A 57,671-nucleotide genomic window follows, 5' to 3' on the forward strand; every position below is an offset into this window, starting at 1 on the left:
CCCCGACATCCCCCCACTCCCCACCCCCGGCCCCCGGAGCGGACAAGATGGGGAGATGGGATTCCATGTCGACTCCGAGGCCGGGCCGCTGCGCCGGGTGATCCTGCACCGCCCCGACCTCGAACTGAAGCGGCTCACCCCCACCAACAAGGACACCCTGCTCTTCGACGACGTGCTGTGGGTGCGCCGGGCGCGGGCCGAGCACGACGGGTTCGCCGACGTGCTGCGCGACCGGGGCGTCGAGGTGCACCTCTTCGGGGACCTGCTGGCCGAGAGCCTGCACCTGCCCGAGGCCCGGACGCTGGTCCTGGACCGGGTCTTCGACGAGAAGGAGTACGGGCCGCTGGCGACCGACCACCTGCGGGCGGCGTTCGACGAGCTGCCGGTGTCCGAGCTCGTCGAGGCGCTGGTCGGCGGCATGACCAAGCGGGAGTTCCTGGAGCACCACCCCGAGCCCACCTCGGTCCGCTTCCACGTGATGGACCTCGACGACTTCCTGCTGCGGCCGCTGCCCAACCACCTCTTCACCCGCGACACCTCCGCCTGGATCTACGACGGGGTGTCGATCAACTCGATGCGCTGGCCCGCCCGGCAGCGCGAGACCGTCCACTACGAGGCGATCTACCGCTTCCACCCGCTCTTCCGCGACGAGTCCTTCCACGTCTGGTCGGAGGGCCAAGCGGACTACCCCTCCACGATCGAGGGCGGCGACGTGCTGGTGCTGGGCAACGGCGCGGTGCTGATCGGGATGAGCGAGCGGACCACTCCGCAGGCGGTGGAACTCCTGGCCCGCGGGCTGTTCGCGGCCGGCTCCGCGCACACCATCGTGGCGCTGGACATGCCCAAGCGGCGCGCGTTCATGCACCTGGACACCGTGATGACCATGATCGACGGGGACACCTTCACCCAGTACGCGGGCCTGGGCATGCTCCGCTCGTACACCATCGAACCGGGCGCGGGCCCCAGCGACCTGAAGGTCACCGACCACCCGCCGGAGCACATGCACCGCGCCATAGCGGCCTCCCTCGGCCTCACCGACATCCGCGTGCTCACCGCGACCCAGGACGTGCACTCGGCCGAGCGGGAGCAGTGGGACGACGGCTGCAACGTGCTGGCGGTGGAGCCGGGCGTGGTGGTGGCCTACGAGCGGAACGTGACCACCAACACGTTCCTGCGCAAGCGCGGCATCGAGGTGATCACCATCCCGGGCAGCGAACTGGGCCGGGGCCGGGGCGGTCCGCGCTGCATGAGCTGCCCGGTGACCCGGGACGCGGTGCCGGGGACCGGCTGACGGATGCCCGGCCGGCCACCTTCTCTGTATAGAGATGCGAGGTGTCGTATAGACTTTCATTGCGGAGGGCTTCCCTTGCGGTGTGCAGGGGTGCCCGTCCGCCTGTCCCCTGTCCGCCCTCCGCCACCGGGCCGGCGGTCCGCCGAGCCGCCCTCCGCCGACCCGTGAACCCTCCCCCGCCCCCGCACTCCAGGAGCCCACCCATGGCGATAGACCTCACCGGCCGCCACTTCCTCAAGGAGCTGGACTTCACCGCCGAGGAGTTCCGCCGACTGATCGACCTGGCCGCCGAGCTGAAGGCGGCCAAGCGTGCCGGTACCGAGGTCCGCCGCCTCACGGGCCGCACCATCGCCCTGATCTTCGAGAAGACCTCCACCCGGACCCGCTGCTCCTTCGAGGTCGCGGCCGCCGACCAGGGCGCCTCGACGACCTACCTCGACCCGTCCGGTTCGCAGATCGGGCACAAGGAGTCGGTCAAGGACACCGCCCGCGTCCTCGGCCGGATGTTCGACGCCATCGAGTACCGCGGCAGCCGCCAGTCCGACGTCGAGGAGCTGGCCGCGCACGCCGGGGTGCCCGTCTACAACGGGCTCACCGACGACTGGCACCCGACCCAGATGCTCGCCGACGCGCTGACCATGATCGAGCACGGCGGCGGCCGCCCGCTGGCCGAGACCGCCTTCGCCTACCTCGGCGACGCCCGCAACAACATGGGCAACTCCTACCTCGTCACCGGCGCGCTGCTCGGCATGGACGTCCGGATCGCGGCGCCCCGGCAGCTGTGGCCCGAGGAGGGCGTCATCGCGCAGGCGCGCACGCTCGCCGAGCGCAGCGGCGCCCGGATCACCCTCACCGAGGAGGTCGCCGAGGGCGTCCGCGGCGCCGACTTCGTCGCCACCGACGTCTGGGTCTCCATGGGTGAGCCCAAGGAGGTCTGGGACGAGCGGATCGCGCTGCTCGCCCCGTACGCGGTCACCATGGACGTCCTGCGCGCCACCGGCAAGCCCGGCGTGAAGTTCCTGCACTGCCTGCCCGCCTACCACGACCTCGGCACCGCCGTCGGCCGGGAGATCCACGCCCGGCACGGCCTGACCTCCCTGGAGGTCACCGACGAGGTCTTCGAGTCCGCGCACTCGGTCGTCTTCGACGAGGCGGAGAACCGCATGCACACCATCAAGGCGGTGATGGTGGCGACGCTGGCCCGGTAGTCGGCTCCGCCCTCCCCGCGGTCCCGCCGCCCCCGGCGGCACTGCATAGCCATACGGCCCAATGAGCGATCATGCGGCCGCAGCGGTTACCATCGAGCCGCTCACGGGGTCCGGACCCACCGGTCCGGGCCCCGCTCCGCGCCCGGCCCACCCCCGCCGCGCGCCCCGCACCACCGAGAGAGAACCACCCATGCCCCGCTCAGGCCCGTCCGGACTGCGGATCAAGTCCCCCGACCTGCTCCTCGCCGAATCCGGCGCGGACCTCGACGGCAACGGCCTCCGCCGCAGCATGGGCCTCTTCCAGCTCATCTGCTTCGGCATCGGCGCCATCGTCGGCACCGGCATCTTCGTCGGCCTCTCCGACACCGTCGCCCGCTCCGGCCCCGCCGTCGTCGTCTCCTTCGTCCTGGCGGCCGCCACCTGCGTCTTCACCGCCTTCTCCTTCGCCGAACTGGGCGGCGCCATCCCGGTCTCCGGCAGCTCCTACTCCTACGCCTACGCCACCCTCGGCGAACGCACCGCCTTCCTCGTCGGCTGGTGCCTGCTCCTGGAGTACGGCGTCTCGGTCTCGGCGGTGGCGGTCGGCTGGGGCCAGTACCTCAACCAGCTGCTCGGCGCCCTCACCGGCTGGCAGCTGCCCGCCGCGCTCGCCAACCCGCCCGGTGCCGGCGGCCTCGTCAACGTCCCCGCCGTCGTCGTCCTGCTGCTCGCCGCCGTCCTGCTGGTCCGCGGCATCCGGGAGAGCGCCCGGGCGACCGCCGCGATGGCGGTCCTCAAGCTCGCGGTCCTGGTGCTGTTCTGCGTGATCGGCTTCGGCGCGTTCCGCGGCGGCAACCTCGCCCCGTTCGCGCCCCAGGGCCTGGCCGGGATCACCTCCGGCGCCTCCCTCGCCTTCTTCTCGTACATCGGCTTCGACGCGATCACCACCACCGGGGAGGAGGCCCGCAACCCGCGCCGCACCATCCCCGTCGCGATCATGGTCTGCATCGGGGTGGTCACCGTCCTGTACTGCCTGGTCGCGCTCTCCGCCATCGGGGCGCTCTCGGCCGGCCGGGTCGCGGGCCGACCCGCCGCGCTGTCGCTGATCGTCGACCGGGTCACCCACTCCTCCGCCGGCGGCGCGGTGATCGCCTTCGGCGCGGTCGTCGCCATCGCCTCCGTGGTCCTGGCCGTGATGTACGGGCAGACCCGCATCCTGATGGCGATGTCCCGGGACGGGCTGGTCCCGCGGGTCTTCGAACGGATCTCCCCGCGCACCGCCACCCCCGTCGCCAATACCTGGATCGTCGCGGTGGTCTTCGCCGTCCCGGCCGCAGTCGTCCCGCTGGACGTGGTGATGAACCTGACCACCATCGGCACGCTCGCCGTCATGGCCGTGGTCAACGTCAGCGTGCTGGTCCTGCGCCGCACCCGGCCCGCGCTGCCGCGCCGCTTCCGGGTCCCCCTCTTCCCGCTCAGCCCCCTCCTCGGCCTCGCCTTCTGCGGCTACCTCATCTACGGCACCGGCCCGGCTACCTGGCTCCGCTTCGCCGTCTTCCTCGCCGCCGGTGCCCTGGTCTACGCCGCCTACGGGCGCCGCCGTTCGCGCCTGGCGGCCGCCGGCCGGGAAGCGGAGGACGCGGTCCCGCAGATCCCGGACGCGGTCCCGCAGGCCCCGGACGCGGTCCCGCAGGCCCCGGACGGCGTCCCCGCCCCGGCGGCCCCGGCCGCGCGGAAGGGCTGAACCGCCCGGCCGGGCCACCCCCCCGGACGCCCGGGACGCGCGCCGGCGTATCGCGCCCTCGTGACGACGGTCACGAAGCAGTGATAGCTTCGAGGGGCATTCGCGCGTCCCGCACCGCCACCGCATCCGCGGCCACCGCACGCACCAGCCGTCCGGCTGAAGGGGGCAGCAGACCGATGAGCCCGTTCACAGGATCCGCCCGCGCCACCGGCACCTGGCAGCACCTCCGCGTCACCACGGAGGACGGCGTCGCCACCGTCACCCTGGCCCGTCCCGACAAGCTCAACGCCCTCACCTTCGGCGCCTACGCCGACCTCCGCGACCTGCTCGCCGAACTCTCCCGGGAACGCGCGGTCCGCGCCCTGGTCCTGGGCGGCGAGGGCCGCGGCTTCTGCTCCGGCGGCGACGTCGAGGAGATCATCGGCGCCACCCTCGCCATGGACACCGGCCAACTGCTGGACTTCAACCGGATGACCGGTCAGGTCGTCCGCGCCATCCGGGAGTGCCCCTTCCCCGTCGTCGCGGCGGTGCACGGCGTGGCCGCCGGCGCCGGCGCGGTGCTCGCCCTCGCCGCCGACTTCCGGGTCGCCGACCCCTCCGCCCGCTTCGCGTTCCTCTTCACCCGGGTCGGCCTCTCCGGCGGCGACATGGGCGCGGCCTATCTGCTGCCCCGCGTCATCGGCCTGGGACACGCCACCCGGCTGCTGATGCTCGGCGAACCGGTCCGCGCCACCGAAGCCGAACGCCTCGGACTGATCAGCGAGTTGGCCGAGGAGGGCCGGGCCGGGGAACGGGCCGCCGCCCTCGCCCGCCGGCTCGCCGACGGCCCCGCCCTGGCCCACGCCCAGACCAAGGCCCTGCTCACCGCCGAACTCGACATGCCGCTGGCGGCCGCCGTCGAACTCGACGCCGCCACCCAGGCCCTGCTGATGAACGGCGCCGACTACGCCGAATTCCACGCCGCCTTCACCGAGAAGCGGGCGCCGAAGTGGCAGGGCCGGTGAGCGGCGCCGCGGGCCGCGCCCACCGGCCGCTGAAGGTCGCCGTGCTCGGCGGCGGCCCCGGCGGACTCTACGCCGCGGCGCTGCTCAAACGCCTCGACCCGGACCGCGAGATCACCGTCTGGGAGCGCAACGCCCCCGACGACACCTTCGGCTTCGGCGTCGTCCTCTCCGACGAGACGCTCGGCGGCATCGAACACGCCGACCCCGCCGTCTACCGCGCCCTGCGGGCGGAGTTCGTGCGCTGGGACGACATCGACATCGTGCACCGCGGCCGCACCCTCACCTCCGGCGGCCACGGCTTCGCCGCCCTCGGCCGCCGCCGGCTCCTGGCGGTCCTGCACGAGCGCTGCCGCGCCCTCGGCGTCCGGCTGCGCTTCCGTACCGAGGCCCCGCCGGCGGCGCTGCTGGCCCGCGACCACGACCTGGTGATCGCCGCCGACGGGGTGCACAGCACCACCCGCACCGCGCACGCCGACATCTTCCGCCCGCGGCTGACCACCCACCGCTGCCGCTACATCTGGCTCTCCGCCGACTTCGCCCTGGACGCCTTCCGCTTCGAGATCGCCGACACCGGCCACGGCATCGCCCAGCTGCACGCCTATCCGTATGCCCGCGCCGACGCGGCCGGCCCCGGCCCCGGCGGGCCCGGCGGCGCCAGCACCGTCATCGTCGAGATGCGCGAGGAGGTCTGGCGCGCGAACGGCCTCGACACCCTCGACGAACACGCCTCGGCCGCCTGGTGCGCGGCCCTCTTCGCCAAGACCCTCGACGGCCGCCCGCTGCGCACCAACCGCTCCAGCTGGACCGCCTTCCGCACCGTCGTCAACGCACGCTGGTCGCACGGCCGGATCGTGCTGCTCGGCGACGCCGCGCACACCGCCCACTTCTCCATCGGCTCCGGCACCAAACTCGCCGTCGAGGACGCCCTCGCGCTCGCCGCCTGCCTCCGCGAGCAGCCCACCCTGCCCGAGGCCCTCACCGCCTACGAGGCCGAGCGCCGCCCCGTCGTCGCCTCCACCCAGCGCGCCGCCCGCGCCAGCCTCGAATGGTTCGAGGACCTGGCCACCTACACCCGGCAGCCGCCGTACCAGTTCGCCTTCAACCTCCTCACCCGCAGCCGCCGGGTCACCCACGGCAATCTGCGGCTGCGCGACCCGCACTTCACCGCCACCGTCGCGCAGGAGGCCGGCGTCCCCGCCGGGACCCCGCCGATGTTCACCCCCTTCCGGCTGCGCGGACTGACCCTGCGCAACCGCGTCGTGGTCTCCCCGATGGACATGTACGCCGCCGACGGCGACGGCACCCCCGGCGACTTCCACCTCGTCCACCTCGGCGCCCGCGCGCTGGGCGGCGCCGGCCTGGTCATGACGGAGATGGTCTGCGTCAGCCGCACCGGCCGCATCACCCCCGCCTGCACCGGCCTGTACGCCCCGGAGCACGAACGGGCCTGGCGGCGGATCACCGACTTCGTGCACACCCAGGCGCCCGGCACCGCCCTCGGCGTCCAGCTCGGCCACTCCGGCCGCAAGGGCTCCACCCGCCGCATGTGGGAGGGCATCGACCAGCCGCTCCCGGAGGGCAACTGGCCCGTCGTCGCCCCCTCCGCACTGCCCTACCGGCCCGGCGTCAGCCAGCTCCCGCACGCCCTGACCCCGGACGAACTGACCGCGATACGCGAGCAGTTCGCCCGATCCGCCGCGTCCGCCGCGCGCGCCGGCTTCGACCTCCTCGAACTCCACTGCGCCCACGGCTACCTCCTCTCCGGCTTCCTCTCCCCGCTGACCAACCAACGCACCGACGCCTACGGCGGTTCCCGCGCCGCCCGCCTCCGCTTCCCCCTGGAGGTCTTCGACGCGGTCCGCGCGCAGTGGCCCGCCGACCGGCCCATGACGGTCCGGATCTCCGCCACCGACTGGGCGGACGGCGGCACCACCCCCGACGACGCGGTGGCGATCGCCGCCGCCTTCGCCGAGCACGGCGCGGACGCCATCGACGTCTCCACCGGGCAGGTCGTCGCCGACGAGAGCCCCGACTTCGGCCGCTCCTACCAGACCCCGTTCGCCGACCGCATCCGCAACACCCTCGGCGTCCCCGTCATCGCGGTCGGCGCCATCTCCTCCTGGGACGACGTCAACTCCCTGATCCTGGCCGGCCGCACCGACCTGTGCGCCCTGGGCCGCCCGCACCTCTACGACCCGCACTGGACCCTGCACGCCGCCGCCGAACAGGGCTACACCGGCCCCGGCGCCCCCTGGCCGGCGCCCTACCGGGCCGGCAGCCGCACCCCGCCCACCGGCCGCACCGACGCGCCGAAGCCCCGCCTCACGCTGCCCTGACGGGGAGGCCGGACGCAGCGGGACGGGGCCGTGGGCGGGGACGGGGCGCCGCCTGGCGCACCGCCACTACGGGGCGGGCGCACCGCCGGGCAGCGGCAGACTGGCGACCCGCGCCTCCAGCACCCGCCGGCCGTGCTGCTCGGCGCCCACCACGACCTCGCACCGGCCGTCGCCGGCCGCCGCACCGGCCCGGGCCTGCACCCAGCACGGCGCGTCCAGTTCGGCGTACCGTTCGAAGGAGCACGCCAGCGCGACCGGCAGCGACGGGCCGGGCGCCGCGGCCCGCGCGGCCTGCCGCACCGCCTCGATCATCAGCATCCCCGGCGTGTGGTCCACCGGGTGGTCGAAGAGCACCGGGTGCCCGGTGTCCACCCGCAGCTGCCAGCGGCCGGGCCGGTCCGCCGGCGCCAGCACCACGTCCCCGGCCCGCTCCCGGCCCACCAGCTGCGGCGCCACCGGCCGCGGCGGCGGCAGCCGGCGGGCGTTGGCCAGCGCCAGGTCACCGTAGGCGCCGCGCAGCCGGCGGTAGACCTCCGGACTGTGGCAGGAGTACTCCAGCGCGGCCACCGCCAGATCGGCTCCGTCGCACCGGATCCGGAACTCCTGGTGCGCGCTGACCAGCCGCTTCCGGCGCCGCACCACCTCCCGGTCGGTGACCTGGAGCTGGATGTCGGCGGGGGTGTCCGCGGCGCGCAGCGCGGCCGGCCGGAGGTCGTAGCGGACCTTCTGCCAGACGATCGGGTGGTCCAGCGGGACCCCGTGCGCGACATGGCTCAGTAATATCCCCGCCTGCCGCACCGTCTCGATCAGCAGCAGCGGGTCGTGCAGCCCGTGCGCCGGCCCGTAGAAGCTGTGGGCGCGCGGCCACTGGGCGGACACCCGCCAGCCGCCCGGCCCGCCGCGCCGCCAGTTCGTCAGGAACACCTCGGACACCGCGGTCCGGTGGACGTACTCCCGGGGCACCGTCGTGGTCAGCGCCCGTGGTCGGTTTCCGTCCGCGAGGCGGCCGTCGCCGCCGCCGAACTGGTCGCGGGTGTACGGGGTGAGGGTGGCGCTGGCCATGGAGGTCCTTTCTGGGGGGCGGCTCACAGCGCCCTGACGGACGGGAGGTCCGGTCTCCGGCCCGGGCACTTCACGCTACGAACCATGTGGTTTGTTTCAACGGTGTTGTGCGGGCCGTTCCCCCGTCAGGGCGACGGGTGGGGGGACGGTCAGACAGCGAGCTTCACCGAGCGGCCGTGCGGGTCGAGATGGCTCAGCGCGCCCGGTGAGGCCAGCCCCGGGAGGAGGTGTCTCCACAACGTCGTGACGCGCTCGGGGAGATCGGCGCGGTCGGTCGCGGCACGCGAGAACAACTGCACGCCCATGTAGGAGGAGACGAAGAGCTCCGCGGCCCGCTCCGGTGCCACGCCGGGCAGTAACTCGCCGTTCTCCCGGGCCTCGCGGAACATCGTGGTCATGATGTCCGTCCACGCCTGGTAGGGGACCAGCGGCTCCTCGCTGAAGGTGGTCTCCACCGCGATCCGGGTGCCGGCCTGGAGCAGCGGGTCGCTGCGCAGCGCCAGCGACACCTGGTGCGTGAAGTCGATCGCGTCCTGGAGGCGGGACTCGGTGACCGGCGGGAGGAACGGCTCGGTCTGCTCGCGGATGACCGCGCGCGCCAGGGCGTCCTTGGACCGGAAGTGGAAGTAGACGGCACCCTTGGTCACCCCCGCGCGCTGGATGATCTCGGCCATGGTGGCGGCCTGGTAGCCGCGCACGCCGATGACGTGGGCCGCGGCTTCGAGGACGGCGCGCCGGGTGCGCACTGCGCGTTCCTGCTTGACCACCGATCATCCTCCGTATGCTCTCGTGGAGTTGTAGTGCCTGGGTGCGACCCGCTGCCGTGGCCGCGCAGTCTATTTCCGCATCATAAAGAAGCCAACCGTGCGGTATTCATCGGCTGAGCGCCGTTCACGGCCGGATTCGGCGCCCGGGCGGAGCGGCGCCCGCGGTGCCGCCCGAGTGCGCAAGGAGCAGACCGATGCCCGACCCCGCCGACCCCGCCGTCCCCGTCCCGCCGGGCCTCCCCGCCCTCCACCGGGAGGTGCGGCTGGCCCGCCGCGTCGGCGGTGCGGCGCTGACGGAACGTCACTTCACGGTGGCGGAGGTCCCGGTGCCCAGGCCGGGGCCGGGCCAGGTCCTGGTCCGCACCCGGCTGATGGCGGTCACCGCGGCGACGCGGACCCGGATGACCGCCGCGCCGCTGCCGATGCCGTCGTTCGAGCCGGGGCGGCCGCTGTCGGGCGCCGCGATCGGCGAGGTGGTGGCCGCGCCCGGCGGGGACCCGGCCCCCGGTGACCTCGTCCACCACCCCTGCGGCTGGCGGGAGTACGCGGCCGTGGACCGGGACCGGGTGCGCCGGCTGGCGCCGGACGCGCTGCCGTTCCCCGCCGCGCACCTCTCCCAGGGCGCGACCGCCTGGGGCGCGCTGCGCCGGGCCGCCGGGGTGCGGGAGGGCGACACCGTCTTCGTCAGCGGCGCGGCCGGCGGGGTGGGCAGCCTGGCCGGGCAGCTGGCCCGCCGGCTCGGCGCCGGCCGGGTGGTCGGCAGCACCGGCTCGGCGGCCAAGGCCGCACGGCTGCGCGCGGAGCTGGGCTACGACGCCACCGTCGTCCGCGGCGCCGGTCCCATCGAGGAGCAGCTGCGGGCCGCGGCGCCGGAGGGGATCGACGTCCTGCTGGACACCGTCGGCGGGGAGCAGCTCCGCGCGGCGCTCGCGGTGGCCCGCCCGGACGCCCGCTTCGCCCTGGTCGGCGCGCTCTCCAGCCAGCTGGGCGGCGGCGGGATGTCCTGCCCGGTCGAACTGGACTCCGCGGTGATCATCACTCGCCGGATCGCGCTGCGCGGTTTCGGGCTGCACGCCCACCCCGACCTGCCGGCGGAGTGGACCGCGGAGTTCGGCCGCGGGCTGCGGGACGGCTCGCTGGTCTTCCCGCACACCGTGCTCCGCGGCATCGAGCAGGCGCCGCGCGCGCTGTGCGAGCTCACCTCGGGCCGTCATGTGGGGTCCGTCCTCGTGGAGGTCTGAGCCCGGCGCGGACCGGGCGGTCAGCCCGCCGGCACCTGCGCCGGCGCCGGGATCCCGCCCGCCATCGCCCGGTCCGAGGGCGCCGGCAGCAGGTCCCACAGGCCGGTGACCGCCTCCGCGTCCCACCACGTCCGGTCGGCGCCGCCCAGGTGCAGCAGACCCACCACCACCGACGTCAACAACTGGGCGGTACGGCGCGGTTCGGCGTCCGAGGGGCGCGGGCCGGTGAGCCCGCCCCCGCCGGCCATCCCGCCGGTGCCGCAGGTCACCGCCTTGTCGAGGAAGAGCGCGTACCAGCGCTGCTCCAGGGCGTGGATGTCCAGACCGGGCGCGGTCTCCGGGCGCAGCCGCAGTCCGGCGCGCAGCACCGCGTCCGACTGCACCCGGTCGAACAGCTCGACGGCGAAGTCCCGGACGGCGACGGTCAGCGGCTCGGGGGAGCGCAGGAAGCCCTCCTCGATGGCGTTGAGGGTGGCCAGCGCGGTGTCCCGGACGGCGAGGGTCAGGTCGTCCTTGGACGTGAAGTGGAAGTAGAGGGCTCCCTTGCTGAGGCGGGCCCGCCGGCTGATCTCGACCATGCCCGCGGCGGGCACTCCCTTTTCCAGGAACGTCTCTGCGGCCGAGCGGATGAGCGCCTGGCGGCTCTGGATGGCGCGATGCTGCGTGGGCACGTGTCCGTCCCGTCTCTCGTACGACTGCAACGTGTGTGCAGTCTACAGAGAAAACCAACCATGCGGTTCGCTATGCTCGGGACAAATGGCCGGATCCGCCCGGCCCTGTCGTGAAGCCGCCGTCCCGGCGGTGGCCGGGCTTCCACTTCTCCGCCCCGGCCGCGGGTAACCAGTCTGGGCCCGTGCCGGAGCGCTTGTCGACCCGTCAGGGAGAGGCTAAGGCGCATTGACAAACAGCGCAGGCGGTTTTTAAATCTCCGAAGGCGGTAAACGGGACGATCCCTTCCGTTGCCGCCGCTTCGACGGTCGCGTACCGCCCTTGGACAGCGGTGCGCCACGGCGAGACCGCCTCTGCCGCCCCAGTCGTCGACCGCAGGCCCGCCCGACCAGCTGAGCCCGCACAGGCACCCGAGCCCCCGCACCCCATCGGAACCCGGAAAGGTCCCCATCCATGCGCGTATCAATGGAAGTCGGCGAACGTCCTGTGAGAGGCGCGCGGAGCGCCGGCGGCGAGACGCTCAGGGCCGCCGTCTTCGATCTGGACGGCACCCTCGCCAACACCCTGCCCGCGATCAGCAAGCTGCTGGTCAAGGTGGCCGCGGAGCAGGGCTGTTCGGTGACCGCGCGGCAGGCGGCCGCGGCCATCGGCAAGCCCCCGGCCGCCGCGTTCGGCCGGCTGCTGGGCCGCCCCGAGGAGGACGGCCGGGTCCAGGCCGCCATCTCCCGCTACCGCGAACTGTTCGCCTACGAGGTCCTGTGCCAGGGCCCGCAGCTGCTCTACCCCGGAGTGACGGCCGGGCTGTCCGCGCTGCGCGCCCACGGCGTCGAACTCGCCGTCGCCACCTCCAAGACGACCCGCAGCGCCGAGGCCCTGCTGGATGTGATGGGCATCCGCGACCTGGTCGGCCCGGTCGTCGGGCAGGACATGGTCCGGCGCGGCAAGCCGCACCCGGAGATGGTGCTGCGCGCGGCCGGCCGGCTGGGCGTCCCGGCCTGGCAGAGCGCGTACGTGGGGGACACCGTCGGGGACATGCGGATGGCGGTGACCGCGCGCATGGAGCCGGTCGCGGTCACCTACGGCAAGGGCACGTTCGGGGAGCTGGCCGCGGTCGCCGGGACGCGGATGTGCGGCTCGTTCAAGGACGTGGTGTCGGTGATCGCCGCCGCCCGGCCGCGTCCGTCGGCCGCCGCCGTGCCGGCCCGGCCGCGCGCCGCCGCCGTCCCGGTCGGCGCGTACCAGCGGCGCCGCTGACCCTGTTGAGGGGCGCACGGGGCGCCCGCGGCCCAGGGGGAAGGACGGGGCCGCGGGCGGGGGCGGCGACGGGAGGACGCGGGGGCCGCTGCGCGCGGGGGAACCGCCCGGTCCGGGGGAAGCCGGGCGGCGCGGGGGAGTTCAGCCGCCGTCCTGGGTGCGGGGCGGCCCGCCGATCACCTCGTGGACGTAGCGGGCGCCGGCCGCCCGGAGCGTGGTGTGCAGCCGGCCGAACACCTCGGCGGCGCGGCCGCCCGGCCAGTCCTCCGGCAGGAGGGGAGAGGGCAGACCGGGGTCCGCGTAGGGCAGGCGGCGCCAGGCGTCCAGGGCCGGCAGGTAGTCGCGGTAGGCCGCCTCGGGGGGTATCGTCCGCCGCCGCGACCAGCGCGCCAGGACCGGTTCGTGCGCGGCCAGGAAGGCGCGGTAGCGGGCGGCCAGGGCGTCCAGGTCCCACCAGCGGGCCACCGCCCGCGCGGTGGGCGTGAAACCGGCGTGGGTGCCGGTGAACAGCTCGACGTAGGTGCTCAGTTGGAGCCGTTCGAGGGTGTGCCGGGTCTCCTCGGCCAGGTGCGCGGGGGCGATCCACACACCGGGCGCGGCGGTGCCGAAGCCCAGCCGGGCCAGCCGGGAGCGCAGCAGGTGGCGCTTGTGCCGCTCCTCCTCGGGGACCGAGAAGACGGCCAGCACCCAGCCCTCCGGCCGGCCGGCGGCGGGCCGCCCGAAGATCCGGCGGTCGCCGTCCGCCAGCAGCTCCCGGCCCGCCTCCGACAGCCCGTACGCGGCGGCCCCGCCGGCCGTGCGCTCCGCGGCCAGCAGCCCGCGGCGCTTGAGCCGGGAGACCGCGGAGCGCACCGACGGCGGGTCCACGCCGAGCGTGCCGAGCAGCCGGATCAGCGCGGCCACCGGCACCGGGCCGTCCGCGCCGCCGGGGCCCGCCGGGCCGTCCGCGCCGCGCCCGTAGGCCCCGTAGAACGAGACGATCAGGGAGCGCGGGGTGTGCCGGTCGGTTTCGTCGCTCACCGGATCACTCTAAATCCCGGCCGCGCAGCCGGAAGCGCTGGACCTTGCCGGTGGGGGTGCGCGGCAGCGCGGTGCGGAAGACCACCTCCCGCGGGCACTTGTAGGGAGCTATCCGGGTTTTGACGAACGTCCGCAGCGCGGCCGCGGTCTCCTCCCCGGGCGGTACGCCGTCCCGCAGCACCACGTGCGCGACGACCACCTCGCCGCGCTCCTCGTCGGCCCGGCCGACCACCGCCGCCTCGGCGACGTCCGGGTGCCGGAGCAGCGCGTCCTCCACCTCCGGGCCGGCGATGTTGTACCCGGCCGAGACGATCATGTCGTCGGCGCGGGCGACATAGCGGAAGTAGCCGTCGCGGTCCCGGATGTAGGTGTCCCCGGTGAGGTTCCAGCCGTCCCGGACGTACCCGGTCTGCCGGGGGTCGGCGAGGTAGCGGCAGCCGGTCGGGCCGCGGACCGCCAGCAGGCCCGGCTCGCCGTCCGGCACCGGCAGCCCGTCGGGACCGACCACCCGGGCCTCGAACCCGGGCACCGGCAGCCCGGTCGTCCCGGGCCGTATCGCGTCGTCGGCGGCGGAGAGGAAGATGTGCAGCAGCTCCGTGGCGCCGATCCCGTTGATGATCCGCAGCCCGGTCGCCTCGTACCAGGCACGCCAGGTCGCCGCCGGGAGGTTCTCGCCCGCGGACACGCAGCGGCGCAGCGAGGACAGGTCGTGCCCGGGCAGTTCGGACAGCATCGCCCGGTAGGCGGTCGGCGCGGTGAACAGCACCGAGACCCGGTGCGCCGCGATGTCGCCGAGCAGGTGCGCGGTCCCGCCCCACTCCGCGAGGTACGCCGACGCCCCGGCCCGCAGCGGGAAGACCACCAGCCCGCCGAGCCCGAAGGTGAAGCCGAGCGGCGGGCTGCCGGCGAACACGTCGTCCGGGCGGGGCCGGAGCACCTGCGCGGAGAAGGTGTCGGCGATCGCCAGCACATCGCGGTGGAAGTGCAGGCACCCCTTGGGGCGCCCGGTGGTGCCCGAGGTGAAGGCGATCAGCGCCACGTCGTCGGAGGCGGTCGGCACCGCCTCGTACGGCGCGCCGCCGGGCCGCGCGCACCGGGCCAGGTCGTCCGGGGCGTCACCGCCGAACGTGGTGATCCGCAGGCCCGGCACCCCGGCGCGGGCCAGGTCGCCGACCGAGCGGATGTCGCACAGCGCGTGCCCGACCCGGCCGATCCGGCAGATCGTGGCGAGTTCGCCGGGCCGGTGCGCGGCCAGCACCGTCACCGCCACCGCGCCCGCCTTCATCACGGCGAGCCAGCAGGCGGCCAGCCACGGGGAGGTGGGGCCGCGCAGCAGGACGCGGTTGCCCGGGACGACGCCGAGCGGGCCGGACAGGGTGTGGGCGATCGCGTCGACCCGGGCCCGCAGCTCCCCGTAGGTCCACACCTCGCCGCCGGCGCCGAGGAACGCCGGCCGGTCCGCGCCCATCCGGGCGCAGGTGGCGTCCAGCAGCTCCGCGCCGCAGTTCAGCCGGTCGGGATAGCCCAGGTCGGTGAGGTGCGGCCACTGCTCGGGCGGTGGCAGTCCGTCGCGGGTGAAGGTGTCGGTGTGGGCCGAGGACCGTAGCTCCATGCGGGGTGCGCCCCCTTGGGCCGGTGGCCGCCGGGCGGCCGGGAGGGGTGGAGGTGGGGTGCCGTACGGATCCTCGTCAGCGTAACGTCTTCGTGACGGCAGTCAACAGACCGCGATAACGTCCGCCGGGTCGTCACCGCGCCGGGCACCGCTACCAGGGGAGCCGCCTCGTGACCGCATTCGCACTGGGACCGGACGAAGAGGAGTGGTGCGCGCGGCTGCGCGCCCTGGCGGCCGGGCGGCTGCGGCCGCTGGCGGAGCGCGGCGAACCGGGCCGCGTCAACCGCCCGCTGGTCGCCGCCCTCGGCGAACTGGGCCTGCTGGCGCGCCTGTTCCCCGGCGGCGGCAGTCCGCGGGCGCTGGAGGTGTGCCTGCTGCGGGAGTCGCTGGCGCGGGAGTGCACGGAGGCGGAGACCGCGCTGGCGCTCCAGGGGCTGGGGGCCTGCCCGGTCGTCCAGTCCGGTACGGACGCCCAACGGGAGCGCTGGCTGCCGGAGGTGACGGCCGGACGGGCGGTGGCGGCCTTCGCGCTGAGCGAGCCGGACGCCGGCTCGGACGCCGCCGCGCTGACCCTGGCCGCCGAGCCCGACGGTCCGGACCGCTGGCGGCTCACCGGTGAGAAGTGCTGGATCTCCAACGCGCCCGAGGCCGACGTCATCACCGTCTTCGCCCGCACCGGCGGCGCGCCCGGCGCCCGCGGCATCACCGCCTTCCTGGTCCCCGCCGACCGCCCCGGACTGGGCGGCGAACGGCTGGACATGCTCAGCCCGCACCCGATCGGCACCCTCGTCTTCGACGGCACCCCGGTGACCGGCGCGGACGTCCTGGGGGAGGTGGGCGGCGGCTTCGGGGTGGCGATGCGCACCCTGAACCTCTTCCGGCCCAGCGTCGGCGCGTTCGCGGTCGGCATGGCGCAGGCCGCGCTGGACGCCGCGCTGGCGCACGCCGGCACCCGCACCGCGTTCGGCGGCCCGCTGAAGGACCTCCAGTCGGTCGGTCACCGCCTCGCCGAGATGGCCACCCGCGTCGAGGCCGCCCGCCTGCTGGTCTACGCGGCGGCCGCCGCCTACGACCGCGGCGACCCCGGCATCGCCCGCCGCTCGGCGATGGCCAAACTCCTGGCCACCGAGACCGCCCAGGAGGTGGTGGACGCCGCCGTCCAGATCCACGGCGCCCGCGCCCTGCGCCGCGGCCACCTCCTGGAACACCTCTACCGCGAGGTCCGCGCCCCCCGCATCTACGAGGGCGCCACGGAAGTCCAACGCTCCCTCATCGCCCGGGAGCTGTACCGGGAGCTGTACCGGGAGGGGGGACGGGGGTGAGGGGTGGGGGCAGATGTCCCGGGAGAGACCAGCCGGCGCCATGACCTGCGGCGATGCGCGGGGTTCAGTCGCTGAGCTGGGAGAATGGTCTGTCAGTTGTTTCACGCTCGGGCCGGTTGATGAAGCCGGAAGTCCCAGAAAAGTCCCAGAGCGCTCCCACGGCTGGCGGAGGCTTTTTCGGCTCTGCTCGACATAGGGCAGCGCGGCGGGCCGCCCGCAGCACGCCGGGAGGCGGCCGGTGCTTCCACAGCGGCGGGACCGGGCTCGCCCGACCTTTGTGGGAGCCGGCTGCCGGGCACGCGTGAGCGGCTCGCAAGAAGAACGCCCGCGCCCGGGGCCGTCCTTCTGGACGGCGTGGGGCGCGGGCGGGCGGAAGGGCCTCGGAGGGTTACGCCGTTACGGGTGCCGGTTCCGGACGCAGCGCCGCTAGAGGAGAGCGTCGGCCCTTCTCCACCATGCGCAGCTGCTCCCAGCCGTCCTCGGGGTGCTCGGCGGGCACCGCGTCGGACCTCGATTGACTGCGGGGAGCGGACCCATCCGAGCCGGACCGTGTGGTCGAGGTCGGCACGGCGGGAATCCGACGAGTTCGCAGATTCCTGGAGCCTTCTCGTAGCGAACCAGAGGGAGGTTGCGCCTGAGTAGCGCACCTGCTCGTCGGGTTCGTGCCGGGTCTGTCCGTCTTTGGAGCGTCCCAGGAGGGCGGCCTTCAGCCGGAGCTTCTGCTGGCGCCGGACGCGTCGCCGCTCTTCCCACCCGGGATCGGTGTCCTGTCCGTCTTGTTCTTCGCAGCCGCCCCCTTCGACCTGGCCTGCTCCGCCACGGTGGCCACCTTGTCCAGCGCGTTCAGGACGCCCTCGGCCAGGTGCGTGCCGGCCGCGTCGTGGTGAGCGCGCGCGGCGGTCGAGCCGCGGCCGTCGATTCCGTCGGCTTCGTCGAGGAGGCGCAGTTGGGTGGCGGCTTCGAGCTGGCGGGGGTGGTTCAGCCGGACGAGGCCCTCGTGGGCGGCGCTCAAGGTGGCGCGGGCCTCTTCGGTGCGGTGGAGGCGGCTCAGAGTGATGCCGAGGTCGAGGCGGGCCGTCTCGCTCCAACTGGGCATCCGGGCCGCGTGGCGCACGGCTGGTGGAACGATCGGGCCGTCGCGGACCGGAAGTTCGCCGGCTGGGTGGGCGAGTACGGTGCCCTCCCCGGGTCGTCCTCGCGGACGAGGAGAGCGGCCGCACGCGCGATCGGCCGGTGGTTCGGGTTCAGGCGGGGAGCGGCAGGCCGGCGGCGTGGAACAGCCGGTCACGGGAGGCCGCGGCCTCCTCGAAGACGGCGTCGCCACCCCTCAGCACACCGTTCTCCTTGAGGACGTCACCCGCCACCACGACCAGGTCGACGTTGCCGGCGTGGCCGCCCGCGACGATCGTGGCCGCAACGTCCGTGGCGGGCAGCATGTTGGCGTGGTCGAGTCGGATCATGATGAGGTCGGCCTCCTTACCCGGGGTCAGACTGCCGGTGCGGTCGTCGATGCCCGCGGCCCGCGCGCCTTCGATGGTCGCGAAGGAGAGCAGGTCGGCGGCGTCGAAGGCCGGCAGGCCGGGGCTGCGGTCCAGGGGGCCGGCGGCACCGGCGAGGATCAGCTGCTGGTAGGCGAGCGTCGCCCGCATGACGCCGAACATGTCACCGCTGACGATCGTCTCGGTGTCCACACTCAGGCTCGGACGGACACCGGCGGCCAGCAGCCGGTTGGTGGCCGGCTGGCCCAGGCCAGGCATGAAGACCTCCAGGGCGCCGGCCACGGACGCGGTGGCGCCGTGCGCGGCCAGCATCCTCAGCTCCTCGTCGGTCGAGGTGCAGCAGTGGATGAACGTCATGTCGGAGGCCAGCAGGCCCGTCTCGGCGAGCTGCCGAATGGCCTGCTGCTGCGCCCCCCACTCACCCAGTCCCACGTGCATGCTGATGCGCAGGCCCAGTTCGCGGGCGAGCCGGATGTCCCGCTCGGAGACCTCTGGTGTGGACAGCTCCGGTCCGCGGAGCATCGCGTTCAGCGTGACCCGTGCCGAGTCGTCGGGCAGCACCTCGTCGCGGATACGCCGGATGTCGTCGGGGTGCGAACGGTCGCTGCCGAACTGCCACTGCTCGGCCTCCGTCGACGGCCAGCCGTGGTCGAAGACGGCACGGATGCCCGACTCCCAGTGCGCCGCGATCGCTGCGTCCGAGTGCTCGGGGCTGTTGCTGATGTGGGACTCGTCCCGCACGGTCGTCACCCCGGAGTCGAGGGACATCAGGTCCGCCGCCAGGTTGCCGATGTGCACGTCGCGGGGATCGAAGTACTGGCCGAGGCCGATCTGCACCTGGCTGCGGTACTCCTGGTAGGTCCAGGCGGGGCCGAGGTTGCGCAGCGCCCCCTGCCAGTTGTGGCGGTGGGTGTCGATGAAGCCGGGCAGCACGGCATTGCCCGTACCGTCGACGACCCGGGCCCGGTCGTCGGACAGGTCCCGGCCGACCTCGATGATCCTGCCGTCGGCGACGAGGACGTCACCCACGAAGGTGCCGAGCTTGTCGTCCTGCGTCATCAGGTATGCATCCTTGATCAGGATGCGTTCCTTGTTCTGCGGGTGGTTGTGGGACATCTGTGGTTCCTTTCGTGCCATGGGCGGCACTGTGTTGCTCGTCTCTCGAGGATGGTGTGAAAGGGGCGGCGTGGACGCGGCTCACTGTCCGTCGGTGCTACTCGGGCGCCGGGAAGCGATCCAGACGGCGGCAAAGGTGAGCAGCGCACCGAGAACGGTCAGAGCGGAAGGGGACCGGCCGCCGGAGGGGGCCAGGAACTCCAGCGCGATGGAACTGGCCAGCTGTCCCGCGATCGAGGCCATGCTCAGCAGCAGGACACCGATGCGGCGCACGAGAAACGCCGAGGCGCCGATGAACACCACGCCGCACAGACCACCGAGGTAGACCCACCAACTGGTGGGCAGCGCATGCCCCGGCGTTTCCCGGACCAGGGTCTTCGCACCCCAGGCGACGACGAGGAAGGCCGCTCCGACGAAGAAGTTGAGCCAGGTCGCCGCGAGAGGCGAGCCCGACGCGGCGGTCGACGCCCCGTTCAGGGCCTGCTGCACGCCCAGCAGGAACCCAGCGGCTGTCGCTGCGAGGGCCGGCAGGATGATCTCGGCGGGTGCCGGGGCGTCGGTGAGCCGGGGAAGGGCGGACACGACGGCGGCGACCAGGATGACGGCCGCTCCCGTGAGCCGCGTCGCGCCGGGGCGTTGCTTCGGACCACCGCCGATGCCCCGGGCGTCCACGATGAGACCGCCGAGGGTCTGGCCGCCGAGGGCCGACACGGTGAACACGGCGATACCGGTGACCAGCGCGGCGGTGGACTGCGCCAGAGCGAACGTGCCGCCGAGTACCCCGGCCAGCAGGTAGCGGCGAGGGAGGCGGCCGTCGCGGGCGGCTCCGGCCAGGCGGCCCAGCGCGCCGCGCAGTGCTGGCGAGAAGACCGCGAGGACGGACAACAGGACGAGTCCACCGGAGAAGCTGATGGCCGCCGCGGCGATGCCGTCGTCGAGGCGATGACTCAGCTCGCCGTTCAGACGGGCCTGTACCGGTACCACCATGCCGGCGGCGATGGCCGCCACGACGGCCAGGGAACCGCCGCGCGGTGCTGACGGACGCGCGGGACCCGAGGACGGCACACCGGAACCGGTACGGGAGCGGTTCGGTCCGGGCGGTGCGGCGGGAGTGCTCATGTCGATTCCTTCGCGAAGGGGGCGCGAGGCTCGGTCAGAAGCCCGTGCGCGCGATGTCGTCGAGGATCGACGGAGCCTGGGGTGACCAGCCGAGCACCCGTCGGGCGTTGTCGCCCGAGGCCCGCTGGTCGAGCAGCAGCGCCTCACCGAGCAGACCCAGCCGGTCCAACGTCTGCACGACCGGCTCGGACTCCACCCGTCCGGCCAGACCGACGGCACGGCTCACCGCTTCGCTGATCTCCCGCACGGTCGGGTTCTCGCCGCTGGCGCCGAGGAAGTACGAACCGGCCGGCGCCTTCTCCAGCGCGAGCACGTACAGCTCGGCCAGGTCGTCCACGTGCACCGTGCTCCAGTGCTGGTCACCGGGCCCGACCATAGTGAGCGCCGGGGTGTCGCCGCCGGTCCGCGGGCCGGCGGCGACGAGGTTCAGCAGGCCGCCGCCGTGGCCGTACACCACCGCCGGTGCGATCACCGAGGTCCGGACGCCCTGGGCGCCGAGGACGAGTTCGGCGACGGGCACACGCCAGGCGGTGAGCCGCGGGGCGTTCATGGCGGTCGACTCGGTGATCGCCGTACCGCTGCCGTGCACCCAGACGCCGGTGGTGTGCACGAACGGCCGGTCCGTGTTCCGCAGCGCGCGCAGGAAGCTCGCGACAGCGATCTCGTCGACGGTCGCACTGGTCTCGTCACCCGGCGACGCCACGTGGATCACGCCGTCCCGCGAGTTCGCGAGTTCTTCGAGGGCGCTGCCGTCGGACAGGTCGGCGATCGCCGGCTCCGCGCCCGTGGCCCGCACCAGCTCGGCCTTCCCGGCGGAGCGAACCACGGCGGTCACCTGGTGCCCTCCGGAGATGAGCCGGTCGAGTACCGAGGCTCCGATGTAGCCGGTGCCGCCGGTGAGCAGTACACGCATGGTCATCCTCTTTCGCTGACGTTTCCGTTGATGGGCCGGGCCGGTGGCCCGCACGACAACAGTCGCTCCGCCCGGCTATCGTGTCCAACGAATGTTTCCGAAGACGTAATCGGAAATGCCGATGAATGGGGAGTGGGCGTGGACCAGAGACGGCTGGAGTACTTCCTCGCGGTCGCCGAGGAGCTGAACTTCACGCGGGCGGCCCAGCGACTGCACGTCACACAGTCCACGCTCTCGGCCGGTATCAAGGCCCTGGAACACGAACTGAGGGCGGAGCTGCTCATCCGTTCCACGCGGTCGGTCAGGCTGACGGAGGCCGGTTCGGCGTTCCTGCCCGAGGCACGCGTCGCGACCGAGGCGCTCGACCGAGCCCGGGCCGCCGTGGAACCCCTCTCCGCGGGCCTGCGCGGCAGCCTCACCGTGGGCGTTCTCAGCGGGCTGACCGTGATCGACGTGCCCGCCCTGGCGGGAGACTTCCGCCGGCGCCATCCCAAGGTCCGGTTGCGTACCGAGACGTCCCAGCGGGGTACCTCCGGACTGATCGAACGGATCAAGGAGAGTTACGTCGACGTGGCCTTCGTGGGTGCCGACATCAAGGACGAACGCCTCAGGACGAGGGCCATCAAGCAGTTCGACGTCCAATTGCTCGTCCCGGCCGGTCACCGGCTGTCCGGCCGGGAGAGCGTACGACTGCGGGACGTTGCAGGGGAACCGTTCGTCGACATGCCCCCGGGCTTCGGGCAACGGCAGATCGCGGACGACGCGTTCACGAGGGCGGAGCTGTCCCGGAGCGTGCTGATCGAGGTCTCGGACATCACGACGATCGCGGACTACGTGGCGCACGGCCTGGGTGTGGCGCTGCTGCCCCCGGACTTCGCGGAGACGGCCGGGGACGCGGTGCGTGTCGTTCCTCTCGCGGACGCCCGGCTCTCCTGGACGCTCGGCGTGGTCGTGTCGGCGGCACGTCCGCCGACACGCGCGCTGCACGCCTTCCTCGATCTCATCCCGCACCACATCCACCGCGACCGCGTCTTCTGAGCCGGCGGACTCGGCCACGTCGGACTCGGTGCCGCGTCAGGCGGCAACGCTGAAAGGCCGCGGAAGAAGTCGTTCACGCTCCGCCTCACTGACGGCGACGGACGCTTATTCGGTGAGGGTCCCCACCGTCGGTGAGGTCGCTTCCCGGAGCGTCGCCATGGTGGTGCCGTCGGCGGAGCGGGCGGTGATCACGGGTAGCAGGTCGGTGTCCTGGGCGTCGGGGACGTTGGGTACGTCGGGAAAATCGGCGTAGTAGGCGATCCAGCCGGGCCGTGACGACAGAACCAGGAGGCTGGCCTCGACGGTGCGGCCGGCGACGGCCACGGTGAGGTGGGACGGGGTCCCCGTGCCACGGTACGTCCCGGCCCACAGGGTGCCGGTGTCGTCGTCGAAGGCGGTGGCGGACAGGGGTGCGCCGACGGTCTCGGGGGCGGTCGTCCGCGGCCCGGTCGCGGTGCTGGGGGCCCGTGCGGTGCCGTCGTCGTGGCTGACCGTGAGGCGGCCGTCCGTGCTCAGTTCCTGTTCGTCCTCGCGCACCTGCGCTGCCGTGACACTCCCCCAGCCTCAGGCCGGGGGGCACCCCCAACGCCCGCACTCGCGGCGGGCTTTCGCATCGGGATCGCGACGGTCTACCGCTACATCCGCGAGGCCGTCGACCTCCTAGCCCCGCTCGCTCCGACACTGCAGCAGGCCATGGACACGGTCCGCGGCAAGGCGTACGTCATTCTCGACGGCACGCTCCTGCCCATCGACCGCATCGCCGCCGACCGTCCGTACTACTCGGGGAAGAAGAAGCACCACGGCATGAACGTGCAGGTCCTCGCCGACCCGGCCGGACGTCTGATCCGGGCATCGGACGCACTGCCCGGCGCGGTCCACGATCTGACCGCGGCCCGGACCCACGACATCCCGGCCACTCTGGCCGCCGACACCATCAAGTGCTGGGCGGACAAGGCGTACCAGGGTGCGAGTCCCACCATTCGCGTCCCGTTCCGGGACAAGGACCCGCGCGGCTGGCGCCGGCGTCACAACCGCGACCATGCCAAGATCCGCAGCCTCGGCGAACGCGCCATGGCGGTCCTCAAGGGCTGGCGGTTCCTGCGCAAGCTCCGCTGTAGCACCACCCGCATCACCACCATCGTCCGAGCCGTCGTCGCCCTCGAACTCGCCAACTTATCAAGATGGAAACAGCTCGATGACTCCGGAATCGGCCTCCGAACTGGTGCTATGCCAGACGCATACGCGCACCACATCTTTCCGATGACACCGTATGGGGTGTGTAGCGATCCGGAGGCGTCGACGCCGACTCAAAGTCCCGGAGAAGTCCCAGGGGCGCCACCACCCCCCCTCCAACGCCGCATTTATGCTGGCCAGAAGGGGTGTGGCGGCAGTTTTCCGTAAGGCTTTCAGATGTCCCGGAAGATCTCGATCTGGGCCCCGATCGAGTTGAGGCGGGCGGCGAGGTCCTCGTAGCCGCGGTTGATGACGTAGACGTTGCGGAGGACGGAGGTGCCCTCGGCGGCCATCATGGCGAGCAGGACGACGACGGCCGGGCGGAGGGCGGGCGGGCACATCATCTCGGCGGAGCGCCAGCGGGTGGGGCCGTCGACCAGGACGCGGTGCGGGTCCAGGAGTTTGACCTGGGCGCCCAGGCGGTTGAGGTCGGTGAGGTAGATGGCGCGGTTGTCGTAGACCCAGTCGTGGATGAGGGTCTGGCCCTGGGCGCTGGCGGCGATGGCCGCGAAGAAGGGGACGTTGTCGATGTTGAGGCCCGGGAAGGGCATCGGGTGGATCTTGTCGAGCGGGGCCTGGAGCTTGGAGGGGCGGACGGTCAGGTCGACGAGGCGGGTGCGGCCGTTGTCGGCGCGGTACTCCGTGCTGCGCTCGTGGTCCAGGCCCATCTCCTCCAGGACGGCCAGCTCGATCTCCAGGAACTCCACCGGGACCCGGCGGATGGTGAGTTCGGACTCGGTGACGACGGCCGCCGCCAGCAGGCTCATCGCCTCGACCGGGTCCTCGGACGGCGCGAAGTCCACGTCGCGGTCGATACGGGGCGTGCCGTGGACGGTGAGGGTGGTGGTGCCGATGCCGTCGACCCGGACACCCAGTTCCTCCAGGAAGAAGCAGAGGTCCTGGACCATGTAGTTGGAGGAGGCGTTGCGGATGACCGTGACGCCGTCGTGCCGGGCCGCGGCCAGCAGCGCATTCTCGGTGACGGTGTCGCCGCGTTCGGTCAGGACGATGGCGCGCTTGGGAGCGGCGCCGCGGTCCACCTCGGCGAGGTAGGTGCCGTCGGTCGCGGTGACCTCCAGGCCGAAGTGGCGCAGCGCGGTCAGGTGCGGGGTGACGGTCCGGGTGCCCAGGTCGCAGCCGCCGGCGTAGGGCAGCTTGAAGTGGTCCGTGCGGTGCAGCAGCGGGCCGAGGAACATGATGACGCTGCGGGTGCGCCGCGCGGCCTCCATGTCCATGGCGTCCAGGTCGAGTTGGGCCGGCGGCACGATCTCCAGGTCGTTGCCGTCGTTGATCCAGCGGGTGCGGACGCCGATGCTGCCCAGCACCTCCAGGATGCGGTACACCTCCTCAATGCGGGCCACCCGGCGCAGAGTTGTCCGGCCCGCGTTGAGCAGCGTCGCGCAGAGCAGCGCGACGCAGGCGTTCTTGCTCGTCTTGACGTCGATGCTGCCGGACAGCCGGCGCCCGCCGACCACCCGCAGATGCATCGGTCCGGCGTATCCGAGCGAGACGATTTCACTGTCCAGGGCTTCGCCGATGCGGGCGATCATCTCAAGGCTGATGTTCTGGTTCCCGCGTTCGATGCGGTTGACCGCACTCTGGCTGGTGCCGAGCGCCTCGGCGAGCTGCGCCTGTGTCCAGCCACGGTGTTGCCGGGCGTCACGGATGAGCTTGCCGATGCGTACGAGGTAGTCGTCTGCCATGGGGTGACCGTATCTCAGATATGAGATGGATGTGGTGTCGGGGGGAGGTGCCTTGGTTGTTCTACTACTATGCGAACAACTGGAGGTTGCCATGGTTGCCGTGAAGCGTTCCCCGTCGTCCGCCGCGCCCGCGCCCGCCCGTCCGCGGAGCTGGCTGGCCGCCTTACCGTTCCTCGTCGTCACCGTGCTCCTCGGTGGTCTCTACGCCACGGCCGCCGGCCGGCTGCCGGAGCGGCTGGCCACCCACTTCGGCACGGACGGCCGGCCCGACGGCTACTCCTCGGCGCCGGGCTTCCTGCTGGGGTGCCTGGCGGTCCTGCTCGTCCTCGGCGTCGGCCTGAGCGTGCTGGTCCGGCTCCCGATGGCTCCGCCGAACGGGCGCCTGCTGGTCGCGACGGCCTATTTCACCGCCCCGGTGCTCGGGTACCCGGCGGCGCTGGTCCTACTCGGGAACGCCGGCGCCGCCGGCCCGGACGCGGTCCGGCTGCCCGGCTGGCAGGTGGCCGCGGTGCTGGCGGGCGGCCTCGCGTGCGGTGCGCTGGGCTGGCTGCTGGCCGGTGCCGACCCGGAGTGGCGCCCCGCGGAGCCCGGCCGGGCCGGCCGGCTCGACCTGCCCGCGGGCGTCCGGGCCGGCTGGACCCGGACCGTCAGCTCGCTCCCGCTGGCCGCACTGGCCGCGGTGACGGTGGGCGGCGGCGTCGTCCTCGGCGCGCTCGCCGGCTGGGGCGGCGGCGCGGTGCTGGTCCTCGGCGGTGTCCTGGTCGCCGTCCACTGCTCCGTCCGGGTGACCGCCGACCGGCGCGGACTGACCCTCACCCCGGCGCTGCTGCCCGTCCCGCTGCGCCGGATACCGCTGGAGAAGGTCGCGGAGGCGTCCAGCCGCCGGATCGCGGCGCTCGCCGAGTACGGTGGCTGGGGCTACCGCATCCGGTCCGGCGGCAGCGGGCTGCTGCTCCGGTCGGGCGAGGGGCTGGTGCTGCGGCTCACCAGCGGCCGGGAGTTCGTGGTGACGGTCGACGACTCCGCCACCGCCGCCGCGCTGCTCAACACCTATCTGGACCGCCGGCGGTCCGGGGAAGGGGGCTGACATGCTCTTCCGCGTCGATCCCGGCTCGGCCGTCCCGCTCGGCGACCAGATCGCCGCCTCGGTGCGCGGCGCCATCGCCGACGGCTCGGTACGGGCCGGTGAACGCCTGCCCGCCGCCCGGGCCCTGGCCGCCTCGCTCGGCGTCAACGTCCACACCGTGCTGCGCGGTTACGGGCGGCTCAAGGAGGAGGGGCTGATCGAACTCCGGCGCGGCCGCGGCGCGGTGGTCACCGGAGCCGCCGCCCCGGGCCGCGCCCGCCTCGGCGAGGCCGCCCAGCGCCTGATCGCCGAGGCCCGCGACCTCGGCATGTCCGACGAGGAGATCGTGCGGGTGGTGCGGCTCGGCCTGGAGGGCGGGTGACCGCCAAGGGACGGGCGGGTGACCGCCAACGGGCGGTGACCGCCAACGGGCGGGCGGGGCAGGGGCGTTGGGCGGTCGGCGGTGGGCCGGGGCGGGGCCGGCCGCCGGGCGGTGAGCCGGCCGCTCCGGCCGCACCCCTCCGGTCACCGGGCTTCTCCCGGTCGGGTGTGGCCCGCGACGGCAGGGCCGCTTCCCCGCGCGCCGCGGGCCCCCGCGACCCGGCCGGGTGCCGTACGGGCCGCGTGAGCCGTGCGGCACCCCGTGCCGCCAGGTGTCGTACGGGCCCGGTGTGCGTACGGCCCCGGTGCCGCCATGTCGTACGGGCCCGGTGTGCCTGCGGCCCCGGTGCCGCGCGGCGCCGCAGGGGCGGGCGGTGTGGTCCGGCGGGCTCCGGGTGGACCCGGGGCCTTCGCCGGGGCGGTACGGGACGGGCCGTCAGGGCATGACCAGGCAGCGGCGATGTACTAGAGTTATCTCGACATCGAGATATCTGCCGGGAGGCGTACCGCTGCCGCGTCAGTAAGGGTTACCTAACTTAGGGGAGCCTGAGCGGATCGGCAACGACCCTGTGGCGACACCGCGCGACGGCAGTCGCATAGTGTGCGCAGCGCTGAGGTACGCGCGAAACATGAAGGAGAAGACTGTCGTGTCGGCGAACAGCTTCGACGCCCGCAGCACGCTGCAGGTGGGCGACGAGTCGTACGAGATCTTCAGGCTGGACAAGGTCGAGGGATCGGCCCGCCTGCCCTACAGCCTCAAGGTGCTGCTGGAGAACCTGCTCCGCACCGAGGACGGCGCCAACATCACCGCCGACCACATCCGGGCGCTCGGCAACTGGGACTCCCAGGCGCAGCCCAGCCAGGAGATCCAGTTCACGCCGGCCCGCGTGATCATGCAGGACTTCACCGGTGTGCCGTGCGTCGTGGACCTCGCCACCATGCGCGAGGCCGTGAAGGAGCTGGGCGGCGACCCGGCGAAGATCAACCCGCTGGCGCCGGCCGAGCTGGTCATCGACCACTCCGTCATCGCCGACAAGTTCGGCACCCACGACGCGTTCAAGGAGAACGTGGAGCTGGAGTACGGCCGCAACCGCGAGCGCTACCAGTTCCTGCGCTGGGGCCAGACCGCCTTCGACGAGTTCAAGGTCGTGCCGCCCGGCACCGGCATCGTGCACCAGGTGAACATCGAGCACCTCGCCCGCACGGTCATGGTCCGCGACGGCAAGGCGTACCCCGACACCCTGGTCGGCACCGACTCGCACACCACCATGGTCAACGGCCTGGGCGTGCTGGGCTGGGGCGTCGGCGGCATCGAGGCCGAGGCCGCGATGCTCGGCCAGCCGGTCTCCATGCTGATCCCGCGGGTCGTCGGCTTCAAGCTCACCGGTGAGCTCCGGCCCGGCACCACCGCCACCGACCTGGTGCTGACCATCACCGAGATGCTGCGCAAGCACGGTGTCGTCGGCAAGTTCGTGGAGTTCTACGGCGAGGGCGTCTCCGCCACCTCGCTGGCCAACCGCGCCACCATCGGCAACATGTCGCCGGAGTTCGGCTCCACCGCCGCGATCTTCCCGATCGACGACGAGACCCTCAACTACCTGCGCCTGACCGGCCGCAGCGAGCAGCAGGTCGCGCTGGTCGAGGCGTACGCCAAGCAGCAGGGCCTCTGGCTGGACCCGAAGGCCGAGCCGGACTTCTCCGAGAAGCTGGAGCTGGACCTCTCGACGGTCGTCCCGTCGATCGCCGGCCCCAAGCGCCCGCAGGACCGCATCGAGCTGGCCAACGCCGCCGAGCAGTTCAAGCTGGACGTCCGCAACTACGTCGACTCCGTGGACGAGGCCGGCGTGGAGTCCTTCCCGGCCTCCGACGCCCCGGCCTGCCACAACGGCATCCCGACCAACCCGGTCCCCGTCACCGCCCCCGACGGCACCAGCTACGAGCTGGACCACGGCGCGGTCACCGTCGCGGCCATCACCTCCTGCACCAACACCTCGAACCCGTACGTCATGGTCGCCGCCGCCCTGGTGGCCAAGAAGGCGGTCGAGAAGGGCCTGACCCGCAAGCCGTGGGTGAAGACCACGCTGGCGCCGGGCTCCAAGGTCGTCACCGACTACTTCGAGAAGGCGGGCCTGACCCCGTACCTCGACAAGGTCGGCTTCAACCTCGTCGGCTACGGCTGCACCACCTGCATCGGCAACTCCGGCCCGCTGCCGGAGGAGGTCTCCAAGGCCGTCAACGACCACGACCTCGCGGTCACCTCGGTGCTCTCCGGCAACCGCAACTTCGAGGGCCGGATCAACCCCGACGTCAAGATGAACTACCTGGCGTCCCCGCCGCTGGTCGTCGCCTACGCCCTGGCCGGCTCCATGAAGGTGGACATCACCAAGGAGGCGCTGGGCACCGACCAGGACGGCAACCCGGTTTACCTCAAGGACATCTGGCCGACCGAGGCCGAGGTCAACGACGTCGTCGCCAACGCCATCGGCGAGGACATGTTCGCCAAGTCGTACCAGGACGTCTTCGCCGGCGACGCCCAGTGGCAGGCGCTGCCGATCCCGACCGGCAACACCTTCGAGTGGGACGCCGAGTCCACCTACGTCCGCAAGCCCCCGTACTTCGAGGGCATGCAAATGGAGCCGGCGCCGGTGACGGACATCTCCGGCGCCCGCGTGCTGGCCAAGCTGGGCGACTCGGTCACCACCGACCACATCTCCCCGGCCGGTGCCATCAAGGCCGACACCCCGGCCGGCCAGTACCTCACCGAGCACGGTGTCCAGCGCCGCGACTTCAACAGCTACGGCTCCCGCCGCGGCAACCACGAGGTCATGATCCGCGGTACGTTCGCCAACATCCGCCTGCGCAACCAGATCGCGCCGGGCACCGAGGGCGGCTACACGCGCGACTTCACGCAGGACGGCGGCCCGGTCTCCTTCATCTACGACGCGTCGCAGAACTACCAGGCCGCCGGCGTCCCGCTGGTCGTCCTGGCGGGCAAGGAGTACGGCTCCGGCTCGTCCCGCGACTGGGCGGCCAAGGGCACCGCGCTGCTCGGCGTCAAGGCCGTCATCGCCGAGTCCTACGAGCGCATCCACCGCTCCAACCTCATCGGCATGGGCGTGCTGCCGCTCCAGTTCCCCGAGGGCGCCTCGGCGCAGTCCCTGGGCCTGACCGGCGAGGAGACCTTCGCCATCGCCGGCGTGACCGAGCTGAACGAGGGCACCACCCCGCGCACCGTGAAGGTCACCACCGACACCGGTGTGGAGTTCGACGCGGTGGTCCGCATCGACACCCCCGGTGAGGCGGACTACTACCGCAACGGCGGCATCATGCAGTACGTGCTGCGGAGCCTGATCCGCAAGTAAGCGGCAGGGAAAGCGGAGAGGGCCGCACCCCCGGGAAGGGGGTGCGGCCCTCGTGCTGCCGGTGCCGGATCCGGGGCCCGGCCGGCGGAACCGGCCGGGCCCCGGCCCCGGTCAGGAGAACAGCTTGGTGTAGATGTTCCAGCCGGTGCCGATCTGCACGCGCGCCTTGTAGGGGCTCGCGGCGTTGCCGGTGCCGTAGTAGGCGAACAGGCGGCCGGAGGTGTCGCGGGCGATGAAGTCCGTCTTGCCGTCCAGGTCCAGGTCGCCGGTGGAGAGCAGGGCGTTGTAGCCGCCCCAGCCGGTGCCGATCTTCTGGCGGGCCGCGAAGGGCGCGGTCCGGTCGCCGGTGCCCTTGTAGAGGTACAGGTCACCGGTGGACTTCTCGCGGGCGATGATGTCGGCCTTGCCGTCGCCCGTCAGGTCGCCCTTGCCGGCGATCTGGTCGTAGATCTGCCAGCCGGCGCCCACCTTGGTGCGGGTGGTGACCGTGCCGTCGGGGTAGCCGAGGTACAGCCAGAGCACGCCGCTGCGGTCGCGGGCGAGGATGTCGTACTGCTGCGCGCCGCCGAGGTTGCCGGGGGCGAGCACCTTGTCGTAGATGTTCCAGCCGCCACCGACCTGGGTGACGTCGGTGGAGTCGTCGGCGCTGTAGACGAGGTTGCCGTTGGGGTCCCAGAGCCAGACCCCGTCGCTGTAGCCGTCGCCGTTGCTGTCCACGGCCTGCTGGTTGGCGCGGACCGCGCCGAGGTCGTCGAGCTTCTCGCGGGCGGTGAGCCCGCCGTTGCCGTCGGGACCGTAGTAGTACGTCCCGCCGGAGGAGTCCACGCCGAAGAGCGGGAAGACCGGGTTGGCCGCGTCGGTGCCGGCGGCACCGGTGGTGGCGCCGGTGATGGCCTTCGGGGCCTTGGCCGGGGCCTTGGGGGCCGCCTGGACGGCGTTCCGGGCGGCCGCGCCCGGGGAGTCCGCCGCGTACGAGGTGCCGGCGGCGGTGCCGGCGAGTGCGACGGCGATGGCCGCGGTGGCGAGGCGGGACAGAACGCGTCCGCGCGTGCGGCCGGAGAGTATTGCCACGTAGTTCTCCGAGTGGTGTCGAGATGGGAACCGGTAGCGCGACGGCGCGCCCCGGTGGGGCGCGCCGCGGTACTCCGGAGGTCAGGATCCTGTCACGACTTCTTCACCTGTCAACTACCTTTGCGGCACCGCCAGAAGCTCTACCTCCGCCAGTACAACCTTTTGCGGGGAGACCAATCGGTAATGCCGGAACGAACCCGGCGAACCGATCGAGAAGACCCGCGTCTGCCGGTCCCAGGCGAAGGACTGGCTCGTTCTCCTGTCCAGTTCCGTCCAACTTATTCCTTCCTGTGATCCTTCCAACACCCAGCTGTCCGGCGCCCGCGCGCGGTCCGCGGAGGTGAGCGTGTACTGCGCCGCCCGGACCGGTCCGGCCACCGGCAGCTCGACCGAGGTGAACTCCCCGGCGGTCGCCGAGGTGTTGTCGAACAGCGGCCCGGACGGCGTCGTGGCGTCCCGCGGCGGCGCCGGCACCCGGTCGTCCCGGGCGATCGAGGACGGCCCGGCGTCCGGGCCGGTGCCCCAGGCGGAGGGGCGCGGCCCCATGGTGAACTCCAGGGTCCCGCCGCGGGCCAGCAGCGCGTGCGGCAACGCGGTCGTGCGCCACGGCTTCCCGTTCACCCGCAGGCCCTGGACGTAGACGTTCCGGGCGCTGTTGCCCGGCGCGCTGACGACCAGGTCCCGGCCGTTCTCCAGATGGACGGTGGCCCGGGTGAACAGCGGCGAACCCACCGCGTACTCGCCCTGCCCCAGCACCAGCGGATAGAAGCCCAGGGCGCTGAAGACGTACCACGCGGACATCTCGCCGTTGTCCTCGTCGCCCGGGTACCCCTGGCCGATCTCGCTGCCCAGATAGAGCCGGGACAGCACCTCGCGCACCGCGGCCTGCGTCTTGTACGGCTGCCCGGCCGCGTCGTAGAGGTAGGCGATGTGGTGCGCGGGCTGGTTGCTGTGCCCGTACATCCCCATCCGGACGTCGCGGGCCTCGGTCATCTCGTGGATCACGCCGCCGTAGGAGCCGGCGAACCGCTTCTCCGCGGTCTCCGGGGTGCCGAAGTAGGCGTCCAGCTTCTTCGCCAGCCCGGCCCGGCCGCCGTGGAGGGCGGCCAGCCCGCGGGTGTCCTGCGGGGCGGCGAAGGCGAAGGTCCAGGCGTTGGTCTCGGTGTAGTCGTAACCCCACACCCGGGGGTCGAAGCGGTCCGGCGGCAGCCGCCAGCCACCGGCGGCGTCCCGGCCCTGGAAGAAGCCGACGCGTGCGTCGAAGAGCCGCACGTAGTTCTGGGCCCGGCCCAGGAAGTACGCCGCCTCCTCCCGGTAGCGCGGATCGCCGGTCCTCGCGTGGAGGGCCTGTCCCATCCGGGCGATGCCGAAGTCGTTGAGGTAGCCCTCCAGCGCCCAGGAGGCGCCCTCGCGGGTGTCGGTGGTGGTGTAGCCGAGGAACGGCGAGGTCGCCATGCCCTTGCGGCCGACACCGGGGGACGGCGAGGCGACCGTGGCGTTCTTCACCGCCGCCTCGTAGGCCGCCGCGGCGTCGAAGCGGACGCCCTTGACATAGGCGTCGGCGAACGCCACGTCGGAGCTGGTCCCGGTCATCAGGTCCGCGTAGCCGGGTGAGGACCAGCGGGAGATCCAGCCGCCGTCCCGGTACTGCTGGACGAACCCGTCCGCCAGCCGCCCGGCCCGGCCGGGGGTGAGCAGGGAGTAGGCGGGCCAGGCGGTGCGGTAGGTGTCCCAGAAGCCGTTGTTGACGTACACCGCGCCGTCGACGATCTTCGCGCCGGTGTGCGCGGGGGTGTCCGGCCCGGTGGGCGGGGCGAACGGGCTGGCGTACCGCAGGCGCGAACCGACCTGCTCGGAACCGGAGTTGGGATAGAGGTAGAGCCGGTAGAGGTTGGAGTACAGGGTGGTCAGCTGGTCGCGGGTGGCGCCCTGCACCTCGACGCGGCCCAGCAGGGCGTCCCACTGGGCGCGGGCCCGGTCCGAGACCGTGGCGAAGGACGTGCCACCGGGGATCTCCCGGGCGAGGTTGGCCCGGGCCTGCGCCACCCCGATCAGCGAGGTCGCCAGCCGCAGCGTCACGGTGCGGTCCGCGCCCGGCCGCAGCTTCAGATAACCGGTGACGTGCGGACCGCCGCCCCCGCCGAGCCGGCCGCTCGCGGTGACCGGCGCGTCCACCTCCCCGTAGACGAACAGCCGGGTGGCGCCGGCCGACAGGCCGCTGCGGACGTCGGAGTAGCCGGTGATCACCCCGCGCTCCGGGTCCAGGTCGAGGCCGCCCTTGTCGTTGACGTTGTCGAAGAGCAGGTTGGCGTCCGCACCGGGGAAGGTGAAGCGCATCATCGCGGCGTGGTCGGACGGCGCGATCTCGGCCCGCAGGCCGTTGTCGAAGGTGACGCCGTACCGGTACGGCCGCGCCGACTCGCGCGTGTGGTGGAACGGCAGCGCGCGCCCGGTCCGCGAGGCGTCCGGGGTGCCGGCCGCCACCGACGGCATCACCTGGAAGGTCTGCCGGTCGCCCATCCACGGGCTCGGCTCGTGACTGGCGCTGAACGCCTGGAGGGTGGGGAGGTTGTCGGCGTTGTTGCGCCGCGCGTACGCGTAGAGCCAGTCCGCGGACCCGGCGTCGGTGACCGGCGTCCAGAAGGTGAAGCCGTTGGGGACCGCGGTGGCGGGGAAGGTGTTCCCGCGCGAGAAGCTGCCGCTGGACAGCGTGCCGCGGGTGGTGACCGCGTAGTCGGAGAGGTGCGCGAGCGGTTTCTCCGGGGCCCGCGGGCCGATGGCCAGGTCGTCGAGCCAGCCGCGGAAGGCGGGCGCGGTGCGCGGCGCCCGGGGCGCGTCGTAGCCGAGCAGGATCCGGGCGATGGTCTTGCCGGCGGCGACCGCGCCGATCCGGGACTCCCGCGCGTTCCACTGGTTGGCGTACAGGGTCCTGGCGGCGGCCTGGCCCTGCGGGGTCAGCGGGGCTCCGTTCGTGTCGCGGGCGCCCAGGTCGCTCAGGTACGTCCCGTCGGTGAACGCCAGGTCCACCGCGACATGGGTCGCCGGGTAGTCGAGGTCGGTCTCCGCCAGCTCCGGGAAGACCTTGTAGGAGAGCGTGGTCGCCGGGGTGACGGGGATCCGCACCGCGAAGAGCTTGTTGTACGCGTACGCCCGGCCGGCCGCGGTGTGGGTGCCGGCGTAGCGCAGCGCGTGGGTGCCGGTGAAGCCGGCGTGCGCCTTGGCGGTGGGGGAGGAGTCCGGTCCGGTGCCGGTCCCGGTGCTCATCCCCGGCGCGCCGGGGGCGGTCGCGGGGGAGACGCCGGAGGTCCGGGGGCGGCCGTCCGGGCCGGTCTCGGCGGTGTCGGTCCAGTCCGGCGCGGGCTCGCCGGCCTCGAAGGAGGTGTGGAACCCCGCCGCGCCGGCCGGGGGCGGCGGGGCGGCCCGGGCGGCGCCGGGGGCGGTGAGGACGAGCAGGGCGGCCGCCGCGAGGGCGGCGGGGCGGGCGAATCCGTGCCGTGGACGGTGCCGGTTCCCGTGCCGGTGCGTGTGCCGGTGTCTGTGCCGCACGCGAGCCCTCTCAACGGAGTTGACATCGTTGTCAGTTGCGTGGTGCAGAGACAAGTAAGGTGCCCGGCGGCACCGGTGTCAAGGGTCCGGCGGCGCCCGGAACCGGCCGTGTCGCACCGCCCGGCGGCGGGCGGCGCCGCGCCCCTGGCCGCGCGCCGCGCAGGAGGCGTGCGCGGCGCATACCGGCGAGGTCTCAACTAGGGAAAGACTCCCGGCCAACCCGGTACCCGATCTTGCCCGTTCGGCCGGAAGTGGACTATACCTATCGGCGACCGAAACCGGCCGTACGCACGCCTGGCCGGAATCCGGGGGGAAAAGCGTGGCGGGCTTCCAATCCTCGCCTTTCCCTGGCTCGCCCGGTGCACATCCCGTACCACTCAGCTTCATCTGACCCGCGGTGCCGGGGTGGCTCCGGTACACCGCCTGAGTCCTGAAGAAGGCGAGGACTTGAGCATGGGATCCACCTCAGAAGTAGGCCGCCGCGATCTGGTCAAGCGGGCGGCGGCCCTGGGAATTCTCTCCGTACCGGCCGTCGGCGCCCTGACGTCCTGCGCCACCGGCGGCGGGGGCGGTTCCGACGGCGGCGGCACCGAGAACAAGGGCGCGACCTCCGCGCAGAATCCGCTCGGGGTGAAGAAGGGCGCGCCGCTGGAGGCGTTCATCTTCAAGGGCGGCCTGGGCGACCAGTACGCCAAGGACGCCGAGGCGGACTACGACAAGGCCTACGGCACCACGGTCAAGCACACCGGCACCCAGCAGATCGGGCCGAAACTCCAGCCGCGCTTCGCCGGCGGAAATCCGCCCGATCTGATCGACAACTCCGGCGCCGACCACCTGGACATGAACAAGCTGTCCGCGCAGGGCCAGTTGCAGGACCTCGCCGCACTGCTCGACGCCCCCTCGCTGGACGACCCGAAGAAGAAGGTCCGGGACACGCTCTACCCCAGCACCATCGAAAAGGGCAAGCACAAGGACGCCTTCGACGTCTTCTACTACGCCTTCACCGTCTACGGCACGTGGTATTCCGGCAAGCTCCTGAAGGACCGGGGCTGGACCTATCCCACCTCGTTCGACGAGATGCTCTCGCTCTGCGCGGAGATCAAGAAGGCCGGGCTCGCGCCCTGGACGTACCCCGGGAAATACCCCTACTACGTCCACTTCAACTTGTTCGCGCAGATCGCCAAGATCGGCGGTCTGGACAAGTGGATCGCCATCGACAACCTCGAACCGAACGCCTGGACCGGCAACGACGCGGTCAAGCAGGTCGTCGGCTTCTACGAGGAACTGGCCGCCAAGGGGTATTTCCTGGCCGGCAGCCAGGGCCTTACGCACATTCAGTCGCAGACCGCCTGGACCCGCGGCAAGGCGGTCTTCATCCCCAACGGCTCCTGGGTGGAGAACGAGGCCGCGCCCACCACCCCGGCCGACTTCGGCATGGCCGTCGGCCCGCTCTTCGACGGCGGCAGCGGCGACCGCATGCCGCACGGCACCCTGCGCGCCGAACCCAGTGAGCCGTTCATCGTCGCCAAGGGCGGCAAGAATCCGCTCGGCGGAATGGAACTCCTGCGCATTATGGCCTCCAGGAAGCACGCGCAGAATTTCGCCACCAAGGTCAAGTCGCTCACCGCCGTCCAGGGCGCCACCGACGGAATGCAGCTCTCGCCCGGCCTGGCATCCGCCGCCCAGGCCGTCAAGGCCGGCGGGAAGAACCTCCTGATGATCCAGCTTCAGGAGTGGTACCCGAAGCTGACCGACGAAAAGCTGGGCGGTCTGACCAGCCAGCTGCTCACCGGTGAACTGAAGGCCGCCGACTGGATCAAGAAGGCCCAGCAGTACGCGGACGAGGTCGCCAAGGACGATTCGGTCACCAAGTTCCACCGCGCTTCCTGACCGGATTCCCGGCCGGGAGTCCGGCCACGTTCCACCGCTGACGAGGGAGGGCCGGGGAGCCATGCGCCACGGCAAGTACCGATTCATCGTGGGGTTCCTGGCCCTGCCTCTGCTGCTCTACGGGATCTTCGTGATCTCGCCGTTCGTCCAGGCGTTCCAGATTTCCACCACGGAATGGAGCGGTCTGCGCGGCACCGCCAAGGGCGTCGGGCTGGCCAACTACGGAAAACTGCTGCACAGCGACGAATTCTGGAACGCACTCGGCCACAACGTCATCATGCTGGTGCTGGTGCCGATCGCGACCCTGGCCCTCGGGCTGTTCTTCGCGTTCATGCTGAACGTGGGCGGCCGGGCCCGGCGCGGCGCGGTCGTCACCGGCGTCCGCGGCGCGGCGTTCTACAAATTCGTCTATTTCTTCCCGCAGGTCATCTCGATCACCATCATCTCGGTGATCTGGTTCAACATCTACAATCCCGATCCGCACGACGGCATGCTCAACTCGCTGCTCGGCGCCTTCGGCCTGGATTCCCTCCAGAGCGCCTGGCTGGGGGAGGGGCGGCTCGCGCTGGCCTGCATCATGGTGGTGATGGTGTGGGCCAATGTCGGCTTCTACGTGGTGCTGTTCTCCGCCGCCATGGCCTCCATACCCCGGGAGATCTACGAGGCCGCGCTGCTGGACGGCGCCGGCCGCTCGCACACCTTCTTCCGGATCACCCTGCCGCTGCTGTGGGACACCGTGCAGACGGGCTGGGTCTACATGGGCATCATCGCGATGGACGCCTTCGCGCTGGTCCAGATCATGTCGGTCAACATGGGCGGTCCGGACGGCGCGACCGACGTCGTTCCGCTCCGCCTCTACCTCACCGCCTTCCGCGACAGCCAGTTCGGGTACGCGGCGGCGATGGGCGTGGCGATGCTCGTCGTCACGCTGCTGTTCGCCGTCCTCACGATGCGCTTCGCGCGCCGTGAGCGGATCGAGTTCTAGGGGCAGGGCGCATGACGACGACCAAGACCACCGCGGCCCGGCCGCGCCGCACCCACGCGGGCGGCACCCTCAACGTCTTCTCGCACGGCATCCTCTTCGTCTGGGCGCTGATGGTGGGGCTCCCGCTGCTGTGGGTGCTGTGGAGCTCCTTCAAGAGCAGCGGCGACATCCTCACCACCCCGTGGTCGCTGCCCGGCAAGCTGCACGGGGAGAACTGGGCCAACGCCTGGGAGAAGGCCAACATCGGCAAGATGTTCCTCAACACCCTCATCGTGGTGGGCGGTTCGCTCACCGGGACGATGGTGCTGGGCTCCATGGCCGGCTACGTCCTGGCCCGCTTCGACTTCCCCGGCAACCGCGTCATCTACTACCTCTTCGTCGCCGGGATGTCCTTCCCGGTCTTCATGCTGGTGATCCCGCTGTTCTTCGTCCTGCGGGACTTCCCCGGGATCCCGCTGCTGGCGACGTACCAGGGCCTGATCGCGGTCTACATCGCCTACTCGCTGCCGTTCACGGTCTTCTTCATGACCGCCTTCTTCCGCACCCTGCCGACCTCGGTGGCGGAGGCCGCGATGATCGACGGGGCCTCGCACGCCCGGACGTTCTTCCAGGTCATGCTGCCGATGGCCAAACCGGGCCTGATCAGCGTGGGGATCTTCAACTTCCTGGGGCAGTGGAACCAGTACCTGCTGCCGATGGTGCTCAACCAGGACGAGGACAAGTACGTCCTCACCCAGGGCCTGGCCAACCTCGCGCTCCAGCAGGGCTACCAGGGCGACTGGGGCGGGCTGATGGCGGGCATGATGATTGCGATGCTGCCGGTGCTGCTGGTCTACGTGATCTTCCAGCGGCAGGTGCAGGCCGGACTGACCGCCGGGGCGCTCAAGTAGCGCCCGCGGGGCGGCTCCTGCCCGGCCGGGCCGCCCCGGCGCGCGCCCCGGTCCCGGCCCCGGTCCGCCCGGTGGTCAACGCCTTGACGGGACTTCCCCGCCGGAGTTCTGCTTAGAGTTCACATGTTGAATTCGTAGCCGCCCCTCGACGACGCGGGTGCGGCCGGCGGGCAGTCGTCGCACTGCCCGCCCGCAGGCGGGAGTGGATGAGTCGATGGAGACTCCGGGGTCGCAGTCCTCGCTGCACCGGGCCAATCTGGAGCGGGTCGTCCGGGCGGTGCGCATGGCGGGCTCGCTCACCCAGGCGGAGATCGCCCGGAGCACGGGGCTGTCCGCGGCCACCGTCTCCAACATCGTTCGTGAGTTGAAGGACGGCGGCACGGTGCAGGTGACGCCCACCTCGGCGGGCGGCCGCCGGGCGCGCAGCGTCTCGCTGTCCGGGGACGCCGGCATCGTGGTGGGCGTCGATTTCGGCCATTCCCACCTGCGGGTGGCGGTCGGCAATCTCGCGCACGAGGTGCTCGCCGAGGAGGCCGAGCCGATCGACGTGGACGCCTCCGCGGCCGAGGGCTTCGACCGGGCCGAGCAGCTGGTCAGCCGGCTGATCGAGCGGACCGGCGTCGGCCCGGGCAAGGTCATCGGCGTCGGCCTGGGCGTCCCCGGCCCCATCGACGTCAAGTCCGGCACCCTCGGCTCGACCGCGATCCTGCCGGGCTGGGCCGGGACCAAGCCCGGCGAGGAGCTGTCCGGGCGGCTCGGCGTCCCGGTCCACGTCGACAACGACGCCAACCTCGGCGCGCTCGGCGAGCTGGTCTGGGGCGGCGGCCGCGGCGCGGCGGACCTGGCCTACATCAAGGTGGCCAGCGGCGTCGGCGCCGGCCTGGTGATCAGCGGCCAGATCTACCGCGGACCGGGCGGCACCGCCGGTGAGATCGGGCACATCACGCTCGACGAGTCCGGCCCGGTCTGCCGCTGCGGCAACCGCGGCTGCCTGGAGACCTTCACCGCCGCCCGCTACGTCCTCCCGCTGCTCCAGCCCAGCCACGGCCCCGGCCTGACCATGGCGCGGGTGGTCCAGTTGGCCCGGGACGGCGATCCGGGCTGCCGCCGGGTCATCGCGGACGTGGGACGGCACATCGGCAGCGGGGTGGCGAACCTCTGCAACCTGCTCAACCCGAGCCGGGTGGTGCTCGGCGGCGACCTCGCGGAGGCCGGCGAGCTGGTCCTCGCCCCGATCCGGGAGTCGGTGTCGCGGTACGCGATCCCCAGCGCCGCCCGCCAGCTGAGCATCGTCCCCGGCACGCTCGGCGGCCGGGCAGAAGTGCTGGGCGCCCTGGCCCTGGTGCTGAGCGAGATGGGCGATTCCTCGCTGCTCGACACGGCCCCGGACGCGGCCGCCTCCGCCATGGTGTGACGGGCTTCCGTTCACACCTATAACGCATGGCACCGTTGTCATCTCGTTAAGAATTTACTCCTTGACCATCGCGGGGCGGCCGAGTTGACTTCCAGCCACCTCGGCCGCAACGACGCGGCCATGTCAGGGAGGCACCGCATGAACGAGCGCACGCATGTGTGGACGCGCCGTGTCGTCATAGCCACCGCCGCCGTCTCGATGGCCCTTTCCGTGGCCGCCTGCGGCAAGGCGGGCGACGGCGGTAAGGGCGGCGGCGACGGGAGGACCATCGGCCTGCTGCTGCCCGAGAACAAGACCACCCGCTACGAGACCTTCGACCGCCCGCTGATCACCAAGAAGATCCAGGCGCTCTGCCCCGACTGCGAGGTCAAGTACAACAACGCCGACCAGGACACCCAGAACCAGAAGAAGCAGTTCGACGCGCTGATCACCCAGGGCGTCAAGGTGATCATCCTGGACCCGGTCGACTACAAGGCCACCCGGTCGTGGGTGAACCGCGCCGCCAAGCAGGGCGTCAAGGTCATCGCCTACGACCGCCTGGCCGAGGGCGAGATCTCCGCCTACGTCTCCTACGACAACGAGAAGATCGGCCGCCTCCAGGGCGAGGCGCTGGTCAAGGCGCTGGGCGACCGCGCCGCGGACAGCAATGTCGTCATGATCAACGGCTCGCCGACCGACGCCAACGCGCCGTTCTTCAAGAAGGGCGCCCACAGCGTCCTCGACAAGCAGGTCAAGAAGGTCGTCTACGAGCAGGACATCCCCGACTGGTCCTCGGACGAGGCGAACAAGAAGATGAGCGCCGCCATCGACGCGCTCGGCAAGGACGGCTTCCAGGGCGTCTACTCGGCCAACGACGGCATGGCCGGCGGCATCATCACCGCGCTCCGCCAGCAGGGCATCAAGGTCCCGGTCGGCGGCCAGGACTCCGAGCTGGCCGGCCTCCAGCGGGTCCTGCGGGGCGACCAGGCGTTCACCATCTACAAGCAGATCCAGCCGCAGGCCGACACCACCGCGGAGATCGCGGTCCGGCTGCTCAAGGGCCGGCAGATCGACGCGCTCGCGCCGGCCAGGGTCGACAGCCTCAGCGGCGAGGTCAAGGGCATCCCCGCCAAGCTGTACGACGCCCGGGTCGTGACCAAGGACAACATCGCCGCCACGATCCTCAAGGACAAGGTCTACCGGGCGAGCCAGCTCTGCACCGGCGACACGAAGGCGGCCTGCGCGGCGGCGGGCATCAAGTAGCACGGCGGCCCGGCCGCCCTCCCCGCCCCCGGCCCGGCCGGCCGCCGCGCCGGGGGCCGCACACCCCCCGCACCACCATTCCCGCCGCAGCGGCGGCGGCGAAGGAGATGATTCACGTGTCCGCTCCGCCCGTGCTGGCGTTGCGCGGCGTCTCCAAGCGGTTCGGCGCCGTGCAGGCGCTCACCGACGTCACGCTGGAGATCCGCGCCGGTGAGGTGGTCGCCCTGGTCGGCGACAACGGCGCCGGAAAGTCCACCCTGGTCAAGACCGTCTCGGGCGTCCACCCGGTCGACGACGGGGCGATCGAATGGCAGGGCGCGCCGGTCCGCATCGGCAAGCCGCACGACGCCCAGGCGCTCGGCGTCGCCACCGTCTACCAGGACCTCGCGCTCTGCGACAACCTCGACGTGGTCGCCAACCTCTACCTCGGCAGCGAGCTGCGCACCGCCGGCGTCCTCGACGAGATCGCCATGGAGAAGCGGGCCAAGGAGCTGCTGGACACCCTGTCCATCCGCATCCCCAGCGTCCGGATCCCGGTCGCCGCGCTCTCCGGCGGCCAGCGGCAGGTCGTCGCCATCGCCCGCGCGCTGATCGGCGACCCGAAGGTCGTCATCCTCGACGAACCGACCGCCGCGCTCGGCGTCGAGCAGACCGCCCAGGTCCTCGACCTGGTGGAACGGCTCCGCGAGCGCGACCTCGCGGTCGTCCTGATCAGCCACAACATGGCCGATGTACTGGCCGTCGCGGACCGGGTCGCGGTGCTGCGGCTGGGCCGCAACAACGGGGTCTTCGACGTCGCGGACACCACCCACGAGGAGATCGTCGCCGCCATCACCGGCGCGTCGGACAACGCTGTCACCCGGCGCACGGCCCGCACCGGCCGGCGCACCGGCCGGCCGGCGAAGGAGGCCAGGGCATGAGCGAGCAGCAGACCACCGGGACCGCGCCCCCGGCCCCGGCCCCCGCCCCGGCCGCCACCGACCCCCGCCTGCTGGTCAGGGAGAAAGGATTCGCCGGCTACCTGGAGGAGTTCGCCCGCCGGATCCGCGGCGGCGAGCTGGGCTCCGTCCCGGTCATCGTCGGCCTGCTCGTCATCGCCGTCGTCTTCCAGTTCAAGAACCGCCACTTCCTCTCCGCCGACAGCCTCACCAACATCGGGGTCTACACCTCCGGCATGGGGATCATGGCCGTCGGCATCGTCTTCGTCCTGCTGCTCGGCGAGATCGACCTCTCGGTCGGCTCGGTGGCGGGCGTCGGCGCGGCGGTCTGGGCGGTGCTCAGCGTCACCCACGGGGTCGACGACTGGCTCGCGGTGCTGATCGCGGTGGCCGCCGGCGGCGTCATCGGCCTCCTGCACGGCTTCTTCTTCGCCCGGATCGGGGTGCCCGCCTTCGTCGTCACCCTCGCCGGCTTCCTGGGCTGGAGCGGCCTCCAGATCTGGCTGATGGGCAAGGAGGGCTCCATCAACACGCCCAGCGGCAGCGTGGTGGAGGACCTCACCGGCTACTACTTCGAGGACAAGGCGTGGGCCTACGGCCTGGCGCTGGTCGCGGTCCTGGCCTACGCGGGCTCGCTGCTGCTGGACACCCGGCGGCGCCGGGCCGCCGCCCTGCCGTTCCGGCCGCTCGGCGAGATCGCGCTGCGCACCGGTGCGGTCGCGGTGATCGCCTTCGCCGTCGCCTACGTCCTCAACGAGCCGTCCGGCGCCCGCGGGCTGCCGCTCGCCCTGGTGCTCTTCCTCGCCGTCCTGGTGCTCGCCGACTTCGTGGTCCGCCGCACCGGCTACGGCCGGCGGATCTTCGCGGTCGGCGGCAACGCCGAGGCGGCCCGCCGGGCCGGTATCAACGTCGACCGGGTCCGGATCACGGTCTTCGGGATCTCCGGCATGCTCGCCGCCTTCGGCGGCCTGTTCATCGCCAGTCTCTCCGGCGGCGCGACCAAGAACCTCGGCTCCGGCAACACCCTGATGAACGTGATCGCGGCGGCGGTCATCGGCGGCACCAGCCTCTTCGGCGGCCGCGGCAAGATCTGGTCCGCGCTGCTGGGCATGCTGGTCATCCAGTCGATCCAGCAGGGCCTGAACCTGCTCGGCATGGCCAGCGAGATCCAGTACATGATCACCGGCGCGGTCCTGCTCGCCGCCGTGGTCATCGACTCGGTGTCCCGGCGGACCCAGAAGACCGCGGGGCGCACCTGACCGCGGGTTTGTCGGTCGTCCGCGGCGGCGCTCCTGGCGCACCTGACCGCGGGTTCGTCGGTCGTCCGCGGCGGCGCTCCTGGCGCACCTGACCGCGGGCCGGCCGGGCGGCGCGCCGCCCCCGCCGTGTCATAGGACGGCAACAGTCTCCGGGAAACGCCCGGGGAACGGCCCCCGCCGGGCGGCTCCCGGCGGGGGCCGCGCCGTGCCCGGAAGGCCGCCGTGACAGGCGGAAACCCGGCTCCGGGGCCGGTTTCACCCGAGTGACACACATCGCGAGGCCCGGCCGCGCCGGCGGCGGACGCGACATTAGACTCATCTGATCGGCAAGCTCGACCTACGGCAGCAAGGAGGCATGGGGTGGCATTGCTGACCCGTATCAAGGGGCCGCGCGACCTGGACCGGCTCTCGCCCGAGCAGCTCACGCAGCTGGCGGGGGAGATCCGGGGCTTCCTGGTCGACGCGGTCTCCAAGACCGGCGGACACCTCGGCCCGAACCTCGGCGTCGTCGAACTGACCATCGCCCTGCACCGCGTCTTCCACTCCCCCAAGGACAAGGTCCTGTGGGACACGGGGCACCAGTCCTACGTCCACAAGCTGCTGACCGGCCGCCAGGACTTCTCCCGGCTCAAGGCCAAGGGCGGCCTCTCCGGCTACCCCTCCCGCGCCGAATCCGCGCACGACATCATCGAGAACAGCCACGCCTCCACGGTCCTGGGCTGGGCCGAGGGCATCGCCAAGGCCCACGAGGTCCGCGGCGTCGACGACCGGGTGGTGGCGGTCATCGGTGACGGCGCGCTCACCGGCGGTATGGCCTGGGAGGCGCTCAACAACATCGCCGCGGCCAAGGACCGCCCGCTGGTCATCGTCGTCAACGACAACGAGCGCTCCTACGCCCCGACCATCGGCGGCCTGGCCAACCACCTCGCCACGCTCCGCACCACCGACGGCTACGAGCGCTTCCTGGCCCGCGGCAAGGACATCCTGGAGCGCACCCCGGTCGTCGGGAAGCCGCTCTACGAGACCCTGCACGGCGCCAAGAAGGGCCTGAAGGACTTCATCGCCCCGCAGGGCATGTTCGAGGACCTGGGCCTGAAGTACGTCGGCCCGATCGACGGCCACGACATCGAGGCGCTGGAGTCCGCGCTGACCCGCGCCAAGCGGTTCGGCGGCCCGGTGATCGTCCACTGCCTCACCGAGAAGGGCCGCGGCTACAAGCCCGCCGAGCAGGACGAGGCCGACCGCTTCCACGGCATCGGCCCGATCCACCCGGACACCGGCCTGCCGCGCTCCTCCGGCGGCAAGGACTGGACCGGCGTCTTCGGCGACGAGATGGTCGCGCTCGGCAAGGAGCGCGAGGACATCGTCGCCATCACCGCGGCCATGCTCCAGCCGGTCGGCCTGGAGAAGTTCGCCAAGGAGTTCCCGGACCGGGTCTACGACGTCGGCATCGCCGAGCAGCACGCCGCGGTCTCCGCGGCCGGGATGGCCACCGCCGGCCTCCACCCGGTCTTCGCGGTCTACGCCACCTTCCTCAACCGCGCCTTCGACCAGGTGCTGATGGACGTGGCGCTGCACCGCTGCGGGGTCACCTTCGTCCTGGACCGGGCCGGGGTCACCGGCACCGACGGCGCCTCCCACAACGGCATGTGGGACATGTCGATCCTCCAGGTCGTCCCCGGTCTGCGGCTGGCCGCGCCGCGCGACGCCGACCAGGTGCGCGCCCAGCTGCGGGAGGCCGTCGAGGTCGACGACGCGCCGACCGTGGTGCGCTACTCCAAGGGCGCGGTCGGCCCGGCCGTCGAGGCGGTCGGCCGGGTCGGCGGCATGGACGTGCTGCGCGAGCCCGGCACCACCGGGCGGCCCGACGTCCTGCTGGTGTCCGTCGGCGCGCTCGCCCCGATGTGCCTGGAGATCGCCGCCCTCCTCGACAAGCAGGGCATCTCCACCACCGTCGTGGACCCCCGCTGGGTCAAGCCGGTCGACGAGGAGCTGCCGGGCCTGGCCGCCAGGCACCGCGTGGTGGTCACCGTCGAGGACAACATCCGCACCGGCGGCGTCGGTTCGGCCATCGCCCAGGCGCTCCGCGACGCCGGGGTGGACATGCCGCTGCGCGACTTCGGCATCCCCGAGCGGTTCCTGGACCACGCCTCCCGCAAGGAGGTCATGGCGGAGATCGGCCTGACCGCGCCGGACATCGCCCGCCAGGTGACCGGCCTGGTCGCCAAGATGGACAACCGCGACGAGGACACCGGCAGCGCCGCCGGCGACGGGGCCGCGGACGCCCCCGAGTCCGTCGGCGGTACGCGGACGGCCGCGCCCGCCGAGGCCGCCCGCGACTGACCCGGACCGCACCGCTCCCGCCGAACTCGGCCGTATCCCGACATTGCGGAGACTCGGTCAGTTCAGGAGATTTGCGAGGGTCATCCAGGCGGAGGTTCGCCCATGAGCACAGAGCACGGACCGCACGGACACGGACCGGCACCCGGGCCGCCCGGGACGCGCCGCGACCGCGGGGTGCTGCGGACCAAGACCATCGAGCAGTCGCTGCGGGACACCGAGGAGCCCGAGCACGCCCTCCGGAAGTCCCTCTCGGCGCTCGACCTGACGGTGTTCGGCGTCGGTGTGGTCATCGGCACCGGCATCTTCGTCCTCACCGGGAAGATCGCCAAGGAACAGGCGGGCCCGGCCGTCGCGATCTCCTTCGTCGTCGCCGGCGTGGTCTGCGCGCTGGCGGCGCTGTGCTACGCGGAGTTCGCCTCCACCGTCCCGGTCGCCGGCTCCGCCTACACCTTCGCGTACGCGTCGCTGGGCGAGCTGCCGGCCTGGATCATCGGCTGGGACCTGATCCTGGAACTGGCCCTGGGCTGCGCGGTGGTCTCCGTCGGCTGGTCCGGCTACGTGCGCTCGCTGCTGGACACCGGGGGCCTGCACCTGCCGCCGGAGCTGTCCGGCAGCCACGGCGGGCGGTTCGGCTTCGACCTGCTCGCCTGCGTCCTGGTGCTGGTGATCACCGGCATCCTGGTGCTCGGGATGAAGCTCTCCTCCCGGGTGACGTCGGTGGTCGTCGGCGTCAAGGTGACCGTGGTGCTGCTGGTGATCATCGCCGGCGCGTTCTTCGTCTCCGGCGCGAACTACCGGCCGTTCATCCCGCCGAGCCGGCCCAGTGCGGGCGGCGGCGGACTGACCGCGCCGCTCTCCCAGCTGATGTTCGGCTTCACCCCGTCGCACTTCGGGCTGATGGGCATCTTCGCCGCCGCCGCGGTGGTCTTCTTCGCCTTCATCGGCTTCGACATCGTGGCGACCGCGGCCGAGGAGACCCGCAATCCGCAGCGCGACGTACCGCGCGGCATCCTCGGCTCGCTGGCCATCTGCACCCTGCTCTACGTCGCGGTGTCGGTGGTCGTCACCGGCATGGAGAAGTACGACACGCTGTCCGTCGACGCCCCGCTGGCCGACGCCTTCAAGCACGTGGGGTACCCGTTCTTCGCGGGCCTGATCAGCTTCGGCGCGGCGGTCGGCCTGACCTCGGTGTGCATGATCCTGCTGCTCGGCCAGAGCCGGGTGTTCTTCGCGATGAGCCGGGACGGGCTGCTGCCGCAGCTCTTCTCCCGCGTGCACCCGAAGTTCGGCACCCCGCACCGCTCGACCCTGGTGCTGGGCGCCGTCGTCGCGGTGGTCTCCGGCTTCACCTCCATCGACGTGCTGGCCGAACTCGTCAACATCGGCACGCTGTTCGCGTTCGTGGTGGTCGCCGTGGGCGTGGTGCTGCTGCGCCGCTCCCGGCCCGATCTGCCGCGCGCCTTCCGCACCCCGGGGGTGCCGTACGTCCCGCTGCTGTCGGTGCTCGCCTCGCTCTGGCTGATGCTCAACCTGCCCGCCGAGACGTGGATCCGCTTCGCGATCTGGATGGCGGCCGGGGTCCTGCTCTACGCCGCCTACGGGCGCCGCCACAGCCGGCTCGCCGTCCGGCAGCGGGCACACCGCCCGGACCCGGCCGCCGGCCGGCCGTAGCCCCTCCTTCCGGCCCCGCCCCGAAGCGTGCCGGGCGCCGGACGGCAGGCGGGAGGGCGGTGACCGGGCCCTAGGACGCCCCGCCCCGCCCCGTACCGCCCCACACCGTCCGGGGGCCCGTCACGCGGGCGCCCAGGGCCTGGACGCGCTCGCGCAGACCGCGGTCGGCGGTGACCACCAGGCAGTCCCGCCCGGCGCCCTCCTCGGCCACGAGCGCGACGATCCGGTCGTCACCGCTGCCGTCCGCCGCCACCACCCGCACGTCCTCGACCGACGCCACCCCGCGCGCCGCGCCCTCCACCACCAGGACCAGCTCCAGCGGCGGCCCGGCCAGCCCGGGCAGCCCGGCGCCGGCGTAGCGGACCAGCCCGTCCCGCAGCCGCTCGGCGGCCCCGCGCCGGTCCCGCCACCAGCCGTCGGGCACCGAGCCGACGACGTTCGCGGCATCGACAATGACCAAGGAATCCATACCGCCAGCCTGCCACGGCCACCGCCCCGGCCCGGAAACGCGACGGCGCGCGGACCGGCTCACCGAGCTGGTCCGCGCGCCGCGTGCCCTGCCGCGCGCGCCCGCTACGCGGGGACGCTCGCGACGCCGGGGGCGAGGAACTTCTTGCCGGTCACCCGCTCCGAGACGCCCTCGCGGTCCAGGTACGGCGTGATGCCGCCCAGGTGGAAGGGCCAGCCGGCGCCGGTGATCAGGCACAGGTCGATGTCCTGCGCCTCGGCCACCACGCCCTCGTCCAGCATCAGGCGGATCTCCTGCGCGACGGCGTCCAGCACCCGGTCGCGGACCTGCTCCTCGGTCAGCACGGTGTCGCCCTGCTTCAGCAGCGCGGCGACCTCCGGGTCCAGCTCCGGGGCGCCGGAGTCGTAGACGTAGAAGCCGCGCTTGCCGGCCTCCACGACCGCCTTGAGGTTGGGGGAGACCGTGAAGCGGTCCGGGAACGCGCCGTGCAGCGTCTCCGAGACGTGCAGGCCGATCGCCGGGCCGACCAGCTCCAGCAGCACCAGCGGGGACATCGGCAGCCCGAGCGGCTCGACGGCCCGCTCGGCGGTGGCCACCGGGGTGCCCTCGTCGATGACGTTCTGGATCTCGCCCATGAAGCGGGTCAGGATGCGGTTGACGACGAACGCCGGGGCGTCCTTCACCAGCACCGCGGTCTTCTTCAGCGACTTGGCGACCGCGAAGGCGGTGGCCAGCGACGCGTCGTCGGTCTTCTCGGCCCGGACGATCTCCAGCAGCGGCAGGATCGCGACGGGGTTGAAGAAGTGGAAGCCCACGACCCGCTCGGGGTGCTTCAGCTTCGAGGCCATCTCGGTGACCGACAGCGAGGAGGTGTTGGTGGCGAGCACGGCGTGCTCCGGCACGACCGCCTCGACCTCCGCGAACACCTGCTGCTTGACGCCCATCTCCTCGAAGACGGCCTCGATGACGAAGTCCGCGTCGCCGAACGCCGCGGCCTTGTCGAGGTGGCCGCTGACCAGGCCCTTGAGGCGGTTCGCCTTGTCCTGGTTGATCCGGCCCTTGAGCAGCAGCTTGTCGACCTCGCCGTGGACGTACGCCACGCCCTTGTCGATACGGGCCTGGTCGATGTCGGTGAGGACGACCGGCACCTCCAGGCGGCGCGCGAAGAGCAGGGCCAGCTGTGAGGCCATCAGGCCGGCGCCGACCACGCCGACCTTGGTGACCGGCCGGGCCAGCGACTTGTCCGGCGCACCGGCCGGCCGCTTGGCGCGCTTCTGCACGAGGTTGAACGCGTAGATGCCGGCGCGTAGTTCGCCGCCCATGATGAGGTCGGCCAGCGCCTGGTCCTCGGCGTCGAAGCCCTGCCGCAGGTCGCCGTTCTTGGCGGCGGCGATGATGTCCAGCGCGCGGTAGGCGGCCGGGGCCGCGCCGTGCACCTTGCCGTCCGCGATCGCCCGGCCGCGCTGGACGGCCGCGTCCCACGCCTCGCCGCGGTCGACCTCGGGGCGGGAGACCTCGGTGGCGCCGGTCAGCACCGCCGCGGTCCAGTCCAGCGACCGCTCCAGGAAGTCCGCGCCCTCGAACAGCGCGTCGGCGATGCCGAGGTCGAAGACCTGCTGCCCCTTGAGCTGCTTGTTCTGGTTGAGGGAGTTCTCGATGATGACCGAGACGGCCTTGTCGGCGCCGATGAGGTTCGGCAGCAGCGTGCAGCCGCCCCAGCCGGGCACCAGACCCAGGAACACCTCGGGCAGCGAGAACGCCGGCAGCGCCTTGGACACCGTGCGGTAGGTGCAGTGCAGACCGACCTCGACCCCGCCGCCCATGGCCGCGCCGTTGTAGTACGCGAAGGTCGGCACGGCCAGCCCTGCCAGCCGCTTGAAGACGTCGTGGCCGCCCTTGCCGATGGCCAGCGCGTCCTCGTGCCGCCCCAGCAGCTCGACGCCCTTGAGGTCGGCGCCGACCGCGAAGATGAACGGCTTGCCGGTGATGCCGACGCCGGTGACGGCGCCCTCCGCGGCCTCCTTCTCGACCTGGTCGATGGCGGCGTTGAGGTTCGCCAGCGACTGCGGGCCGAAGGTGGTCGGCTTGGTGTGGTCCAGGCCGTTGTCCAGCGTGATCAGCGCGAACCGGCCCGCGCCCCGGGGGAGGTCGAGGTGGCGCACGTGCGCCTGGGTGACGACCTCGTCGGGGAACAGCTCGGCCGCACCCTTCAACAGCTCAGCGGTCGTGGTCACTTGCCTGCCCCCTCGAAGTGCGGGTTCTCCCAGATAACGGTGCCGCCCATGCCGAAGCCGACGCACATGGTGGTGATGCCGTAGCGGACGTGCGGCTGCTCCTCGAACTGCCGCGCCAGCTGCGTCATCAGGCGCACGCCGGACGACGCCAGCGGGTGGCCGAAGGCGATCGCGCCGCCGTACTGGTTGACCCGCGGGTCGTCGTCGGCGATGCCGTAGTGGTCGAGCAGCGAGAGCACCTGGACGGCGAACGCCTCGTTGATCTCGAACAGGCCGATGTCGTCGATCGTCAGACCGGCCTTGGCCAGCGCCTTCTCGGTCGCCGGGACCGGGCCGATGCCCATCACCTCGGGCTCGACACCGGCGAACGCGTAGTCCACCAGCCGCATCTTGACCGGCAGGCCCAGCTCGCGGGCGACGTCCTCGGCGGCGATCAGCGAGGCGGTGGCGCCGTCGTTGAGGCCGGCGGCGTTGCCCGCCGTGACCCGGCCGTGCGGGCGGAACGGGGTCTTCAGACCGGCCAGATTCTCCAGCGTGGTGCCCGGGCGCATCGGCTCGTCGGCGGTGGCCAGGCCCCAGCCGGTCTCGCCGCCCTCGGGGTTGGTGCGGCGCACCGAGATCGGCACCAGGTCGGCCTGGATCTTGCCGTCGACGTACGCCTTGGCGGCCTTCTCCTGGCTGCGCACCGCGTACTCGTCGGCGCGCTGCTTGGTCAGGTGCGGCAGCCGGTCGTGGAGGTTCTCCGCCGTCATGCCCATGAAGAGCGCGGACTGGTCGACCAGCTTCTCCGACACGAAGCGGGGGTTGGGATCCACGCCCTCGCCCATCGGGTGCCGGCCCATGTGCTCGACACCGCCGGCCACGGCGATGTCGTACGCGCCGAAGGCCACCCCGCCGGCGACGCTGGTCACCGCGGTCATCGCACCGGCGCACATCCGGTCGACCGAGAAGCCGGGCACCGACTGCGGCAGCCCCGCCAGGATGGCGGCCGTGCGGCCCAGGGTCAGGCCCTGGTCGCCGATCTGGGTGGTGGCGGCGAGGGCGACCTCGTCGATCCGGGCCGGGTCCAGGTCCGGGTTGCGGCGCAGCAGCTCCCGGATGCACTTGACGACCAGGTCGTCGGCGCGGGTCTCGTGGTAAATGCCCTTCGGGCCCGCCTTGCCGAACGGGGTGCGGACGCCGTCGACGAAGACGACGTCCCTAGCGGTACGAGGCACGTTGGCTCTCCTCCAGGTGCGGGATGGCACTGCTGCGGGCGCGCCCCGGAGGACGCGTCACACGCCCATGCTACTTACGGGTAACCACGCTGCACACCCCCCTCGCCCGGAGCGGTGAACGTCACACCGGCGGGTGGCCGGAAGCCGCCGGTGCGCGGACGCGAACGGCCCCGGTCGTGCCCGTGGGGGCGCGGCCGGGGCCGTGCGGGCCGCCGGAGCGGGGCCGGGTCAGGAGCCGTTGGCCACCAGGGCCTCGGTGAGGGCCGGCGTGACCAGTTCGACCTGCCAGGGACGGGCGCCGTGGCCGGCGAGGACGGCGGCGACCGTCTCCGGGGTCGGACCGGCCGGCGGCTCCCAGCACAGCCGGCGGACCGTATCGGGGGTGATGAGGTTCTCCTGCGGGAGGTTCAGCCGCTCGGCGAGCGCCGTCACCGCCGCCCGCGCGGCGGTCAGCCGGGCCGCCGCGGCCGGGTCCTTGTCGGCCCACGCGCGGGGCGGCGGGGGGCCGTTGAGCGGCTGGCCGGGCTGCGGCAGCTCGCTGTCCGGCAGCGCCCGGGCGCGGTCCACGGCGGCCTGCCACTGCTCCAGCTGGCGCCGGCCCATCCGGTGCCCGAAGCCGGGCAGCGCGGCCAGCGCGTGGGTGTTCGGCGGCAGGCCGAGCGCCGCCTCGATGATGGCGGCGTCGCCCAGCACCTTGCCGGGCGAGACGTCGCGCCGCTGGGCGACCTGGTCGCGCAGCGTCCACAGCTCCCGCACCACCGCCATCTGCCGGCGCCGGCGCACCTTGTGCATACCGGACGTGCGGCGCCAGGGATCCTTGCGGGGCGGCGGCGGGGGAGCGGCGGCGATCGCGGCGAACTCCTGCCGGGCCCACTCCAGCTTCCCCTGCCGGGCCAGCTCCTCCTCCAGCGCGTCCCGCAGGTCCACCAGCAGCTCCACGTCGAGCGCGGCGTAGCGCAGCCAGGGCTCGGGCAGCGGGCGGGTGGACCAGTCGACGGCGGAGTGGCCCTTCTCCAGGGCGTAGCCGAGGACGTTCTCCACCATGGCGCCCAGGCCGACCCGGGCGAAACCGGCCAGCCGCCCGGCCAGCTCGGTGTCGAACAGCCGGTCCGGGACCATCCCTATGTCGCGCAGGCAGGGCAGGTCCTGGGTGGCGGCGTGCAGCACCCACTCGGCACCGGAGATCGCCTCGCCGAGCGCGGACAGGTCGGGCACGCCGACCGGGTCGATCAGGACGCTGCCGGCGCCCTCGCGGCGCAGCTGGACGAGGTAGGCGCGCTGGCCGTAGCGGTAGCCCGAGGCGCGCTCGGCATCCACCGCGACCGGGCCGCGGCCCGCCGCGAAGGCGGCGACGACCTCGGCGAACGCCTCGGGCGTCGCGGTCACCGGGGGGATGCCCTCGCGGGGTTCCAGTAGGGGTACCGGCGCCGGTCGGGAATCCGGAGGCGATTCTCCGGGTGCTCGCAGTGTCGTGTCTGCTGCGGTCTTTTGGGCGTCGGTCACCAGTCAAGGGTATCTGTGGATGCGCGTCGCCCGTCGGGGGAATCTTCCCTCGACGGGCGGGACGGGGCGTGCGGTGGGGTTTTCAGTGGATGATGCCGGTGCGCAGCGCGACCGCGACCATTCCGGCGCGGTCGCCGGTGCCGAGCTTGCGCGCGATCCGCGCGAGGTGGCTCTTCACGGTCAGTGCGGACAGTCCCATCGAGACGCCGATCGCCTTGTTGGACTGGCCCTCCGCCACCAGCCGCAACACCTCGACCTCGCGTCCGGACAGCTCGCGGTAGCCGCCGGGGTGGCCCGGGGCGCCGGGCGGGCGGCGCTGCATCCGGGCGGCGTTGGCGCCGATCGGGGCGGCGCCCGGCCGGCCCGGCAGGCCGAGGTTGGTGCGGGTGCCGGTGACGACGTAGCCCTTGACGCCGCCGGCCAGCGCGTTGCGCACGGCGCCGATGTCGTCCGCGGCGGAGAGCGCGAGCCCGTTGGGCCAGCCGGCCGCCCGGGTCTCGGACAGCAGGGTCAGACCGGAGCCGTCGGGAAGGTGGACGTCGGCGACGCAGATGTCGCGCGGGTTGCCGACGCGGGGGCGGGCCTCCGCGATGGACGACGCCTCGATCACGTCGCGGACGCCGAGCGCCCACAGGTGACGGGTGACGGTGGAGCGGACGCGGGGGTCGGCCACGACGACCATGGCGGTCGGCTTGTTCGGGCGGTAGGCGACCAGGCTCGAAGGCTGCTCAAGGAGAACTGACACCGGGCCTCCTGGGGAGTGGCGGGGGACGGAAGCCGGCTGGGGAAAGCCGGAATGATCCGTGTTTGAAGGGTCACTGACCTCTTCGGCAGCAATCCGGCGGGACTTTAGAGTTTGATCACGATTTAGTTAGGGGCAATTCGGGCAAATCGGATGCGTGAGCGATCAAGGTGAGCACGCAGTGCACCTCGAGGTGATCACAGGCGTACGGAAACGACGAAGCGCCGCGCACCGGGACAACCCGGACACGCGGCGCTCGGTCGTCGCCGTGCCTGCGGCTCAGCGGGCCTGCGGACCGCGGCGCTGCGGCAGCGGCACCACGCCGCCGTGCGGGGACGGGTCGAGCGGCGCCGGCGGCAGCCCGGCCACCTGGCACAGCAGATCGCACCAGGCCGCCAGGTGCGCCGCCAGGTCCGGCACCCCGCCCGGCCCCTCGGCCGGCGTCCACGACGCCCGGATCTCGATCTGGGTGGCCGGCTCCCGCGCCGCCAGCCCGCCGAAGTAGTGCGACCCGGCCCGGGTGACCGTCCCGCTCGGCGCCCCGTAGCGCACCCCGCGCGCCTCCAGCGCCCCGGTCAGCCAGGACCATGACACGTCCGGAAGCAGCGGATCGGTGCCCATCTCCGGCTCCAGCTCCGCCCGGGCCAGCGTCACCACCCGGAACGTGCCCTGCCAGGTCTCGTCGCCGGCCGGCTGGTGCAGCACCACCAGCCGCCCGTCCGCCAGGTCCCGGTCCTCCCCGTCCGCCCCCGCGCCGCGCTCCACCACCGTCGCCTCCAGCGCGTACGCGTACGGGGCGAGCCGTTTCGGGGCGGGTGTCGGGCCGGTCTCGATCTCCGGCCGCAGTCGTGCCGCGCGGAGCGCCTCGACCGCCTGACGGAAGGGGATCGGGGTCTCGTCCGCGCTGTCCGCGAGGTGTTCGTGAGCCGCAGCCATGCCCGGAAGGGTAGGCGGAAGACGGCGCTCATACGGGGAGGACACCCGGTGCGCGCGTCGCCCATTCGGAGCTGTCGCCGGGCGCATGCGAAGATTTGCCGCGTGAGCGCCAACGACGCCCCTACGGGCCAGCAGCAGACCGCTACGTACGACTCGGCATTCCTGCGGGCGTGCCGGCGCGAACCGGTGCCGCACACGCCGGTGTGGTTCATGCGCCAGGCCGGCCGTTCGCTGCCCGAGTACCGCAAGGTCCGCGAGGGCATCGCGATGCTCGACTCCTGCATGCGCCCCGAGCTGGTCACCGAGATCACGCTCCAGCCCGTCCGCCGGCACGGCGTGGACGCCGCCATCTACTTCAGCGACATCGTGGTGCCCCTGAAGGCCATCGGCGTCGACCTGGACATCAAGCCCGGCGTCGGCCCGGTGGTGGAGAACCCCGTCCGCACCCGCGCCGACCTGGAGCGGCTGCGCCCGCTGGACCCCTCCGACGTCCCCTACGTCACCGAGGCCATCGGCCTGCTGACCCGCGAGCTGGGGGCCACCCCCCTGATCGGCTTCGCCGGCGCCCCCTTCACGCTCGCCAGCTACCTCGTCGAGGGCGGCCCGTCCCGCAACCACGAGAACACCAAGGCCCTGATGTACGGCGACCCGCAGCTGTGGGCCGACCTGCTCGACCGGCTCGCGGACATCACCGCCGCCTTCCTCAAGGTCCAGATCGAGGCCGGCGCCGCCGCCGTGCAGCTCTTCGACTCCTGGGTCGGCGCGCTCGCCCCGGCCGACTACCGGCGCGCGGTCCTGCCGGCCTCCGCCAAGGTCTTCGACGCGGTCGCCTCCTACGGCGTCCCGCGGATCCACTTCGGCGTCGGCACCGGCGAACTCCTCGGCCTGCTGGGCGAGGCCGGCGCGGACGTGGTCGGCGCGGACTGGCGGGTGCCGCTGGACGAGGCGGCCCGCCGGGTCGGCCCCGGCAAGGCGCTCCAGGGCAACCTCGACCCGGCCGTGCTCTTCGCCCCCCGCGAGGCCGTCGAGACCAAGGCCCGCGAGGTCCTGGACGCGGCCGCCGGCCTGCCCGGCCACGTCTTCAACCTCGGCCACGGCGTGCTGCCGAACACCGACCCGGACGCGCTGACCCGCCTCGTGGAGTACGTCCACACGCAGACCGCGCGCTGACCGGCGGCGGGGGCGCGGCCCGCAGGGGTCAGGCCCCCGCCTCCCGCACCGCCGCGGCGGCCTTGCGGGCGGCCACCAGGACCGGGTCCCACACCGGCGAGAACGGCGGGGCGTAGCCCAGGTCCAGCGCGGTCATCTGCTCCACGGTCATCCCGGCGGTGAGCGCCACCGCGGCGACGTCCACCCGCTTCCCGGCGCCCTCCCGCCCGACGATCTGCACCCCCAGCAGGCGGCCGGTGCGCCGCTCGGCGAGCATCTTCACGTGCATCGGGCGGGCGCCGGGGTAGTAGCCGGCGCGGCTGGTCGACTCGACGGTGACGGCGACGAACCGCAGCCCCGCCGCCTCGGCCTGGCGCTCCAGCAGCCCGGTGCGGGCGATCTCCAGGTCGCAGACCTTGCTCACCGCGGTGCCCACGACCCCGGGGAAGGTCGCGTAGCCGCCGGCCACGTTGGCGCCGATGACCTGGCCGTGCTTGTTGGCGTGGGTGCCCAGCGGGATGTGCCGGGGCTCGCCGGTGACCAGGTCGCGCACCTCGACGCAGTCGCCGCCGGCCCAGAGGTGCTCCTGCCCGGCGACCCGCAGCGCCAGGTCCGTGCGCAGCCCCCCGGACGCGCCCAGCGGCAGCCCGGCCGCCTCGGCCAGCGAGGTCTCCGGGCGCACGCCCATCCCCAGGACGACCGCGTCGGCCGGGTACTCGGCGTCCTCGGTGACCACCGCGCGGGCCCGTCCGCCCTCCCCGGTCAGCACCTCGGTGACCCGGGCGCCGGTCACCACCTCGATGCCCATACCGCACATCGCGGTGTGCACCAGCGCGCCCATGTCCGGGTCGAGCGTGGACATCGGCTGGTCGCTCTGCTCCAGCACCGTCACCGAGAAGCCGCGGTGGACCAGCGCCTCGGCCATCTCCACGCCGATGTAGCCGGCACCGATGACCACCGCCCGGCGGCCCGGCGCCCCCTGGAGCCCGTGCAGCACCGCCTGCCCGTCGTCCAGCGTCTGCACCCCGTACACCCCCGGGGCGTCGATGCCCGGCAGCGGCGGGCGCAGCGGCCGCGCTCCGGTGGCGATCACCAGCTTGTCGAAGCCGGTCCACTCCTCCCGGCCGCCGTCGTCCAGCGCCCGGGTGCGCACCCGGCCCTTGTCCAGGTCGAGGGCGGTGACCTCGGTGCGCAGCCGCAGGTCGATGTCCCGGGCCCGGTGCTCCTCGGCGGTCCGCGCGATCAGCGCGTCCGGCCCGTCCACCGCGCCGCCGACCCAGTAGGGGATCCCGCACGCCGAGTACGAGGTGAAGTGGCCCCGCTCGAACGCCGTGATGCGCAGCGCGTCCGGCCCCTTCAGGCGGCGGGCCTGCGACGCGGCGGCCATCCCCGCCGCGTCCCCACCGATGACCACCAGCCGCTCCGGCACCGCCATACCGCGTCCTCCCGCTCGTCTCCCGCGTGCCCGCGCACGTCCGTACGGAACTGCTCGTTCCTGCCCGTTTCCGAGCGTTACCGCTCAAGGCGGGTCCTATCCCTGCCCGGTCCGCCCGGCCCCATGATCGCGGGTGGCGGCCGGGCGCGCACCGCCGGCGGACCGGTGGTGCGGTCAGAACGGGTAGCCGGCCGGGGTGGCGCGGACCGTCGTCCAGCGGGTCTCGGTGAACGCGTCGAGGTTGGCCGCGCCGCCGAACCGGGAGCCGGTCCCGGAATCGGCCAGTCCGCCGAAGGCCGCCACCGGTTCGTCGTTGACCGTCTGGTCGTTGATGTGCAGCAGCCCGGTGGGGATCCGGTCGGCCAGCTCCAGGGCGCGGGCCGCGTCGCGGGTGACGATGCCCAGCGCCAGCCCGTAGGCGGACTCGTTGGCCAGCGCCACCGCCTCGTCGGGGTCCCGGAAGGCCCGCACCGGCGCGACCGGGCCGAACACCTCCTGCCCGTACGCCGGGCTGGCGCCCAGCGGCCCCGGCCCCCCGGCGGCCGGGCCCGCGTCGGCGAGCACCGTCGGCCGGTAGAACAGCTCCTCGTGGGTGCCGCCGGCCGCGATCCGCACGCCCGCCGCGGCGCTCTCCCGCACCAGCGCGTCGATCTTCCGCAGCTGCCCGCGGTCGATGACCGGGCCGAGGTGGACCTGCGCGCGGTAGGGGTCCCCGACGGTCAGCGCGTCCGCCTTCGCCGCCAGCCGCTCCACGTACTCCTCGTAGCGCGAGGCGTGCACCAGGTGCCGGCCGGCCGT

The 57,671-nt window shown here is 72.8% G+C and carries 43 protein-coding genes and 1 pseudogene (1 of these 44 running past the window's edge); 23 read left to right on the forward strand and 21 right to left on the reverse strand.

Translation table 11 applies throughout. From position 1 onward, the window contains the following. Positions 1 to 55 precede the first annotated feature (55 nt). The 5 genes from MUU72_RS25435 (at position 56) to MUU72_RS25455 (ending at position 7,562) form a co-directional block, all read left to right on the forward strand. Positions 56 to 1,291: an arginine deiminase gene (locus MUU72_RS25435; protein WP_248015725.1), complete on the forward strand. Its 1,236-nt coding sequence runs from the start codon at positions 56 to 58 to the stop codon at positions 1,289 to 1,291. Positions 1,292 to 1,494: 203 nt separating this feature from the next. Then, positions 1,495 to 2,499, forward strand: a complete 1,005-nt coding sequence (gene argF, locus MUU72_RS25440; protein WP_248015726.1) for an ornithine carbamoyltransferase — start codon at positions 1,495 to 1,497, stop codon at positions 2,497 to 2,499. A 190-nt stretch (positions 2,500 to 2,689) separates the two neighbouring features. Continuing rightward, the gene (locus MUU72_RS25445; RefSeq protein WP_248015727.1) at positions 2,690 to 4,222 is read left to right on the forward strand and encodes an amino acid permease; all 1,533 of its coding nucleotides are present in this window, start codon (positions 2,690 to 2,692) and stop codon (positions 4,220 to 4,222) included. Positions 4,223 to 4,398: 176 nt separating this feature from the next. Beyond that, positions 4,399 to 5,226 carry an enoyl-CoA hydratase family protein gene (locus tag MUU72_RS25450; protein ID WP_248015728.1) on the forward strand — a complete coding sequence of 276 codons (828 nt, stop codon included), beginning with the start codon at positions 4,399 to 4,401 and terminating at the stop codon, positions 5,224 to 5,226. After that, positions 5,211 to 7,562, forward strand: coding sequence for a bifunctional salicylyl-CoA 5-hydroxylase/oxidoreductase (locus tag MUU72_RS25455; RefSeq protein ID WP_372503258.1), 2,352 nt, complete (start codon positions 5,211 to 5,213; stop codon positions 7,560 to 7,562). The genes MUU72_RS25450 and MUU72_RS25455 overlap by 16 nt, the downstream gene beginning before the upstream one ends. Positions 7,563 to 7,628: 66 nt before the next feature. Here MUU72_RS25455 and MUU72_RS25460 read toward each other — a convergent pair whose 3' ends face one another. Both MUU72_RS25460 and MUU72_RS25465 read right to left on the reverse strand, forming a co-directional pair. Then, entirely contained in the window at positions 7,629 to 8,624 is a 996-nt protein-coding gene (locus MUU72_RS25460; protein ID WP_248015729.1) for a ScbA/BarX family gamma-butyrolactone biosynthesis protein, read from the reverse strand. A gap of 149 nt (positions 8,625 to 8,773) precedes the next feature. Continuing rightward, positions 8,774 to 9,391: a ScbR family autoregulator-binding transcription factor gene (locus tag MUU72_RS25465; RefSeq protein ID WP_248015730.1), complete on the reverse strand. Its 618-nt coding sequence runs from the start codon at positions 9,389 to 9,391 to the stop codon at positions 8,774 to 8,776. A 194-nt stretch (positions 9,392 to 9,585) separates the two neighbouring features. Here MUU72_RS25465 and MUU72_RS25470 point away from each other — a divergent pair, with 194 nt between their 5' ends. After that, positions 9,586 to 10,632 carry an MDR family NADP-dependent oxidoreductase gene (locus MUU72_RS25470; RefSeq protein ID WP_248015731.1) on the forward strand — a complete coding sequence of 349 codons (1,047 nt, stop codon included), beginning with the start codon at positions 9,586 to 9,588 and terminating at the stop codon, positions 10,630 to 10,632. 20 nt (positions 10,633 to 10,652) lie between these two features. Here MUU72_RS25470 and MUU72_RS25475 read toward each other — a convergent pair whose 3' ends face one another. Beyond that, positions 10,653 to 11,303 (reverse strand): TetR family transcriptional regulator, encoded by a 651-nt coding sequence (locus MUU72_RS25475; RefSeq protein WP_248015732.1) that lies wholly within the window; start codon positions 11,301 to 11,303, stop codon positions 10,653 to 10,655. A 484-nt stretch (positions 11,304 to 11,787) separates the two neighbouring features. Between MUU72_RS25475 and MUU72_RS25480 the strand changes: the two genes are divergently transcribed. Beyond that, positions 11,788 to 12,555, forward strand: coding sequence for an HAD family hydrolase (locus tag MUU72_RS25480; protein WP_248015733.1), 768 nt, complete (start codon positions 11,788 to 11,790; stop codon positions 12,553 to 12,555). Between the two features lie 141 nt (positions 12,556 to 12,696). On the opposite strand, the gene MUU72_RS25485 is transcribed toward MUU72_RS25480, so the two are convergent. Both MUU72_RS25485 and MUU72_RS25490 read right to left on the reverse strand, forming a co-directional pair. Beyond that, positions 12,697 to 13,575, reverse strand: a complete 879-nt coding sequence (locus tag MUU72_RS25485; protein ID WP_248015734.1) for a PaaX family transcriptional regulator — start codon at positions 13,573 to 13,575, stop codon at positions 12,697 to 12,699. Between the two features lie 4 nt (positions 13,576 to 13,579). After that, positions 13,580 to 15,187 (reverse strand): AMP-binding protein, encoded by a 1,608-nt coding sequence (locus MUU72_RS25490; RefSeq protein ID WP_248015735.1) that lies wholly within the window; start codon positions 15,185 to 15,187, stop codon positions 13,580 to 13,582. A 170-nt stretch (positions 15,188 to 15,357) separates the two neighbouring features. On the opposite strand from MUU72_RS25490, the gene MUU72_RS25495 reads away from it, so the two are divergent. Further along, positions 15,358 to 16,509, forward strand: coding sequence for an acyl-CoA dehydrogenase family protein (locus MUU72_RS25495; protein ID WP_248015736.1), 1,152 nt, complete (start codon positions 15,358 to 15,360; stop codon positions 16,507 to 16,509). Between the two features lie 706 nt (positions 16,510 to 17,215). Here the strand turns inward: MUU72_RS25495 and MUU72_RS25500 are convergent. The 4 genes from MUU72_RS25500 to MUU72_RS25515 all read right to left on the reverse strand — a co-directional run bounded on the left by MUU72_RS25500 (position 17,216) and on the right by MUU72_RS25515 (position 21,156). Further along, positions 17,216 to 17,605, reverse strand: a complete 390-nt coding sequence (locus MUU72_RS25500; RefSeq protein ID WP_248015737.1) for a hypothetical protein — start codon at positions 17,603 to 17,605, stop codon at positions 17,216 to 17,218. Between the two features lie 148 nt (positions 17,606 to 17,753). Next, positions 17,754 to 19,124 (reverse strand): amidohydrolase family protein, encoded by a 1,371-nt coding sequence (locus MUU72_RS25505; RefSeq protein ID WP_248015738.1) that lies wholly within the window; start codon positions 19,122 to 19,124, stop codon positions 17,754 to 17,756. A gap of 81 nt (positions 19,125 to 19,205) precedes the next feature. Continuing rightward, on the reverse strand, positions 19,206 to 20,132 hold the full coding sequence (locus MUU72_RS25510; RefSeq protein WP_248015739.1) for a DMT family transporter: 927 nt from the start codon (positions 20,130 to 20,132) through the stop codon (positions 19,206 to 19,208). Between the two features lie 145 nt (positions 20,133 to 20,277). Continuing rightward, positions 20,278 to 21,156, reverse strand: coding sequence for an NAD-dependent epimerase/dehydratase family protein (locus tag MUU72_RS25515; RefSeq protein WP_248015740.1), 879 nt, complete (start codon positions 21,154 to 21,156; stop codon positions 20,278 to 20,280). Positions 21,157 to 21,294: 138 nt separating this feature from the next. Between MUU72_RS25515 and MUU72_RS25520 the strand changes: the two genes are divergently transcribed. Next, complete coding sequence (locus MUU72_RS25520; protein ID WP_248015741.1) at positions 21,295 to 22,194, forward strand: LysR family transcriptional regulator; 900 nt, start codon at positions 21,295 to 21,297, stop codon at positions 22,192 to 22,194. A gap of 105 nt (positions 22,195 to 22,299) precedes the next feature. On the opposite strand, the gene MUU72_RS25525 is transcribed toward MUU72_RS25520, so the two are convergent. Then, a complete protein-coding gene (locus tag MUU72_RS25525; protein ID WP_248015742.1) occupies positions 22,300 to 22,731 on the reverse strand; it encodes a hypothetical protein in 432 nt (143 codons plus the stop codon). On the opposite strand from MUU72_RS25525, the pseudogene MUU72_RS25530 reads away from it, so the two are divergent. Then, positions 22,687 to 23,367 (forward strand): annotated as a pseudogene (locus tag MUU72_RS25530) (transposase family protein); the annotation flags it as partial. The gene MUU72_RS25525 and the pseudogene MUU72_RS25530 sit on opposite strands and share 45 nt — an antisense overlap. Positions 23,368 to 23,600: 233 nt before the next feature. Here the strand turns inward: MUU72_RS25530 and MUU72_RS25535 are convergent. Next, complete coding sequence (locus tag MUU72_RS25535) at positions 23,601 to 25,130, reverse strand: helix-turn-helix domain-containing protein (RefSeq protein ID WP_248015743.1); 1,530 nt, start codon at positions 25,128 to 25,130, stop codon at positions 23,601 to 23,603. Positions 25,131 to 25,221: 91 nt separating this feature from the next. Here MUU72_RS25535 and MUU72_RS25540 point away from each other — a divergent pair, with 91 nt between their 5' ends. The 3 genes from MUU72_RS25540 (at position 25,222) to acnA (ending at position 29,939) form a co-directional block, all read left to right on the forward strand. Continuing rightward, on the forward strand, positions 25,222 to 26,217 hold the full coding sequence (locus MUU72_RS25540; RefSeq protein ID WP_248015744.1) for a DUF1648 domain-containing protein: 996 nt from the start codon (positions 25,222 to 25,224) through the stop codon (positions 26,215 to 26,217). Between the two features lies 1 nt (position 26,218). Continuing rightward, positions 26,219 to 26,578, forward strand: coding sequence for a GntR family transcriptional regulator (locus tag MUU72_RS25545; RefSeq protein ID WP_248015745.1), 360 nt, complete (start codon positions 26,219 to 26,221; stop codon positions 26,576 to 26,578). Positions 26,579 to 27,224: 646 nt separating this feature from the next. Next, a complete protein-coding gene (gene acnA / locus MUU72_RS25550; RefSeq protein ID WP_308403871.1) occupies positions 27,225 to 29,939 on the forward strand; it encodes an aconitate hydratase AcnA in 2,715 nt (904 codons plus the stop codon). Between the two features lie 111 nt (positions 29,940 to 30,050). Here acnA and MUU72_RS25555 read toward each other — a convergent pair whose 3' ends face one another. Beyond that, complete coding sequence (locus MUU72_RS25555) at positions 30,051 to 31,010, reverse strand: FG-GAP repeat domain-containing protein (RefSeq protein ID WP_248015747.1); 960 nt, start codon at positions 31,008 to 31,010, stop codon at positions 30,051 to 30,053. Positions 31,011 to 31,124: 114 nt separating this feature from the next. Next, positions 31,125 to 34,556 (reverse strand): GH92 family glycosyl hydrolase, encoded by a 3,432-nt coding sequence (locus tag MUU72_RS25560; protein ID WP_248015748.1) that lies wholly within the window; start codon positions 34,554 to 34,556, stop codon positions 31,125 to 31,127. A gap of 453 nt (positions 34,557 to 35,009) precedes the next feature. On the opposite strand from MUU72_RS25560, the gene ngcE reads away from it, so the two are divergent. The 9 genes from ngcE (at position 35,010) to MUU72_RS25605 (ending at position 47,188) form a co-directional block, all read left to right on the forward strand. After that, entirely contained in the window at positions 35,010 to 36,446 is a 1,437-nt protein-coding gene (gene ngcE / locus MUU72_RS25565) for an N-acetylglucosamine/diacetylchitobiose ABC transporter substrate-binding protein (RefSeq protein WP_248015749.1), read from the forward strand. Between the two features lie 61 nt (positions 36,447 to 36,507). Further along, a complete protein-coding gene (locus tag MUU72_RS25570) occupies positions 36,508 to 37,431 on the forward strand; it encodes a carbohydrate ABC transporter permease (protein ID WP_248015750.1) in 924 nt (307 codons plus the stop codon). Between the two features lie 11 nt (positions 37,432 to 37,442). Beyond that, a complete protein-coding gene (locus tag MUU72_RS25575; protein WP_248015751.1) occupies positions 37,443 to 38,321 on the forward strand; it encodes a carbohydrate ABC transporter permease in 879 nt (292 codons plus the stop codon). 214 nt (positions 38,322 to 38,535) lie between these two features. Beyond that, positions 38,536 to 39,735 (forward strand): ROK family transcriptional regulator, encoded by a 1,200-nt coding sequence (locus tag MUU72_RS25580; RefSeq protein ID WP_248015752.1) that lies wholly within the window; start codon positions 38,536 to 38,538, stop codon positions 39,733 to 39,735. A gap of 198 nt (positions 39,736 to 39,933) precedes the next feature. Then, the gene (locus MUU72_RS25585) at positions 39,934 to 40,977 is read left to right on the forward strand and encodes a substrate-binding domain-containing protein (protein ID WP_248015788.1); all 1,044 of its coding nucleotides are present in this window, start codon (positions 39,934 to 39,936) and stop codon (positions 40,975 to 40,977) included. Positions 40,978 to 41,084: 107 nt separating this feature from the next. Then, positions 41,085 to 41,897 carry an ATP-binding cassette domain-containing protein gene (locus MUU72_RS25590; RefSeq protein WP_248015753.1) on the forward strand — a complete coding sequence of 271 codons (813 nt, stop codon included), beginning with the start codon at positions 41,085 to 41,087 and terminating at the stop codon, positions 41,895 to 41,897. Continuing rightward, positions 41,894 to 43,174: a sugar ABC transporter permease gene (locus MUU72_RS25595; protein ID WP_248015754.1), complete on the forward strand. Its 1,281-nt coding sequence runs from the start codon at positions 41,894 to 41,896 to the stop codon at positions 43,172 to 43,174. Before MUU72_RS25590 ends, MUU72_RS25595 begins: the two co-directional genes overlap by 4 nt. A 360-nt stretch (positions 43,175 to 43,534) precedes the next feature. Next, a complete protein-coding gene (dxs, locus tag MUU72_RS25600) occupies positions 43,535 to 45,517 on the forward strand; it encodes a 1-deoxy-D-xylulose-5-phosphate synthase (RefSeq protein ID WP_248015755.1) in 1,983 nt (660 codons plus the stop codon). A gap of 102 nt (positions 45,518 to 45,619) precedes the next feature. Then, a complete protein-coding gene (locus MUU72_RS25605; RefSeq protein WP_248015756.1) occupies positions 45,620 to 47,188 on the forward strand; it encodes an amino acid permease in 1,569 nt (522 codons plus the stop codon). A gap of 70 nt (positions 47,189 to 47,258) precedes the next feature. On the opposite strand, the gene MUU72_RS25610 is transcribed toward MUU72_RS25605, so the two are convergent. From MUU72_RS25610 to MUU72_RS25635, 6 genes are all read right to left on the reverse strand, one after another. Continuing rightward, positions 47,259 to 47,657 carry a PIN domain-containing protein gene (locus tag MUU72_RS25610; protein WP_248015757.1) on the reverse strand — a complete coding sequence of 133 codons (399 nt, stop codon included), beginning with the start codon at positions 47,655 to 47,657 and terminating at the stop codon, positions 47,259 to 47,261. A 104-nt stretch (positions 47,658 to 47,761) separates the two neighbouring features. Further along, positions 47,762 to 49,891, reverse strand: coding sequence for a 3-hydroxyacyl-CoA dehydrogenase NAD-binding domain-containing protein (locus MUU72_RS25615; RefSeq protein WP_248015758.1), 2,130 nt, complete (start codon positions 49,889 to 49,891; stop codon positions 47,762 to 47,764). After that, positions 49,888 to 51,108, reverse strand: coding sequence for a thiolase family protein (locus MUU72_RS25620; protein ID WP_248015759.1), 1,221 nt, complete (start codon positions 51,106 to 51,108; stop codon positions 49,888 to 49,890). Before MUU72_RS25620 ends, MUU72_RS25615 begins: the two co-directional genes overlap by 4 nt. Before the next feature lie 228 nt (positions 51,109 to 51,336). Beyond that, positions 51,337 to 52,611, reverse strand: a complete 1,275-nt coding sequence (locus MUU72_RS25625) for an HRDC domain-containing protein (RefSeq protein ID WP_248015760.1) — start codon at positions 52,609 to 52,611, stop codon at positions 51,337 to 51,339. An 82-nt stretch (positions 52,612 to 52,693) separates the two neighbouring features. Then, entirely contained in the window at positions 52,694 to 53,356 is a 663-nt protein-coding gene (locus MUU72_RS25630; protein WP_016573641.1) for a response regulator transcription factor, read from the reverse strand. A 276-nt stretch (positions 53,357 to 53,632) separates the two neighbouring features. Then, the gene (locus tag MUU72_RS25635; protein ID WP_248015761.1) at positions 53,633 to 54,289 is read right to left on the reverse strand and encodes a DUF3000 domain-containing protein; all 657 of its coding nucleotides are present in this window, start codon (positions 54,287 to 54,289) and stop codon (positions 53,633 to 53,635) included. Between the two features lie 102 nt (positions 54,290 to 54,391). Between MUU72_RS25635 and hemE the strand changes: the two genes are divergently transcribed. Next, on the forward strand, positions 54,392 to 55,459 hold the full coding sequence (gene hemE, locus MUU72_RS25640; protein WP_248015762.1) for a uroporphyrinogen decarboxylase: 1,068 nt from the start codon (positions 54,392 to 54,394) through the stop codon (positions 55,457 to 55,459). Positions 55,460 to 55,487: 28 nt separating this feature from the next. On the opposite strand, the gene MUU72_RS25645 is transcribed toward hemE, so the two are convergent. Both MUU72_RS25645 and MUU72_RS25650 read right to left on the reverse strand, forming a co-directional pair. After that, positions 55,488 to 56,873: an FAD-dependent oxidoreductase gene (locus MUU72_RS25645; protein ID WP_248015763.1), complete on the reverse strand. Its 1,386-nt coding sequence runs from the start codon at positions 56,871 to 56,873 to the stop codon at positions 55,488 to 55,490. Positions 56,874 to 57,047: 174 nt separating this feature from the next. After that, positions 57,048 to 57,671 carry the final stretch of an aldehyde dehydrogenase family protein gene (locus MUU72_RS25650; RefSeq protein WP_248015764.1) on the reverse strand. It continues 834 nt past the right edge of the window, so the window shows 624 of its 1,458 coding nt (coding positions 835-1,458); its start codon lies beyond the right edge, outside the window; the stop codon is at positions 57,048 to 57,050.

This window comes from Streptomyces rhizoryzae (assembly GCF_023155275.1).
Lineage (GTDB): Bacteria > Actinomycetota > Actinomycetes > Streptomycetales > Streptomycetaceae > Streptomyces > Streptomyces rhizoryzae.

Coding starts and splice junctions, on each gene's coding strand:
- MUU72_RS25435 (WP_248015725.1), top strand. CDS start 56: ATGGGATTCCATGTCGACTCCGAGGCCGGGCCGCTGCGCCGGGTGATC.
- argF (WP_248015726.1), top strand. CDS start 1,495: ATGGCGATAGACCTCACCGGCCGCCACTTCCTCAAGGAGCTGGACTTC.
- MUU72_RS25445 (WP_248015727.1), top strand. CDS start 2,690: ATGCCCCGCTCAGGCCCGTCCGGACTGCGGATCAAGTCCCCCGACCTG.
- MUU72_RS25450 (WP_248015728.1), top strand. CDS start 4,399: ATGAGCCCGTTCACAGGATCCGCCCGCGCCACCGGCACCTGGCAGCAC.
- MUU72_RS25460 (WP_248015729.1), bottom strand. CDS start 8,624: ATGGCCAGCGCCACCCTCACCCCGTACACCCGCGACCAGTTCGGCGGC.
- MUU72_RS25470 (WP_248015731.1), top strand. CDS start 9,586: ATGCCCGACCCCGCCGACCCCGCCGTCCCCGTCCCGCCGGGCCTCCCC.
- MUU72_RS25490 (WP_248015735.1), bottom strand. CDS start 15,187: ATGGAGCTACGGTCCTCGGCCCACACCGACACCTTCACCCGCGACGGA.
- MUU72_RS25500 (WP_248015737.1), bottom strand. CDS start 17,605: ATGCCCAGTTGGAGCGAGACGGCCCGCCTCGACCTCGGCATCACTCTG.
- MUU72_RS25505 (WP_248015738.1), bottom strand. CDS start 19,124: ATGTCCCACAACCACCCGCAGAACAAGGAACGCATCCTGATCAAGGAT.
- MUU72_RS25515 (WP_248015740.1), bottom strand. CDS start 21,156: ATGCGTGTACTGCTCACCGGCGGCACCGGCTACATCGGAGCCTCGGTA.
- MUU72_RS25535 (WP_248015743.1), bottom strand. CDS start 25,130: ATGGCAGACGACTACCTCGTACGCATCGGCAAGCTCATCCGTGACGCC.
- MUU72_RS25540 (WP_248015744.1), top strand. CDS start 25,222: ATGGTTGCCGTGAAGCGTTCCCCGTCGTCCGCCGCGCCCGCGCCCGCC.
- MUU72_RS25545 (WP_248015745.1), top strand. CDS start 26,219: ATGCTCTTCCGCGTCGATCCCGGCTCGGCCGTCCCGCTCGGCGACCAG.
- ngcE (WP_248015749.1), top strand. CDS start 35,010: ATGGGATCCACCTCAGAAGTAGGCCGCCGCGATCTGGTCAAGCGGGCG.
- MUU72_RS25570 (WP_248015750.1), top strand. CDS start 36,508: ATGCGCCACGGCAAGTACCGATTCATCGTGGGGTTCCTGGCCCTGCCT.
- MUU72_RS25575 (WP_248015751.1), top strand. CDS start 37,443: ATGACGACGACCAAGACCACCGCGGCCCGGCCGCGCCGCACCCACGCG.
- MUU72_RS25580 (WP_248015752.1), top strand. CDS start 38,536: ATGGAGACTCCGGGGTCGCAGTCCTCGCTGCACCGGGCCAATCTGGAG.
- MUU72_RS25585 (WP_248015788.1), top strand. CDS start 39,934: ATGGCCCTTTCCGTGGCCGCCTGCGGCAAGGCGGGCGACGGCGGTAAG.
- MUU72_RS25590 (WP_248015753.1), top strand. CDS start 41,085: ATGATTCACGTGTCCGCTCCGCCCGTGCTGGCGTTGCGCGGCGTCTCC.
- MUU72_RS25595 (WP_248015754.1), top strand. CDS start 41,894: ATGAGCGAGCAGCAGACCACCGGGACCGCGCCCCCGGCCCCGGCCCCC.
- MUU72_RS25605 (WP_248015756.1), top strand. CDS start 45,620: ATGAGCACAGAGCACGGACCGCACGGACACGGACCGGCACCCGGGCCG.
- MUU72_RS25610 (WP_248015757.1), bottom strand. CDS start 47,657: ATGGATTCCTTGGTCATTGTCGATGCCGCGAACGTCGTCGGCTCGGTG.
- MUU72_RS25635 (WP_248015761.1), bottom strand. CDS start 54,289: ATGGCTGCGGCTCACGAACACCTCGCGGACAGCGCGGACGAGACCCCG.
- MUU72_RS25645 (WP_248015763.1), bottom strand. CDS start 56,873: ATGGCGGTGCCGGAGCGGCTGGTGGTCATCGGTGGGGACGCGGCGGGG.